Consider the following 57,671-nt stretch of genomic DNA (forward strand, 5'->3'; position numbering starts at 1 on the left):
GCGTGGTGCAGGTTGTGCCAGGACTCGCCGCAGGACAGCACGGCCAGCCACCACACGTTGCCCGAGCGGTCCCGGGACTTGAAGGGCCGCTTGCCGACCGCGTGGCAGATCGAGTTGATCGACCAGGTCACGTGGTGCAGCAGGCAGACCCGGACCAGGGAGCCCCAGAAGAACCCGGTGAACGCGCCCCACCAGGACATCGTCACCAGACCGCCGATCACGGCGGGCAGGGCGAGGGAGAGCATGGTCCAGTAGATGAAGTGGCGGGAGATCGCCCGGATGGCCGGGTCCTTGACCAGGTCCGGCGCGTACTTCTCCTGCGGGGTCTGCTCCTCGTCGAACATCCAGGCGATGTGGGCCCACCACAGGCCCTTGACGAGTGCCGGGACCGTCTCCCCGAACCGCCACGGCGAGTGGGGGTCGCCCTCGGCGTCGGAGAACCTGTGGTGCCTGCGGTGGTCGGCCACCCAGCGCACCAGCGGCCCCTCGACCGCCAGTGAACCCATGATCGCCAGCGCGATCCTGAGCGGCCGCTTGGCCTTGAAGGAGCCGTGCGTGAAGTAGCGGTGGAAGCCGATGGTGATGCCGTGACAGCCGAGGTAGTAGAAGAAGACCAGAAGACCCAGATCGAGCCAGCTCACGCCCCAGCCCCAGGCCAGCGGCACCGCCGCGAGCAGGGCGAGGAACGGAACGGTGATGAAGAGGAGCAGCGTGATCTGTTCGATCGAGCGCTTCTGCTCACCGCCCAGTGTCGCGGAGGGCGGGGTCGAGCCGTCGGGCGCCTTCGGGGCGTCTGCGATCACATCGGAGCGCGTGGTCATGGGCGTCCCCTGTGGGGTTTCGAGGGTTGAAGACAGGTGCCGGGCTGCGGGAATCCTTCCCGGGTTCCGTGACGAGGGTCCCTACGGTTCCGTAACCTACGGCGTCGTAAGTATGGCAGTGCGGCGCCCGGCGACAAGAGCCCGAGAGTCTGCGCGTCCGCATGGACACCTATCCTTGGAGTCGGTCGGACAGCGCGGTCCGCTCTGATTTCTTCCCGGATGGCCCGGCCGTATGCGGCGGCTGCCGCACGACCGCGCTCCGGGTTCCCCTCCCGGACGAGCTTCAACACTGCAAGGAGCCGCACCTGTGAGCAGTGCCGACGACCTGACTACGAGCGCCACGTCGACCAGTACCGAGCTGCGTGCCGACATCCGCCGGCTGGGCGATCTCCTGGGCGAGACCCTGGTCCGCCAGGAGGGCCCCGAGCTGCTGGAACTCGTCGAGAAGGTGCGCCGCCTCACCCGTGAGGACGGCGAGGCCGCCGCCGAGCTGCTGCGCGGCACCGAACTGGAGACCGCCGCCAAGCTGGTCCGCGCCTTCTCCACCTACTTCCACCTGGCCAACGTCACCGAGCAGGTGCACCGCGGCCGTGAACTGCGGGCCCGGCGCGCCGCCGAGGGCGGTCTCCTCGCCTGTACGGCCGACCGCCTCAAGGACGCCGACCCCGAGCACCTGCGCCAGACCGTCGCCAACCTCAACGTCCGCCCGGTCTTCACCGCCCACCCCACCGAGGCCGCCCGCCGCTCGGTGCTGAACAAGCTCCGCCGGATCGCCGCCCTCCTGGAGACCCCGGTCATCGAGGCGGACCGGCGCCGCTACGACACCCGTCTGGCCGAGAACATCGACCTCGTATGGCAGACGGACGAGCTGCGCGTGGTGCGTCCCGAGCCCGCCGACGAGGCTCGCAACGCCATCTACTACCTCGACGAGCTGCACGCCGGCGCGGTCGGCGACGTCCTGGAGGACCTGACGGCCGAATTGGAGCGCGTGGGCGTCAGGATCCCCGACGCCACCCGCCCCCTCACCTTCGGCACCTGGATCGGCGGCGACCGCGACGGCAACCCCAACGTCACCCCCCAGGTCACCTGGGACGTCCTGATCCTCCAGCACGAGCACGGCATCAACGACGCCCTGGAGCTCATCGACGAGCTGCGCGGCTTCCTGTCGAACTCCATCCGCTACACCGGCGCCACCGAGGAGCTCCTGGAGTCCCTCAAGGCCGACCTGGAGCGCCTCCCGGAGATCAGCCCCCGCTACAAGCGCCTCAACGCCGAGGAGCCGTACCGGCTCAAGGCCACCTGCATCCGGCAGAAGCTGGAGAACACCAAGACCCGGCTGGCCAGGGGCATCCCGCACGAGGACGGCCGGGACTACCTCGGCACCGGCGAGCTGCTGCACGACCTGACCCTGATCCAGACCTCGCTGCGGGAGCACCGCGGCGGGCTCTTCGCCGACGGCCGGATGAACCGCACCATCCGCACCCTGTCCGCCTTCGGTCTCCAGCTCGCCACCATGGACGTCCGCGAGCACGCCGACGCCCACCACCACGCCCTCGGCCAGCTCTTCGACCGGCTCGGCGAGGAGTCCTGGCGGTACGCGGACATGCCCCGCGAGTACCGGTCCAAGCTGCTCGCCAAGGAGCTGCGCTCGCGCCGGCCCCTCGCGCCGAGCCCGGCTCCGGTCGACGCGGCCGGCGAGAAGACCCTCGGCGTCTTCCAGACCGTGAAGCGGGCCCTGGAGGTCTTCGGGCCCGAGGTCGTCGAGTCGTACATCATCTCGATGTGCCAGGGCGCCGACGACGTCTTCGCCGCCGCCGTCCTCGCCCGCGAGGCCGGTCTGCTCGACCTGCACGCCGGCTGGGCGAAGATCGGCATCGTGCCGCTCCTGGAGACCACCGACGAGCTCAAGGCCGCCGACACCATTCTGGAGGACATGCTCTCCGACCCCTCCTACCGGCGCCTGGTCGCGCTGCGCGGGGACGTCCAGGAGGTCATGCTCGGCTACTCCGACTCCTCGAAGTTCGGCGGCATCACCACCAGCCAGTGGGAGATCCACCGCGCCCAGCGGCGGCTGCGTGACGTCGCCCACCGCTACGGCGTGCGGCTGCGCCTGTTCCACGGCCGCGGCGGCACCGTCGGCCGCGGCGGCGGCCCCTCGCACGACGCGATCCTCGCCCAGCCCTGGGGAACCCTGGAGGGCGAGATCAAGGTCACCGAGCAGGGCGAGGTCATCTCCGACAAGTACCTCGTGCCGTCCCTGGCCCGGGAGAACCTGGAACTGACGGTCGCCGCCACCCTCCAGGCGTCCGCCCTGCACACCGCGCCCCGCCAGTCCGACGAGGCCCTGGCGCGCTGGGACGCGGCGATGGACGTGGTGAGCGACGCCGCCCACGCGGCCTACCGCCGGCTCGTCGAGGACCCGGACCTGCCGACGTACTTCCTCGCCTCCACGCCGGTCGACCAGCTCGCCGACCTGCACCTCGGCTCCCGGCCCTCCCGCCGCCCCGGCTCGGGCGTCTCCCTGGACGGGCTGCGGGCCATCCCGTGGGTGTTCGGCTGGACCCAGTCCCGCCAGATCGTGCCCGGCTGGTTCGGCGTCGGCTCGGGCCTGAAGGCGCTGCGCGAGGCCGGCCTCACCGCGACATTGGGAGGAGAGGGCGTGCTCGACGAGATGCACGAGCAGTGGCACTTCTTCCGCAACTTCATCTCCAACGTCGAGATGACGCTGGCCAAGACGGACCTGCGGATCGCCGCCCACTACGTCGACACCCTCGTCCCCGAGGAGCTCCGGCATGTCTTCGACACCATCAAGGCCGAGCACGAACTCACCGTCCGCGAGGTCCTGAAGATCACCGGCGAGGACGAACTCCTCGACGCCACCCCGGTCCTCAAGCAGACCTTCAGCATCCGTGACGCCTACCTGGACCCGATCTCCTACCTCCAGGTGGCGCTGCTCAAGCGGCAGCGCGAGGCGGCCGCCGCCGACGAGCCCGCCGACCCGCTGCTCGCCCGCGCCCTGCTCCTCACGGTCAACGGCGTCGCCGCGGGCCTGCGCAACACGGGCTGAGCCTGACGCGAGAAAGCGGTGCCCCCGGCCGTCCGGCCGGGGGCACCGCTTCTTCGTATCAGGTCAGGCCCGGCGCCGCCGGACGACGAGGTAACCGCCCGCCGCCATCAGCGCAGCGGCCACGCCCGCGAGCAGGCCGACGGGAGCGCCGTTGCCGGTCTCGGCGAGGTCACCGGTGGTGCCCTGCGGGGAGGCGGAGGAGGAGGCCGACGGGGAAGCCCCGGGCTCCGTGGCTCCGCCCGCGGACTCGCTGGGCTCGGCGCTCGGAGAGGCGGACTCGTCCGTTCCGGGAGTGCCGGAGGGCGAGGCCGTCGGCGTACCGGTCGAACCGCCGCCCTCCTCGTCCTCGCAGTCGGTCCAGAACACCTTGTGCTTGGCGGCGCCCTTCTCCCCGTCGAAGTTCCAGAACAGCTTGTAGTGCCCGTCGGGCAGCGACAGGTCCTCCGTACGGCCGTGGCCCCCGGAGTCCAGCGTGATTTCGCCGGACTTCACGGTCTCGCCCTTGACGTCGGCCGTCGGGGCCCAGGCCTCGATGTGCCAGTCGACCTCCTGGACGGTGTCAAAGCCGAAGGCGTCGAGGTAGAAGGTGCAGACGTGCGGCTCGTTCTTGCGGAGCTCTTCGCCGGTGGTGGCGTCGTGGATCTTCACGGTCCCGTTGTCACCGGGAGCGGTGGCGTGGGCGGCCGGGGCGACCAGGAGGGCAGCCGAGGCGACGGCGGACAGAACGCCGAAGCGGGTGAGGGTACGCATGGGGAAGTAGTCCATCTTCGGGAGTGGAACGGGAAGATGTGGAGGGGGCGGCTCAGCATCCAGCCGTGACTGACCTCTGGTCAATCACGAACAGAGAACACTCACTTCCTCCACAGAAGCCGAGAACGGCGAAACCCCTCAGACGGTCACGAAAGCCGCCGTCAGCAGTGCGACTCCCGACCCCGCACACACCCACGCGAGCCGGGTTCTGCGCAGCCCGCCCGCCACGACCACCGACGCGAGCAGCAGCGCCCCGCCCATCGGCACCCACGCGTACAGCACCCCGGCCGTCCCCGACCGCACGACGTCGGCGCTGCCGGGCTTCACCACGACCGGGTAGGTCCGGCCCCTGTCGATACCCACCGTTTTCTCGACGACGACCCGCTCGCGCGCCACGGACCCGTGCGACAGGGGCGTGTACGGGCCGCTGCACACGTCCCGCGCGCACCGGGTCACCTCGATCGTGCCGCGCTCCCGCCCCTTGGTCAGCATCACGTACTGCGCGCTGCCCCAGGAGGCCCACACCCCAGCGACCAGGATCAGCACCGTGACCGTCCCCATCGACGCGAGCCGTCCGAACCGCAGCGCGGCGACCGAGGCCCGACGGGCGGTGGGGGCGGGGGCAGGCATGGCCGGGATCATTGGCCATGGCACTACACGGGGTCAACTCGGGCCCGGCCGACCGGGGGACAAGTCAGGAGTTGTACGTGCTTTGCGCCCGCTCCAGACCCTCGATCACCAGCGCCTCCACGGCGTCGGCCGCACGGTCCACGAAGTAGTCGAGCTCCTTGCGCTCACTCGACGAGAAGTCCTTCAGCACGAAGTCCGCGACCTGCATACGGCCCGGCGGACGCCCGATCCCGAACCGCACCCGGTGGTACTCCGCCCCGAACGCCTTCGTCATCGACTTCAGCCCGTTGTGGCCGTTGTCCCCGCCGCCGAGCTTGAGCCGCAGGGTGCCGTAGTCGATGTCCAGCTCGTCGTGGACCGCCACGATGTTCGCGACCGGCACCTTGTAGAAGTCCTTCAGGGCGTTCACCGGTCCGCCGGACAGGTTCATGAAGGACATCGGCTTGGCCAGGATCACCCGCCGGTTCGCCGGCCCGGGCGGCCCGATCCGCCCCTCGACGACCTGCGCCTGCGCCTTGCCGGCCCGCTTGAACCGGCCCCCGATCCGCTCGGCCAGCAGATCGGCCACCATGAAGCCGACGTTGTGCCGGTTGGCGGCGTACTCGGGCCCGGGGTTGCCGAGGCCGACGATCAGCCAGGGGCCGCCTGCAGGGGTGCTCACGTCCATGTCTCCTCACGTGCAACAGCCGCCGCCCCCCGGAGGGAGCAGCGGCTGGAGCCTATACGGCGAGCGCTCGGGCTCAGGCCTCGGCGGCCTCGTCGCCCGCGGCCTCTTCGCCCTCGGACTCCTCGGCCTGCGCGGCCAGGACCTGGAGGACGACGGTCTCGCCGTCGACGGCCAGCTTGGTGCCCTTCGGCAGGGTGATGTCCTTGGCGAGGACGGAGTCGCCGGCTGCCAGACCCTCGACGGAGACGGTGACGGACTCGGGGATGTGGGTGGCCTCGGCCTCGACCGGAAGCGCGTTCAGGACGTGCTCCAGCAGGTAGCCGCCCGGAGCCAGCTCGCCCTCGGTGTGGACGTAGATCTCGACGTTGACCTGCTCGCCGCGCTTGACGAGCTGAAGGTCGACGTGCTCCAGGTGGCCCTTGATCGGGTCGCGCTGCACGGACTTCGGGATGGCCAGCTCGTTGCTCTTGCCGTCGATGTCCAGGGAGATCAGGACGTTCGACGTACGCAGCGCGAGCAGCAGCTCGTGGCCCGGGAGGGTCAGGTGGATCGGGTCGGAACCACGACCGTACAGAACACCGGGAACCTTGTTGTCACGGCGGATGCGACGGGCGGCACCCTTGCCGAACTCGCTGCGGGTCTCGGCGGAGATCTTGACCTCGGACATGCGGATCACTCCTCGTAGTAATCAGAACGGACGTGGTCACCCGGCCACGAACGGCCTGCTACGAAGAGCGCGTCGATAACGGACCGCCGCATCCATGGATACGGCCTCCCTCGCCGAGCAACTCGTGCAGTCTACTCAGCGGGGGAGGCCGCAGAAAAATCGATCATGCAGAAGCGTTTTTACAGCTTCCGGTCCAGCCTCACTGCTCGTCGAAGAGGCTGGTCACCGACCCGTCCTCGAAGACCTCGCGCACCGCGCTCGCGATCGTCGGCGCGATCGACAGCACCTTGATCTTGTCCAGGTCATGAGCCAGCTCACCCGGCGTCGGCAGCGTGTTCGTGAAGACGAACTCGCTCACCCGGGAGTTCTTCAGCCGGTCCGCCGCCGGACCGGACAGCACACCGTGGGTGGCCGTCACGATGACGTCCTCCGCACCGTGCGCGAACAGGGCGTCCGCGGCCGCGCAGATGGTGCCGCCCGTGTCGATCATGTCGTCCACCAGGACGCACACCCGGCCCTTGACCTCACCCACGACCTCGTGGACGGTCACCTGGTTCGCCACGTCCTTGTCACGCCGCTTGTGCACGATCGCCAGCGGCGCCCCCAGCCGGTCGCACCAGCGGTCCGCGACCCGCACCCGGCCCGCGTCCGGCGACACGACCGTCAGCTTGTCCCGGTCGACCTTGCGGCCCACGTAGTCCGCCAGCAGCGGCAGCGCGAACAGGTGGTCCACCGGACCGTCGAAGAAGCCCTGGATCTGGTCCGTGTGCAGATCGACCGTGAGGAGGCGGTCCGCACCCGCCGTCTTCATCAGGTCCGCGATCAGCCGCGCCGAGATCGGTTCACGGCCGCGGTGCTTCTTGTCCTGCCGCGCATAACCGTAGAACGGCACGATGACCGTGATGGAGCGGGCCGACGCACGCTTCAGCGCGTCGATCATGATGAGCTGCTCCATGATCCACTGGTTGATCGGAGCCGTGTGGCTCTGGATCACGAAGCAGTCCGCGCCACGCGCCGACTCCTGGTAGCGGACGTAGATCTCGCCGTTCGCGAAGTCGAAGGCCTTGGTCGGGACGACCCCGACACCCAACTGCTGGGCGACCTCCTCGGCAAGCTCGGGGTGGGCGCGGCCGGAGAAGAACATCATCTTCTTCTCGCCGGTCGTCTTGATCCCGGTCACAGACTGTCTCCTCAGAGGTGTCTCAGCCACGTGCCGACAGACCGCGCCGCTGGGCGCGACGGGCCGTCGTGGCTGGTGGGGTGCGGGTGTGCACTTATCACGGTACGACGACTTCGGCGCACCTGTTTCCGGTCAGTCCTCGCTCACGCCCTCCCGGGAAGCCGCCTCGGCAGCCTTCGCCGCCGCGCTCCCCGGACGCTTCCGGGCCACCCAGCCCTCGATATTCCGCTGCTGGCCCCGGGCCACGGCCAGCGAACCGGGCGGCACGTCCTTCGTGATCACCGACCCTGCGGCGGTGTACGCCCCGTCCCCGACCGTGACAGGCGCCACAAACATGTTGTCCGAACCCGTGCGGCAATGCGACCCGACGGTCGTGTGGTGCTTGTCCTGGCCGTCGTAGTTCACGAACACGCTCGCGGCACCGATGTTCGTGTACTCACCGATCGTCGCGTCCCCGACGTACGAGAGATGCGGGATCTTCGTCCCCTCACCGATGGAGGCGTTCTTCGTCTCCACGTACGTCCCGATCTTGCCCTTCGCACCCAGCCGGGTGCCCGGCCGCAGATAGGCGTACGGCCCCACACTCGCGCCCGCGCCGATGTGGGCGCTGTAGGAGACCGTGTTGTCGACCCGGGCCCCGGCCTCGACGACGGTGTCGGTGAGACGGCTGTTGGGCCCCACCTCGGCGCCCTCGCCGACATGGGTCGCACCGTGCAACTGCGTGCCCGGCAGGACGACGGCGTCCTGGCCGAAGGTCACGCTGACGTCGACCCAGGTCGTCGCCGGGTCCACCACGGTGACGCCGGACAGCATGGCGGCGGTCAGCAGCCGGTCGTTGAGGATCCGCCGCGCCTCCGAGAGCTGCACCCGGTTGTTGATCCCGGCGATCTCACGGTGGTCCGCCGCGACACAGGCACCCACGCGGTGCCCGGCCTCGCGGAGGATCCCGAGAACGTCGGTCAGGTACTCCTCGCCCTGCGAGTTGTCGGTGCGCACCTTGCCCAGCGCGTCCGCCAGCAACTGCCCGTCGAACGCGAACACCCCGGAGTTGATCTCCCGGATCGCCCGCTGCGCCGCGGAGGCGTCCTTGTGCTCGACGATCGCGGTCACGGCACCGGAGGCATCGTCCCGCACGATCCGCCCGTACCCTGTCGCGTCCGGCACCTCGGCGGTCAGCACGGTCACGGCGTTGCCGTCCGTGGAGTGCGTGGCGGCAAGGGCGTTGAGGGTCTCACCGGTCAGCAGGGGAGTGTCCCCGCACACGACGACGACGGTCCCCTCGACACGGCCGCCGAGCTCCTCCAGCGCCATCCGCACCGCGTGCCCGGTGCCGTTCTGCTGCGCCTGTACGGCCGTCCGTACGTCGGCGTCGGTGCCGGCGAGGTGGGCGGTGACCTGCTCCCGGGCGTGCCCCACGACCACGACGAGGTTCTCGGGGTCCAACTCGCGGGCGGCGGCGAGCACATGCCCCACGAGGGAACGGCCGCACAGCTCGTGCAGGACCTTGGGTGTGGCCGACTTCATACGGGTGCCCTCACCCGCTGCGAGAACGACGACGGCTGCCGGGCGAATGGCGCTCACGGGATGCCCTTCGGCTGTGGAGGGGGTGGGGTGACATCCGCAGGATACCGGGGCAATTCTGGGAGGACATGAGAGCGGGCCCTGACAGTGCTGTCAGGGCCCGGGCGACGCGTGGCTCCCCCGCCAGGACTCGAACCCGGACAGATGGCACCAAAAGCCACAGTGCTGCCAATTACACCACGGGGGAATAAAGTCGACTGAACCGGACATTTAGTCTGGTCGTCGAGTGGCGGCTCCTACTATGCCGTACCAGGCGCCCTCCATGCGACGGTACAGATCGGCGCTCTGCCGGACGTAAATCACGAGGCAGCCGCGATAGGCGTCTCCGGTGTTCTTGCGAACCGTCCGGGGGTTGTGCCGTTTCAGTGTGGTCTTGCTGAATGCCGACGTGTCGACACCGGCGATGTCAGCCCAGAACTTCTCGGCGGCCTCCACGTCTGCGCTCTCGTGAATGCTCACGCGCAGGGTCAGGCGCTCCCGCCGCACCCCCAGGAACTCGAGCCAGCGCAGGAAGAGTCTGATCACGTTGGGGTCGCTGTTGATGAACTGCAACACCTCGGTCCGACGGTGCGGCTTGTCTTGGCGCCCTCGGCCCAGTAAAGGGCCACGCCCGCGAAGAAGAGCTCGCGGTCCGACAGTTCGCCGACGGCCGCTGCCGCAGCAGCCTTGGTCGCTTGGCGTTCTTGATCCTGGGAATTGCGCAGGCGTACCAGGCCGGCGTTCATGCGTGCGCGCTGCTCTTCCGGTGTGCACTTGGGCTCCGGGGTCGGCAGATCCCGCACCCATAGCGACACCGAACTCTTCGAGCACCCCAGCTCCGCCTGGATCTGGCTGTACGTCCAGCCCAGCGTGCGCAGTTCTCGCGCCCTCTGGTGCAGATCGTCCTTCGCCCGTGGCCGCGTCGTCCAGTCCGGAGGCGGCTCGCCCTCGACGAGACGCTGACCCTGCCGTCGCAGCGCGACCGCCCGCTCCCGCAGCCCTTCGAAATCCGCGTACTTGCCTGATGGATGTGCCATGGGCATACCGTCCGAGCGGAATCCGATCTTCCGGGCTCGAACGGTGAGCGATTCAGTAGTTCGAGGGATATCGGGCTGTTCCGTAGTCGAACGGTCACTCGATGTGGTGCGGGTCGGTCGTCGGAAAGTCACCGGAAAACCTGCGGGGGCCGAAAGTAGGCTGGAGGCATGACCACGACGGGGGAAGACGTCACCGCGGCACAGAAGGGGCCGTGGTGGTGGGCACGGTGGCGCAGTGCGGTACTGGACGCGGGACTGGCGTCGGCGTCCGCGGTGGAGTGCGCGTTCGAAGGGGTGCGGTTCGCGGAGGACGCGGGGATCCCGTCGGCCGCGGGGATCGTGTTCGGGGTGCTGGCGGGGTCGGTGCTGGTGGTCCGGCGCAAGTGGCCCATCGCCGTCGTCCTCGTGTCGATCGCCATCACACCGGCCCAGATGGGCTACCTGATGGGCATCGTCGGCCTGTACACGCTCGCCGCGTCCGAGCTGCCGCGCCGGATCATCGGCTCACTGGCGGGGATGTCCCTCGTCGGGATGCTGATCGTGATGTTCGTCCGGGTGCGGCAGGACATGGCGCACGGCGAGCTGGACCTGGGGGACTGGTTCGTACCCTTCGCGTCGATCACGACCGCGATCGGGATGACCGCGCCGCCCCTGCTGCTCGGGCTGTACGTGGGGGCCCGGCGCCGGCTCATGGAGAGCCTGCGGGAGCGCGCCGACGACCTCGAACGCGAACTGCAGTTGCTCGCCGAGCGCGCCGAGGAGCGCGCGGAGTGGGCGCGCAACGAGGAACGCACCCGTATCGCCCGTGAGATGCACGACGTCGTCGCGCACCGGGTGAGCCTGATGGTCGTGCACGCCGCCGCCCTGCAGGCCGTGGCCCGCAAGGACCCCGAGAAGGCCGTACGGAACGCGGCCCTGGTCGGGGACATGGGACGGCAGGCGCTCACCGAGCTGCGGGAGATGCTCGGAGTGCTGCGCAGCGGGGACGGGTTCGGGCGCCCGGAGCGGTCGGCGGTCCCGCTCGTCGCGGTCGGGGTGGCGGCCGCCGCCGCGGCCTCGCGGGTCGTGGAGGAGAGCGACGGGCCCTGTCTGGACGATCTGGAGGCGCTGATCGGGCAGTCGGCCGCGGCGGGCATGGCCGTGGACCTGTCCGTGGAGGGCGACGTGCGCTCGTACGGCGCGCAGATCGAGCAGACGGCGTTCCGGGTGGTGCAGGAGGCGTTGACGAACGTCCACAAGCACGCGGCGGGTGCCAAGACGCACGTACGGCTGGCGCACCGGGTGTCCGAGATCGCGATGCAGGTGGAGAACGAACCGCCGCCGGAGCTGTCGTCCCTCGCCTCGGCCCGGCTGCCCTCGGGGGGCAACGGCCTGGTGGGGATGAAGGAGCGGGTCTCCGCGCTGGGCGGGGTGTTCGTGTCGGGGCCGACGGAGGCGGGGGGCTTCCGGGTGTCGGCGGTGATTCCGGCGGCGTGACCGGCCGGGCCGGCGTGGCCGGTGGGGGGACCTTGGCCGGCCGCGGGGTCAGCCCGCGATGAGGCGGGCCGGTTCGACGCCGGCGACGAGGCCGGCCAGGGCCTGGTCGATGTCGGGGCCGAGATACCAGTCGCCGGTGTGGTCCAGGGCGTAGACGCGGCCTTCGGTGTCGATGGCGAGCAGCGCCTGGGTGTCGGACTCGGCGCCGAGCGGGCAGACCTCGGTGTCGAGGGCGCGGCCGAGGTCGGCGAGGGTGCGGGCCATATGGAGGCCGTGCAGTGGGTCGAAGTGGAGGCGGGCGGGGGCGACCTGGCGGCCGGGGCCGGTGGGGGTCAGGTGCAGTCCGCCGAACTCGGCCCATGCCTCTACGGCGGCAGGGAACACGGCGTGCCGGTGTCCGGCGGGCGAGGTGTGTTCGCGCAGGGTGTCGGCCCAGATCTCGGCCTGCTTTATGTCCCAGCGTCCGGGCTGCCAGCCGGCGGCGCGCAGGGCGGCGTCGACGGGGACGGGGAAACGGGTGGTGCCGGTGCGGTCGGGGTGCATCTGCCCTTCGCGTTCGTCGAGGTCATGGAGGGGCGCCGGGGTGTGCGTCGGGGCGCCGTGGTGCGGGTGCTGCGGTGTTGCGGTTCGGGTGGGTGTTGCGGGTCGTGCGGGTGGGGGGTTGGTTGTCAGCCGCCGTTCGCCGTCGGGTCCACGATGCGGACCCCGAAGTGGGCACTGAGGGCGGTGCAGGCGCGGCAGGGGGCGGCGAAGCTGCCGTGCAGCGGGTCACCGTCCTCGCGGATGCGGCGGGCGGTGAGTTTGGCCTGCTTGAGGGCGCGGCGGGCCTCGCCGTTGGTCATCGGCTTGCGCGCGGCGCGCTTGCTGCGGGCGGCGTCGGCGGCGGCGATGTGCCGGGATATGAGCATGGCCTCGGCGCAGCGGCCGGTGAAACGGTCGCGCCGGTCGCTGCCGAGCGTGTCGAGGAAGTCCTGGACGAGCGGGTGCAGCGGGGGCGGCTGGTCGCCGCGGGCGGCGGTGGAGGTGAGCGTGGCGCCGCGCACGGACAGAGCGGCGGCGACGGTGGGCAGTATGCCGTCGCGACGGTGGCGGAGGGTGGGCGCGTGGGGGCTCTCGGCGCTGCTCCAGTTGATGCGGGGATCGCCGTCGAGGCCCGTGTGCGGGCCGCCGTTCGTGCCGGCCGTCATGCCCGTGCGCGGTCCTGTGTGCGGTCCCGTCTGCGTGGTGTTCATGATCGTCAACCCCTCCCTTGCATCCCCCCGGAGGTCACAGACTGCCAAATGGCGTGGCTGGTGCGGAAGCTGGGGCGGTGCGACACGCCCGGGTTCTGGTGGGCCGTCACGATGGGGTGACGGCTGGTCACGGAAGCGGAGGGGGCCAGGCCGGTGCCCGGTGACCGGTGTCGTCGTACCGCATAGGCTGTCGGCACCGCGATCCAAGTGGTCGCCGCGATGCGCGCGGTTGACGCGTGGAGACGGACGAGACAGTCGATACGGCACGTGGCGGCCCTGCAGTGCGCAAGGGCCGCCGCGGGTCGTACCAGAGCGCCGCAGGGGGCTTTCGCCATGACGACAGGTCGGCTCGGGCAACAAGCCGCGCCGCCGAACGCGGCCTATGCCGGGCAGGTCGTGCACTTTCCGGACCCGGTCCGGGCCGCGCGTCATCCCAGAGGGGTGCGGGTGGACGAGCACGGCTACCCCGACTTCTCCCCCTACGCGCGTGCCGCCGCGGAGATCGCCGAGCCGCCCGAGGGCTTCGGGGTAGACGAACTGCGGCTGACGGACTACGTGTCGGCGAACGCGGCGCTCGCGGCGACCGGGCACGAACTGTGGGACACGGTGCCCGCGGTGGCGACGCCGCACGGCTGGACCTGGCACCACGTGGTGGGTTCGCGGCGGCTGGAGCTGATCCCCGTCGAGGTGAAGGCGCTGCTGCGGCATCACGGCGGGATCGCGACGACTCGGGTCGACCAGAACAAGCGCGGGACGCGGCCCTTGCAGGAGACGCGTCCGGCGCACTTCGGGCTGCCCAAGTCGTCGTTGGCGGTGACAGAGTCGCAGGTGCAGGGGGTCGAGGAGGACCTCGGCTACCGGCTGCCCGGCGCCTACCGGTCCTTCCTGAAGGCGGCGGGCGGTTCGGCGCCGGTGGGGGCCGCGCTCGACGCGGAGCTGGGACTCCTGGTCGACCAGCCGTTCTTCACGGTCCGCGACGAGGCGGCGGTCAACGACCTCGTGTACGTCAACAAGTGCCTGCGGGACCATCTGACGAAGGACTATCTCGGCGTCGGTTTCGTCCAGGGCGGCCTGCTGGCCGTGAAGGTGAAGGGCGAGGCGATCGGATCGGTCTGGTTCTGCGCCTACGACGACGCGCGCGACGTCGACCCCGCGATGCGGCCGGCCGAGCGCGTGGAGCGCCTTCTGCTGTCCTGCGGCGCGGACTTCGACGTGTTCCTGTCCCGACTGGCCGGCAATCCGCCGGAGTTGGAGACGGTGGCGAACCTGATGGTGGACGGCGGGTTCGCCCGTTCCGTTCCCGTGTCTTCTTCCGTGTCGGGGGAGTGAGCTTCAGCGATGGTGACGTTCGCGCAGGCGCAGGAGCGCGCGGAGGAGTGGATCAACGGGGATGTGCCGTCGTACCAGCATCGTGAGGTGCGGGTGCGGGAGTTCGACCTCGGGTTCGTGGTGTGGGCGGAGGACCGTGCGGAGGGCCCGCGTTCGGACGGGGGCGCGCAGCGGCTGGTGATCGCCCGGGACAGCGGGGAGGCCACGCTGTGGCCCTCGTTGCCGGTGGGTGAGGTGATCCGCCGTTACGAGGAGGAGTACGGGCGGGAGGACGCGGCGGCGGGAGCGGGCGGTGCGGCCGCGGCGTCCCGGGTCGACCTGAACCAGACGTCGTTCCTGCTGTCGCCGCCGGAGTGGTTGCAGGACGCGGCGGACAGGTTGGGGCCCGGTGGGGCGGAGGCCGACGCCGGTGGCGGGGGCGCTGCTGGTGCGGGGGCCCGGCCGTGGACCGGGACCGACACCAACGGGGGTGAGGACCTCTCCGTCGCCTTGCCGGAGACGGTGTTCTCGCCTCCGCTGGTGAGGGACGGGGCGGTGTCGTCGGCCTCGGAGGTGGCGGAGATCTCGGAGGTGCAGGATGCGTCGGAGGTGCGGGACGCGTCCGACGTGCGGGACGCTGCCGCGGTTCAGGATGCGTCCGAGGTGCAGGACGCGTCGGATGTCTCTGATGTGACGGATGTCGAGGACATCGCGGATGTCGCGGACGTCGTGGACTCCAGGACGGCTCGGATCTCGGGGCCGCGGGGTGCCGCGGCGGGGCCGGGGGTGCCTGGGGACACGCCGCCGAGCGGGCTGCCGTCGGGGGGTGCGGCGTACGGGTATCCGCAGGGGGCCGGTGCGCCGGGTGCGACTGCGCCGGGTGCCGTGCCGCTGCCCGCGACCATGCCGGGGACCGTGCCGGGGGCGTCCTCGTACGGGTATCCGCAGGGGCCCGGGAGCGGGCCGGGTGCGCCGCCACCGCCGGGGGCTCCTGGTGGGACCGGCGGTTCCGCGCCGGTGTCCGCGCCGACGCCGAGTGCCGGGGACATCGCCGATGTCGCCACCAGCAAGCTGGCGCCGCCCTCGCGGGGGTCGCAGGGCGGGAGTCCGGTTCCGCCGCCTCCGCCGCCCGGGCCCGCGGGGAGCGGATACGTGCCGACCCAGTTCGTGTCGGCGCCGGGTGCTGAGGGGACGGCGGGGGCGGGGGTGCAGCCGGGTTCCGGCGGCGCTCCGACCCCGCCTCCGCCCTCGGCACCGCCTGCCGCGCCGCCGGGGGCCGCTGGTGCGTCCGGTGCGTCCGGTGCCCCGCAGTTCCCGGGTGTTCCGCAGCCGCCTGGCGTTCCGGGTGCGGCCCAGTTCCCGAGCCCGCCGGGTGCGGGGGGTGCTCCCCAGCCGTCCGGTGCGCCGAACGCTCCCCAGCCGCCGAATCCTCCGGGGGTGCCCGGTGCTCCGCAGCCTCCCGGCGTTCCGGGGGCCGTGAGTGGTGCCGTGCATCACGCGGAGACCGTGCTGTCCCGGCCCTCGGCGGGCGGACCCGGCATGCCTCCACCGCCGCAGGCTCCGGGCGTTCCCGGTGGGGCCGGCCCCACCGGTACCCCTGGTGGTCCGGCATCTCCTGGTGGCCCCGGCGGTCCCGGTGGCCTTGGTGCCCCTGGTGCCCCGAGTCCTGCGGGTACCCCCGGCGTTCCCGGACCTCCGCACGCCCCGGGCGCCCCCGGCATGGCCGCAGCCGCTCCAGCCGGTCCCCAGCCGATGCCGCTCGGCGCGATGCCGCCCCCGCCTCCGGGTGCCGTACCGTCCCCGGGGCCGATGCCTGCGCCTGGCGCGATGCCGGCGCCGGGGCAGCCGACATCCGGTCAGTCGATGCAGGGGCACCCCGCCCCCGGTCAGTCGATGCCGGGGCACCCGGCCCCAGGACACCCCACCCCCACCCCGCCCCCCGCCTACGGCTACCCCCAGCAGTCGCAGCCCACCGTCGGTCCCGGCTACCAGGCGGTGCTCAGGTATCGCGCGCAGGACGGGTCGGAGCAGCAGTTGATCCGGCGGTCGGCGCCGGGGACGCCGCACCCGGAGTGGCAGATCTTCCACGAGCTGCGCGGCATGAACGTGCCCCCGGACCAAGTGCTGGAGCTCCACACCGAGTTGGAGTCCTGCGAGCTGCCGGGCGCGTACTGCGCGCGGATGATCCGGGAGCAGTGGCCGCAGGCGCGGATCGCGAGCATCGCCCCGTACGGCACGGATCACGCGAGCCGGCAGCAGGGCATGCAGCAACTGCTGGCGCATCAGGGCGAGTTGCACCAGGTGGCCGACGGTCCCGCCCGTCCGGCGCCGGTGCGCGCGCCGTTGCCCCCCGTGCAGGCCGCGCCGCCGATCCCGCCGGAGGGGGTGGCGCAGGAACTGGCGGGGGCCTTCGGGCCGGGGATCTTCCGGTTCGAGCAGGCCGCGGTGGACCGCCAGGGCGTGCCGCCGGTCGTGGCGCACTCGCTGGTCGTGGCGGGGCTGCCGTTGGACATGGGCCCCTTCTTCTGGGCGCAGGCCCAGCCGGGGCGGCCGGTGCCGACGCTGGCCGAGCTGGCGGCCGAGCGGGGGGTGCAGCCGGCCTCCGACGCGGGCTCGTACCTCGTCATGGGCAGCGACTTCGGCAAGGCGATCTGTGTGCAGTACGGCACCGCGAACATCGTCGCCGTACCCGTGGAGGCCGGGCCGGGCGGTGCGCCCGTACCGCCGCAGTTCGTGAACACGGGTCTGCCCGAGTTCCAGCGCTGCCTGGGACTGCTCGGCCGGATGTGGCGGCTGCGCTTCGGCCTGAACCAGGAGCAGGCGGGCCGATGGACCGTCGACTTCCAGGCGCAGCTCGCCTCGCTCGACCCGGCGGCCCTGAGCTCGCCGGAGAGCTGGTGGTCGGTGCTGCTGGAGCAGATGTGGGACGGGCTGCTGTGACGCCCCGCCGACGCTGATCCACGCGCGCGTGGAGGGCCGGACCCGGTGGTGAGACCGGGTCCGGCCCTCCTTTTTTCGGCCCGCCCCCGCGGCTCGTGTGCGGAGTGTCGCGTTATGAACATTTCCGTCCGATACATCAAGATGTGCGCGAAATCATCATTTCGCGTTCGTTTGTGTCGTCGCGGAGAGGGGTTCCAGGATGAGCAGCGCACCGGTGTCGTCCCCGGGGTTCGTGGCCGTACGGGGGCGCGGCTACCGCCCCGACCAGGTCGACGCGTACGCCGGCGCCCTGTCCCGGGACCGGGACGCCGCCTGGGAACGGGCCGCCCGGCTCACCGTGCTCGCCCGGGAGATGGAGGCCGAGGCGGTACGGATGCAGGAGGTCGTGGCGGGACTGGTCCCGCAGGCGTACGAGGCCCTGGGCGAGGGGGCGCAACGGCTCTTCGAGGTGGGGCGGGAAGAGGCCGCCGCCGTCGTGGAGCGGGCGCGACAGGAGGCGCAGGGTCTCGCGGACGAAGCGCAGGCGCACGCCGACGGCGTACAGGCTGCCGCACAGGCGCACGCCGACGCCGTACGCGCCGAGGCGGAGGAACGCGCCCGTCAGCGGCTGCTCGCCGCGCGCACCGAGGCCGACGAGATCCGTGTCGCCGCCCGGCGCGAGGTGAAGCAGGGGCGCGGGAAGGCGCTCGCCGCGTTGCGCGAAGTCCGTCAGCGCACCAGCGCGATGCTCGCCGAGCAGGCCAAGGAGCACGCGGAGCGGTGGGCCGAGGTGGAGCGGGCCCAGGAGGAGCGTGCGGCCGAGGCGGACGCGCGGGCCGCCGAACGGGTGGCGCGGGCGAAGGCGGCGCTGTCCAAGGCGCGGCGCGAGTTCGCGGAGGCGAAGGCCACGACGGTGCGGTGCGAGCAGGAGGCACGCGCGCGTGCGGCGGAGATCCTCGCGGAGGCGCGGGCCGAGGAGGAGCGGATCGCCCGGGAGACCGAACGGGTGCTGGGCGAGCACGGCGAGCGCTGGGACGAGGTCCAGGCCCAGATGAGTCTCGTACGCAGCAGTCTGACGGCGCTCACCGGGCAGGGGGCGGCGGAGTGAGCGGGACGCGGCCGGCTGCGGTCGTCACTGCTCCTTGAGCACCGGGAAGCGCCGGGGCGCCAGCACCAGCAGCACTCCGAACGCCAGGGCGGCCGCGCAGCCCGCGCCCACGTACACCGCGTGCACCGCGTCCGCGATGGCCGCGCGGGTCGTCTCCGGGGCCGTGCCGGCGTCCAACGCGCGCGTGACGGAGTCGAGGTCGCTCGCGCCGCCCAGCCGGCCGGCCAGGACGCCGTTGGCGATCGCGCCGAAGACGGCCGCGCCGATCGTCTGGCCGGTCTGGCGGCAGAAGAGGACGGAGGCCGTCGCCGTGCCGCGTTCCGCCCAGCCGACCGTCGACTGGACCCCGACGAGCAGGGGGAGCTGGAACAGGCCCAGCGCGGCGCCCAGGAGCAGCATCAGCAGCGTGGGCTGCCAGGCGGCCCCCGGATAGGGCAGGAACGGGAAGGCGAACAGGATCACGGCCGCCGTTCCGATGCCGAGCATCGCCGTGCTGCGGAAGCCGATGCGCCGGTACACGTGCTGGCTCAGCGCCGCCGACACCGGCCAGCTCAACGTCCACACCGACAGCACGAATCCGGCGGCGACCGGGGCGAGACCGAGCACCGACTGGGCGTACGTCGGCAGGAAGACCGTAGGGGCCACCATGAGCAGGCCCAGGGCGCCGAGGGCCAGGTTGACCGCGGCGATCGTGCGGCGCCGCCACACCCAGCCGGGGATGATCGGCTCGGCCGCCCGGCGTTCGATCAGGACCACGGCGCCCACCAGGGCGAGCCCGGTGCCGAACAGGCCCAGTGACGGCCCCGACAGCCACGGCCACGCCACCCCGCCCTGCACCAGCGCGGTCAGCAGCACGCCGCCGCACGCGAACACCGCGAGCGCGCCCGCCCAGTCGACACGCGCGCGCGTGGCCGTCGGGACGCGCACGGAGCGCTGCGGCTCATGCAGGTACCGGACGACCAGCCACAGCGCCAGCGCGCCGATCGGCAGGTTGACCAGGAAGATCCACCGCCAGTCCGCGTACGCCGCGAGCACCCCGCCGATCCCCGGGCCCGCGACCGCCGCCACCGCCCACACCGTGGACAGCTTGGCCTGGATCTTCGGGCGCTCCTTGAGTGGATACAGGTCGGCGGCGAGCGTCTGGACCGTGCCCTGCAGGGCCCCGCCGCCGAGGCCCTGCACGATCCGGAACGCGATCAGCGCGCCCATGTTCCAGGCCACCGCGCACAGCAGCGAGCCGAGCAGGAACACCACCGAGCCCGCGATCAGCACCGGCTTGCGCCCGAAGGTGTCGGACAGCTTGCCGTAGACCGGCAGCGTCACCGTCACGGCCAGCAGATAGCCGGAGAACAGCCAGGAGAAGACCGAGAAGCCGCCCAGGTCGCCGACGATCTGCGGGACCGCCGTGGAGACGATGGTGGAGTCCAGGGCCGCGAGCGCCATCGCCAGCATCAGGGCCGCCACGACCGCCCCGCGCCGGTCCGTCGAGACCGGCCGCGCGGACTCCCGTACCGACGGCTTCGTGTCGTCCACGCGGATTCCTTTCCCCCTGCACTCATCTGCCGGCGACCACTCTCCCACTTGCCCCTCACGTGGCGGCAGGGTGCAGTCTCACCGGGGCGGAGGGTGGAGCCGACCCCTAGATCGCCTCCACCTGTCGGTGGAGTGCCCCTAGGGGTACCTCCGTACTACGGCTGGGGGAGGGTTCGTACCGCCGGAGGACGAGAAGGTCCCGGGGCCGTCCTTAACCTGGCTTTACGCCGCTGGGGAGCGGTGGGGGAGGGGCGGCCGGATCGACGGGGGTGGGGTTTTCCCCCGTAGAAGACGGTGCTGAGCACCAGCGCGCCGGACCGACCCGCCGCACCAGACTGAACGCCGTACCGAACAGGCACCAGCTACTTACCGCACGCCGGGCGGTCCCGGCGGCTCACTGACTTATCGATATAGGAGACATACCGTGACATCGGCTGTAACCATCACCAGGCACGGGGGCACTGGAGGGCGTACGGCCGTTGCCGCGCGGGCGCGGCAGGTCGTCAAGGCGTACGGGTCCGGCGAGACCCGTGTCGTCGCCCTCGACCATGTCGACGTGGACATCGCTCGCGGACAGTTCACCGCGATCATGGGCCCCTCCGGGTCCGGCAAGTCCACCCTCATGCACTGCCTCGCCGGTCTCGACACCGTGACGAGCGGTCAGATCTTCCTGGACGACACCGAGATCACCGGCCTGAAGGACAAGAAGCTCACCCAACTGCGGCGGGACCGCGTCGGGTTCATCTTCCAGGCCTTCAACCTGCTTCCGACGCTCAACGCGCTCGAGAACATCACACTGCCCATGGACATCGCCGGGCGCAAGCCGGACAAGCAGTGGCTCGCGCGCGTGGTGGACACCGTTGGACTTTCCGACCGACTCCGGCACCGGCCCACCCAGCTCTCCGGCGGCCAGCAGCAGCGTGTCGCCGTGGCCCGCGCCCTGGCCGCGCGCCCCGAGATCATCTTCGGTGACGAGCCGACCGGAAACCTCGACTCGCGCGCGGGTGCCGAGGTGCTGGGCTTCCTGCGCAAGTCGGTCGACGAGCTCGGCCAGACCATCGTGATGGTCACGCACGACCCGGTGGCCGCCTCCTACGCGGACCGCGTGCTGTACCTCGCCGACGGCCGGATCGTCGACGAGATGTACAAGCCGACCGCGGAGGCCGTCCTGGACCGCATGAAGGACTTCGACGCCCGGGGGCGCACGTCATGACCGTCATGAAGACCTCCATGCGCAACTTCTTCGCGCACAAGGGACGCATGGCCCTGTCGGCCGTGGCGGTCCTGCTGTCGGTCGCCTTCGTCTGCGGGACGCTGGTGTTCACCGACACGATGAACACCACCTTCGACAAGCTCTTCGCGGCCACCTCCTCGGACGTGACGGTGAGCGCCAAGGGCGCCTCCGACAGCGGCGAGACGACCTCCGACAACGGCAAGCCGCCGGTCATGCCGGCCTCCGTGCTCACCAAGGTGCGCGAGGCGCAGGGCGTGAAGACGGCGGAGGGGACCGTCTTCTCGACCTCGGTGACCGTCGTGGACGCCGACAAGGACAGCCTCTCGCCGTCCGGCGGCGGCCCGACCATCGTCGGGAGCTGGAACGGCAACGACGCCCGCACCATGAGGATCACCTCCGGTGCGGCTCCGAAGAACGCCGACCAGGTCATGGTCGACAAGGACACCGTCGACAAGCACCACCTGAAGCTCGGTGACGAGATCGGCGTCATCAGCGCGGTCGGCACGCACACCGCGAAGATCTCCGGTGTCGCCGAGTTCCAGGTCACCAACCCCGGTGCCGCGATCTTCTACCTGGACACCAAGACCGCCCAGCAGACGCTCGTCGGCGAACCGAACGTCTTCACGAACGTCAACGTCACGGCCGCGGCCGGGGTCACCGACGCGCAGCTCAAGAAGAACGTCGCCGCCGAGCTCGGCGGCACCTACAAGGTGCAGACGGCCAAGGAGACCGCCGACGCCAACCAGAAGGACGTCGAGAGCTTCATGAACGTCATGAAGTACGCGATGCTCGGCTTCGCCGGGATCGCCTTCCTCGTCGGCATCTTCCTGATCATCAACACCTTCTCGATGCTCGTCGCGCAGCGGACGAGGGAGATCGGGCTGATGCGGGCCGTCGGCTCCTCCCGCGGGCAGGTCAACCGGTCCGTGCTGGTCGAGGCGCTGCTCCTGGGCGTGTTCGGGTCGGTGCTGGGGGTCGGCGCGGGCGTCGGGCTCGCGATCGGGCTGATGAAACTCATGGGCTCCATGGGGATGAACCTGTCGACCAGCGATCTGACGGTCGCCTGGACGACCCCGGTGGTCGGCCTGCTCCTCGGCGTGGTCGTCACCGTCCTCGCCGCCTGGCTGCCGGCCCGCCGCGCGGGCAAGGTCTCGCCCATGGCAGCCCTGCGGGACGCGGGCGCCCCGGCCGACGCCAAGGCGGGCCGCGTCAGGGCCCTGGTGGGCACGGTCCTGACCGCCGGAGGCGGCTACGCGCTCTTCCTGGCCGCCGCGGCCGACAAGGCCAAGGAGGGCTCCGCGTGGCTCGGCCTCGGCGTGGTGCTCTCCCTGATCGGCTTCGTCGTCATCGGACCGCTGCTGGCCGGCGGTGTGGTGCGCGTCCTGGGCGCGCTCGTCCTCAGGATGTTCGGTTCGGTCGGCCGCCTGGCCGAGCGCAACGCCCTGCGCAACCCGCGCCGTACCGGTGCCACGGGCGCGGCCCTGATGATCGGCCTCGCGCTGGTCGCCTGTCTGTCGGTGGTCGGCTCCTCCATGGTCGCCTCGGCCACCGAAGAGCTCGACAAGACGGTCGGTACGGACTTCATCATCCAGTCCGACAGCGGACAGTTGGTCACCCCGGCCGCGGTGAAGGCCGTGAAGGACACGCCGGGCCTGGCGCACGTCACCGAGTACAAGATCACCGAGGCCGACTACACGACCCCCGACGGCAAGACGCTCAAGGACACCGACATCACGGCGGCCGACCCGACGTACGCGACCGACCTGCAGACCAAGACGGTGGCGGGCGACCTCGCCGACGCCTACAAGCCCGACTCGATGTCCGTGCACGAGAAGTTCGCCAAGGCGCACGGCGTCCACCTGGGCTCGAAGATCAAGGTCGCCTTCAAGGACGGTGCGACCGCCGAGCTGACGGTCCGGGCGATCACCAGCAGTGACGTCGTCATCGACGCTGGCTCCAAGTACATCTCCACCGCCACTCTCGCCAAGTACGTGCCGGCCGACAAGATGCCGCTCGACCAGTTGGTCTTCGCCAACGCCAGGGACGGGCAGCAGGACGCCGCGTACAAGTCCCTGAAGTCGGCGCTGCACGACTACCCGCAGTACACCGTGCGCGACCAGACCGACTACAAGGAAGCGTTCAAGGACCAGATCGGTCAGCTCCTGAACATGATCTACGGCCTGCTGGCCCTCGCGATCATCGTCGCGATCCTGGGTGTCGTGAACACCCTGGCGCTCTCGGTGGTCGAGCGGACCCGGGAGATCGGCCTCATGCGGGCGATCGGCCTCTCGCGGCGCCAGCTCCGCCGGATGATCCGCCTGGAGTCGGTGGTGATCGCGCTCTTCGGCGCACTGCTCGGGCTGGGCCTGGGCATGGGCTGGGGCGCCACCGCCCAGAAGCTCCTCGCCCTGGAGGGCCTGAAGGTCCTGGAGATCCCCTGGCCGACGATCATCGCGGTCTTCATCGGCTCGGCCTTCGTGGGCCTGTTCGCCGCGCTGATCCCGGCGTTCCGGGCGGGCCGGATGAACGTCCTGAACGCGATCGCGACCGAGTAGCCCTTCCGGGGACTGCCCTCCTGGGGGCGGGGGCGGGCCCGGCACCGAGAAGCCACGGGGGGCTTCTCGGCGCCGGGCCTTTCTCAGTTTGGCCTGGCCGGCTGTCGGGTTGGCGGGCGGCTCTGGCGTGGGGGCGGGTGTGGGTGGGGGCGGTTGGCTTCGCGGTGGGGGCGGCTGTGGGTTGGGGTTCGTGGCCGTCCGCATGGGGCGGGCTGGCGAGCGTCGTCCCGGTCGCCGTCGGCAAGAGGCGGCTTACCCGTGCGCGGCCCTCCACAGACGGCCGGCCAGGGGTGCGTCGCTGTCCACAGGGCACTCGGGGTGCGGTGGGGTTGTCCACAGGCTCCGGCGGTCGGGCTGACGCCGTCGTAGGCTGGAGACCCCCCGGCCCTTCGTTGTGTCGGGCCCTTCGCGTTGCCCACCCCCCAGAAATCCCCCGGACGAAAGCCGCCCCGAATGAGCCTGCACGGTCTGCTCGACGCCGTCGTCAAGGACCCCGCCCTCGCGGAAGCGATCACGGCGGCCCAGGACGGCAACCGCATGCACGTCGACCTGGTCGGCCCCCCGGCGGCCCGCCCCTTCGCGATCGCCGCACTCGCGCGTGAGGCCGGCCGTCCGGTGCTCGCGGTGACGGCCACGGGCCGCGAGGCCGAGGACCTGGCCGCTGCCCTGCGCTCCCTGCTCCCCTCCGAGGGGATCGTGGAGTACCCGTCCTGGGAGACCCTCCCGCACGAGCGCCTCAGCCCCCGCTCCGACACCGTCGGCCGCCGGCTGGCCGTCCTGCGGCGCCTGGCCCACCCCCGCCCCGACGACCCCGAGACCGGCCCCGTCTCCGTGGTCGTGGCGCCCGTCCGGTCCGTGCTCCAGCCGCAGGTCAAGGGCCTCGGCGACCTGGAACCGGTGGCCCTGCGCACCGGTCAGACCGCCGACCTGAACCAGATCGTGGAGGCCCTCGCCGCCGCCGCGTACGCGCGCGTGGAGCTCGTCGAGAAGCGCGGCGAGTTCGCCGTACGAGGAGGCATCCTCGACGTCTTCCCGCCCACCGAGGAACACCCCCTGCGCGTCGAGTTCTGGGGTGACGACGTCGAGGAGATCCGCTACTTCAAGGTCGCCGACCAGCGCTCCCTGGAGGTCGCCGAACACGGCCTGTGGGCCCCGCCCTGCCGCGAACTGCTCCTGACGGACGACGTCCGCGCACGCGCGCGTGCCCTCGCCGAAGAGCACCCGGAGCTCGGTGAACTGCTCGGCCGGATCGCCGAGGGGATCGCCGTGGAGGGCATGGAGTCCCTGGCGCCCGTCCTCGTCGACGACATGGAGCTCCTGATCGACGTCCTCCCCAAGGGCGCCATGGCCGTCGTGTGCGACCCGGAGCGGGTCCGTACGCGCGCGTCCGACCTCGTGGCGACATCGCAGGAGTTCCTCCAGGCGTCCTGGGCGGCCACCGCGGGCGGCGGCGAGGCGCCCATCGACGTGGGCGCGGCCTCCCTGTGGTCCATCGCCGACGTCCGCGACCGCGCGCGTGAGCTGGACATGATGTGGTGGTCGGTGTCGCCGTTCGCCGCGGACCTCGAACTGGAGGCGGACACCCTCAAACTCGGCATGCACGCGCCCGAGACCTACCGCGGCGACACCGCCAAGGCGCTCGCCGACACCAAGGGCTGGCTCGCCGACGGCTGGCGCGCCGTCTTCGTGACCGAGGCGCACGGCCCCGCGGCCCGTACCGTCGAGGTGCTCGGCGGCGAGGGCATCGCGGCCCGCCTCGACGCGGAACTGACCTCCCTGAGCCCGTCCGTCGTCCACGTGGCGTGCGGCTCCATCGAGTACGGCTTCGTCGACCCGGCGCTCAGACTCGCCGTCCTGACCGAGACCGACCTGACCGGGCAGAAGGCGGCCGGCAAGGACGGCGCCCGGATGCCCGCGCGGCGGCGCAAGACGATCGACCCGCTCACTCTGGAGGCGGGCGACTACATCGTCCACGAGCAGCACGGTGTGGGCCGCTACATCGAGATGGTCCAGCGGACCGTGCAGGGCGCCACGCGCGAGTACCTCGTCGTCGAGTACGCCCCCGCCAAGCGCGGCCAGCCCGGCGACCGGCTCTACATCCCCACCGACCAGCTCGAACAGATCACCAAGTACGTCGGCGGCGAGGCGCCCACGCTGCACCGGCTCGGCGGCGCCGACTGGACCAAGACCAAGGCGCGCGCGAAGAAGGCCGTCAAGGAGATCGCCGCCGACCTGATCAAGCTGTACAGCGCGCGGATGGCGGCCCCCGGGCACACCTTCGGCCCGGACACCCCCTGGCAGCGCGAGCTGGAGGACGCCTTCCCGTACGCGGAGACGCCCGACCAGCTCACCACCATCGCCGAGGTCAAGGAGGACATGGAGAAGTCGGTCCCCATGGACCGCCTGATCTGCGGCGACGTCGGCTACGGCAAGACGGAGATCGCGGTCCGCGCCGCCTTCAAGGCCGTCCAGGACGGCAAGCAGGTGGCCGTCCTCGTCCCGACGACCCTGCTGGTGCAGCAGCACTTCGGGACGTTCAGCGAGCGGTACTCCCAGTTCCCCGTCGTCGTGAAGGCGCTCAGCCGCTTCCAGACCGACACCGAGGCGAAGGCCGTCCTGGAGGGGCTGCGCGAGGGCTCGGTGGACGTCGTCATCGGCACCCACCGGCTGTTCTCCTCGGAGACCAAGTTCAAGGACCTCGGCCTGGTCATCGTCGACGAGGAGCAGCGCTTCGGCGTCGAGCACAAGGAGCAGCTCAAGAAGCTCCGCGCCAACGTCGACGTGCTGACCATGTCCGCCACCCCGATCCCCCGCACCCTGGAGATGGCGGTCACCGGCATCCGCGAGATGTCGACGATCACCACGCCCCCCGAGGAGCGCCACCCGGTGCTCACCTTCGTCGGGCCGTACGAGGAGAGGCAGATCGGCGCGGCCATCCGCCGGGAACTGCTGCGCGAGGGCCAGGTCTTCTACATCCACAACCGTGTCGAGTCGATCGACCGGGCGGCTTCCCGCCTGCGCGAGATCGTCCCCGAGGCACGGATCGCGACCGCGCACGGCCAGATGTCGGAGCAGGCCCTGGAGCAGGTCGTCGTCGACTTCTGGGAGAAGAAGTTCGACGTGCTGGTGTCGACCACGATCGTCGAGTCGGGCATCGACATCTCCAACGCCAACACCCTGATCGTGGAGCGCGGCGACAACTTCGGCCTGTCCCAGCTCCACCAGCTCCGCGGCCGGGTGGGCCGCGGCCGCGAGCGGGGCTACGCCTACTTCCTGTACCCGCCGGAGAAGCCGCTGACGGAGACGGCGCACGAACGCCTCGCGACGATCGCCCAGCACACCGAGATGGGCGCGGGCATGTACGTCGCGATGAAGGACCTGGAGATCCGCGGCGCGGGCAACCTCCTCGGCGGCGAGCAGTCCGGGCACATCGCGGGCGTCGGCTTCGACCTGTACGTCCGCATGGTCGGCGAGGCCGTCGCGGACTACCGGGCCTCCCTGGAGGGCGGTGTGGAGGAGGAGCCGCCGCTGGAGGTCAAGATCGAGCTCCCGGTCGACGCGCACGTCCCGCACGACTACGCGCCGGGCGAGCGGCTGCGCCTGCAGGCCTACCGCGCGATCGCCTCGGTGAACACCGAGGAGGACATCAAGGCCGTACGCGAGGAACTCGTCGACCGCTACGGCAAGTTGCCCGAGCCGGTGGAGAACCTGCTGCTGGTGGCGGGTCTGCGCATGCTGGCCCGCGCGTGCGGCGTCGGCGAGATCGTCCTCCAGGGCACCAACATCCGTTTCGCGCCCGTGGAGTTGCGGGAGTCGCAGGAGCTGCGGCTCAAGCGCCTCTACCCGGGCACCGTCATCAAGCCGGCCGCACACCAGGTGCTGGTGCCGCGGCCGAAGACGGCGAAGGTGGGGGGAAAGCCGTTGGTCGGGCGGGAGTTGCTCGGGTGGGTGGGGGAGTTCCTCACGTCGATTCTGGGGTCTTGACGGGGTGGGGGTCGTGACGGGGTGGGGGTCGTGACGGGGTGGGGGTCTTGATGGGGTGAGGCCGGGGGAAGGCTTCGTCGGGCGAGCGTGACGCGTGTGAGGCGGGGCGTCGGGCGGGAGTGCCTCGGGCGGGGGAGGCGGTGCCTCGTGCGGCGGTGCCTCCTCGGAGGGCGTGCCCGCGGGGGTGCTGTGGGCTGCACGGTGCCCTCGGACCGATGATCGTCCTGGCTCCGGGAGGCCTCGCTCGCTTCGGGTGAGCCTCCCGCCCAGGCGGCCGTGTCCTCAGTGCGTGTGGAACAGCGTCATCGCCAGCGTCCGGAACACCTCCTCGGGGTCCTTGTCGCCGACCGGGCCGTCCAGGTTGTGGCTGAGGAGCAGCGTGGCGAAGCCGTGGGCGAGGGACCAGGCGGCGACTCCCGCGAGCCGGCTGTCGATGCCGAAGGCGTCGGCGCGCACGGTCGAGACCGCGGAGCGCAGGGCCTCGGTGGCCAGGGCACGGGCCGTGGTGAGTTCGAGGTCGTCGGCGCGCAGCAGTTGGGGCGCGAACATCACCTGGAAATGGGCCGGGTGCTCGCGCGCGAAGCGCACGTAGCGCACACCCGCGTCCTTGAGGTCCGACGCGTCGTTGAGGGCGGTCGCGAGCAGCGCGAAGCCCTCGGCGGCGATCGCCGTGAGCAGTCCGGTGCGGTCACGGAAGTGGTGGGCCGGTGCGGCGTGCGAGACGCCGGCACGCCGGGCCAGGTCGCGCAGGCTCAGCCCGGCGGGGCCGTCGGCGGCGATGACGTCGAGGGCTGCCGTGAGGATCGCGCGGCGCAGATCGCCGTGGTGGTAGGGGCGGTTCGGCTGGTCGGTCTCCGCTGGTGCCATGGTCAGAGCGTACCCCGATCTAGGCATTGACAAGTTCGAGGCGGCCAGGCAATCTAGTCAGTGTCAAGTTGCTGGGCGGGTTCAAAGACCGCGCTGATGACGGGGGAATGGCATGTCAAAGCATGACGGCAGGACCGAGGCGGGGGTCGAGGTCGGCGGGGCGGGTGACGCCGTGGAGCTGACCCGGGTGCGCCAGCTCTGGCACCTGCTGGAGCCGCTGCACGCGGTGCTCTACTACGCGCCGGAGGTGTTCGAGGAGGCGGCGGCGCTCGGGTACGACACGAAGGAGCGCTGGCCGAGCTACTTCCCGCTGCGAGCAGCCCCGTTGGGGCCGGTGGGTGCCGAGCGGGTGGCGTCCGCCTTCTACAGCTTCAGCCCCCGCATGGTCGCCGAGCACCTCGACTCCGCGTGGGCGACCGCCGGGCCGGGCGCGGTGCTGGCGGCGAGACTGCGGGGCATCGATCGGGCCTACCGCGCGATCCTCGGCGACCGCGTCGACAGTCCGGATCTGGCGGAGGCCGCCGCTCTCGCCCGGCGCGCGGCAGAGTCGGTGGACACGGCGGGCCGTCCGCTCGCCGCGGCCAACGCCGAGCTGCCGTGGCCCGATGCTCCTCACCTCCAGTTGTGGCAGGCGGCGACGATCCTGCGAGAGCACCGCGGCGACGGCCACATAGCGGCCCTGCTCGTGGCCGGCCTCGACCCGGTCGAGTCGCTCGTCTCCTTCGCCGCGATCGGTGCCGCGTCCGTGGAGCGCTTCGAGAGCCGAGGCTGGAGTGCGGAGGAGTGGCGCTCCGCGCACGAGCGTCTGACGGCCCGTGGGCTGGTCGACGCACAGGGCAGGGCCACGGACGCCGGCCGCGACCTGCGTCACCGCGTGGAACACCAGACGGACCAACTGGCCGCGGCACCCTGGCAGTTGCTCGGCGCTGCCGAAGTGAACCGACTCGCGGACCTGCTCGGCGACTTCTGGGTCGCGGTGCTCTCCTCGGGGCTGCTCCCGTCGGAGACGACCCTGGGTATCGGCAAGGTCTGACCGTGGCGGTCAGGGCGAGTGCTCGGACGACTCCCCTGAGCGGACTTCGCGGAGCTCGGACTTCGCGCACCTCGAACCCCGCGGAGCGCCCGCACCTCGCGGACCAACTGGACGCGTTGCGCGCGGCTCTTCGAGCGGCTCTCCGCGCAGCGCTCGACGCGACGCGAAGCCGCCCGCGCGAGACGGATCTGCGCGGACGGCGGCTCGTTCGGGGTGTGAGGGGGGAGCCCGGCCGGGTTGTGCCCGGCGGGTCCGGTGTCCTCCGTGGGGTCTTGGGTCCTACGGCTGCTCGGGCCTGTCACGATCCATGCCGAGCGACCCTTCGACCTTCTGCTGCGCGTCGTCGACCTGGCCCTCGTACTTGTTGCCCGTCCTGTCGTTGACCTTCCGTTCCGCCACGTCGGACATGTCCTTGCCCTTGTCCTGCATCTGGCGGTTGCTCTTGAACCTGTCGAAGATGCCCATCCAGAGCTCCTTCCAGAGGTGACTCAGCACTGACGATACGGTCGATATGTCCGCCATGCCCACTCGAAAGCATCGTGGTCTGGACCTCCTGAATGCCGCGGTGCGCCCGCTCGCTACGGTGTGCGCGACGTCGTACGAGGGAAGGCGCTCCTTGCGGGGGCGGACCGGGTTGCTAGGGGAGGGGCGCACGTGATGCGTCTGAGGGGCGGGGCCGCGGCTGCCGTCGTGTTGGTGTTCGCCGTGGCCGGGTGCAAGGCGGAGACGACCACCGGGGCCGGCGGTCCCGAGGAGACCGGGGGCGCGGGCGGTTCGGGTGCCGCACTCAGCGCCGCCGAGTCGCTCACCGTGAAGGGGCGGGCGCCCAAGACGGGTTACGAGCGGGACCGGTTCGGCACCGCGTGGGCGGACACTGACTCGAACGACTGCGACACCCGCGACGACATACTCCAACGCGACCTGGAGGAGGTGAAGTTCAGCAGCGGGCACTGCAAGGTGTCGTACGGCGTGCTGGAGTCGGACCCGTACTCCGGCAAGGAGGTGACCTACCGGCGAGGTCGCAGCCAGGTCGACATCGACCATGTGGTCGCGCTCTCCGACGCCTGGCAGAAGGGGGCCAAGTACTGGGACGCCGGCAAGCGGATTGCGCTCGCCAACGACCCGCTCAACCTGCTGGCGGTCGACGCGAGCACCAACCGCTCCAAGGGGGACGGGGACACCGCGACCTGGCTGCCGCCGAACAAGGCGTACCGGTGCACGTATGTGGCCGCTCAGGTCGCCGTGAAGAAGAAGTACGGCCTGTGGGTCACGGCCGCCGAGAAGTCCGCGATGGAGAAGGTCCTCACGGGCTGCCCCGGCCAGAAGCTCCCGGCCGGCGGCAATCCGACGGCGGCGCCGCCACGCTTCCACGCGGACTGAGGGTCGTGCCGCCCGTGCCGAGGCCTCGTGGACTGCGTCGGGCGGCCGGGAAATGCGCTTTTCCGGCGGGCCGGCCCGCGCCTACGGTGCTCGCATGGAGTGGAAGACATCGAGTCTCGCCGAGCGTCCCGAGATGCGGGAGCGCGTCCTCGGCATGGCCAGTAGCTGGCCGGAGTTCGTGACCGAGGACCTGGTGGGCAACGCCCACTACGGACGGATCTCCGCCGAGTTCCCCGAGTACGTGCTGTTCGCCGAGGACGAGCGGGGTGACGTCGTCGCGCACGCCCACAGCGTGCCCTTCGCTCTCCACGCCGAGGACCGCGGTGAACTGCCCGCCCGGGGCTGGGACGAGGTGCTGGTGTGGGCCTTCAGCGACCTGCGGCGCGGGGTACGGCCCGACACGGTCAGCGCGATCTCGGTCGTCGTCGATCCGCGTGTCCAGGGCCGCGGACTGTCCGCCCTGATGCTCTCGGCGATGCGGGACAGCGCCCGCGCCCACGGCTTCGGGGAGGTCGTCGCCCCCGTCCGCCCCAGCGCCAAGCACCTGGAACCGCACACCCCGATCGAGGAGTACGTCCGTCGCGTACGCCCCGACGGTCTGCCCCACGATCCCTGGCTGCGCGTCCACGCGCGGGCCGGTGCCGAGGTGCACGCCGTGGCGCCGGCGTCCATGACGGTGTCCGCCTCGCTGGAGCAGTGGCGCCACTGGACCGGACTGCCCTTCGACACCCCGGGCGACATCGAGGTGCCCGGGGCGCTCGTGCCGGTGCGGTGCGAGCCGGAGCGCGGGTACGCGGTGTACGTCGAGCCCAATGTGTGGATGCGGCACGCCCTTTGAGCGTGCCGCATCCCCGCATCCCCCGTTTGGTGTGGCGCGTGATGCGCGCCGGGTCCGGGTGGGCGGTGGCGCCTGGGGCGGGTCAGCCGCCCAGGGCGTCCAGGTCCAGGATGTCGCCGGCGGGCTTCTGTGTCGGGACCGGTGCGTCGAAGTCGCTGAAGGTCACGGAGCCCTGGTCCGCTCCGGCCGTGCTGTCGACCCGCAGCAGGTACGGCTTGCCCTCGGTGGCGACGTACAGCGTGTAGCGGTCCTTGCCGTCCTTCTCGTGCAGGGTGATCGCCGGCGTCCCGTCGACGGTGGCCGACTTGCCGCGGCTCGCGTCGGAGTTGGTGTCGGCGGCCCCTTCCAGGACAGCGCCCAGGTCGCAGAAGCCCTCGAACTCCTTGGCGTCCGCGCCCGTCGCCTTCGACTTGGTCCACTTGCCGGCCAGCATGGCCACGGCCGCGTCGGTGTCCGACTTCGGCTCGCCCTCGCTCTGCTCGCGCAGGAACGCCTCGTCGAACTTCATGTAGACGACGTCACCGGTCTTGATCAGGTCGGCCTTGCCCTTGCCGCCCATGCCGATGGTGCCGGCGCACTCGCCCTTCTTGTTCAGCAGGACGTCGAGGCTGATGGTGGAGCCGCTCTCGTCGTCGGGGATGTCGCCCTTCATCCGCAGCGAGGAGGCGCCGGTCGTGGCCTTGGTGGCCCGGTCGGCTATCTCGCCCCCGGTCAGCCCGGCGAAGGGCTCCTTCTGCGCGGTCGACTTGGCGGCGCTGGAGGCGTTCGTGCTGCTGTCCGCCTTGTCCTGGTCCGACTGGCAGCCGGTGAGTCCTGCGGTGGCCGCGGCGGCGATGCAGAGAGCGGCAAGTGCGGTACGACGCATGGTGATTCCTTGATGGAGATGCGGTGAGGTGATGAGGTGCGGGGCGCGCCGTGCGTGGGGCGCCGCGGTGGTGAGCGAGGGGAGCCGAAGGAGGAGGGGCCGGTTCAGCCGGTCTTCTTCCAGTCCTTGCAGCCGGTCGTCTTGAAGTAGGCGTCCGAGGCGCCGACCTTGACCACGGCCGTGCCGTTGACGTTGTCGTTGGCGAGGACCGAGTCGATGCCGTGCTCGGCGTCCTTGGTGCGCTCCCAGTAGCAGGAGTCGTCGGTGTTGCCGGTGGACTTGTAGGTGCCCGGGGCGATGTCGACGCCGACTCTGAACATCCCGCCGTCGCCGGCCATCCGGGAGGCGGGGGAGCCCTTCGCCTTGTCGGCGACGGCCTCCCAGTCGTTGCAGTCGCTCGACTTGAAGAGCTTGTCGCCGGCCTTGACGGTGACGTAACTGGTGCCGGTGACATTGTCGTTGGCGAGCAGGGAGTCCATCTCGCCCGAGGCGTCCTTGGCCCGCTCCCAGTAGCACATGCCGTCGCTGTTGCCGGTGGTGCGGTACGTGCCGGGCTTGACGTCCGAACCGACCTCGAAGTCGCCGTCCCCCGAGAACGCGACCTTCTTCTCGGCGGCCGCGGCCTTGTCGGTGCCCGTCCCGCCCTTGTCGCCCTTCCCGCTCCCGGACTCGCGCTGTGCGGACGCCGAGGAGTCCTTGCCGGTGCCCCCGGAGGTGCCGCCGTCCCCGTTGTCCCCGGTGTTCGCCGAGACGACTCCGATGACGACGACTCCGACGACGGCGCCCAGCGCGATCTTGCCCTTCATGCCCATGGCTGTGTTCCCCCTCCGACGTGACGACCACCGCCATTCGGCGGCCGCTCGTTCGCTGGGTCAATAACAGCAGAGCTTGTGAACCGAGTCAACACGGTTCACAAGAATGGATGAGTACACGGGCGTGAAGGGGTGGATCTTGCGTACATCGGTATGCTCGGCGTCACATGCGGGACGCAGGGCCGACGCGGGCATCGGGGCCGCTGCGGCACGACGAGGGGAGCGGGCGGGTGCAGGACAACGCGACTGAGGTGACCGCCGCCGGTATCGCACGGCTGGCCGGGGTGGGCCGCGCGGCCGTCAGCAACTGGCGGCGCAGGCACGCCGACTTCCCTAGGCCCGTCGGCGGTACCGAGACCAGCCCTTCCTTCGCGCTCGCCGAGGTCGAGTCATGGCTGCGCAAGCAGGGCAAACTCGCCGAGGTCCCGTTGCGCGAGCGCGTCTGGCAACAGCTCTCCGGCCACCCCGACGGCCCGGTCACCGCCCTCACCCACGCGGGTTGCGTCCTGCTGCTGATCCACGACCGCCCGCCGGTCTGGCTGGAGGTGAGCGCCGGTTCCGACGAGCGCCTGGCGGAGATGCTGCCGGGGGCGCTGCGGGAGGTGTTCACACCGCGCTTCGGGGCGGAGTCGGTCACAAGCACCCGGGTGGCGACGGCGACGGCAACCCCGGCCGACGCGGCCGGAAGCACCCCATCGGCTGTGAACACCCTGGAGGCAGTTCACACCCCCGCCCTTCCCGCCACCGACGAGCCCGCTGCCGTGAACGCGGCGAACGCGGTGAACGCGGTGAACGCCGTGAACGTCCTGCACCCCACGAACGCCACAACCGCCGCCCCCGTCACGCCCCACCCCGCCCTCCGTACCCCCACCGCCCCCGAACTCCTCCCCTCTGCCCCCCTCCTCCGCGGCGTCGCCGAACTGGCCGCCGAGCTGGGCGCCCGGCAGACCTTCGAGTTCCTGCTCGGCCGGCATCTCGACGCCAACCCGCGCCAGTACACGCTCACCCCCGCCGACCTGGCCGGTCTCATGGCCGACCTCGCCGGCCCCGCCCGCACCGTCCTGGACCCGGCCTGCGGCACCGGCGCCCTCCTGCGGGCCGCCGCCACCCGCCCCGACCAGAAGCTCTACGCACAGGACAGCGCCCCCGAACTCGCCGCGCTCACCACGCTCCGGCTCGCCCTGCACACCTGGTCCACCGTGCGCGGCGCCACCGGCGACACCCTGCGCGCCGACGCCTACCCGCAACTGCACGCCGACGCCGTCCTGTGCCACCCGCCGTTCAACGAGCGCAACTGGGGCCACGACGAACTCGCCTACGACCCCCGCTGGGAGTACGGCTTCCCGGCCCGCACCGAGTCCGAGCTCGCCTGGGTCCAGCACGCCCTGGCCCGCCTCAAGGACGGCGGCGCCGGCGTCCTGCTCATGCCGCCCGCGGCAGCCTCCCGCCGCTCAGGCCGCCGTATCCGCGCCGACCTGCTGCGCCGCGGTGCCCTGCGCGCCGTGATCGCCCTGCCGGTCGGGGCGGCACCGCCGTACAACATCCCGCTGCACCTGTGGGTGCTGCGCCGCCCGGAGAGGGCGCCCGCGCAGCCGGAGGTGCTCCTGGCCGACGTCGGGCAGTTCGCCGGCGAGGGGCGCGGCGGGCCGGACTGGCGGGCCGTGCGCGAGGCCGTCCTCGACGCCTGGCAGGCCTTCGGACGACCCGGCCGCTTCACCGAACGGCCCGGCCTGGCCCGCGCGCTGCCCGTCATCGAACTCCTCGACGACGACGTGGACCTCGCCCCCGCCCGCCACCTGCCGCCCCCCACGGCGGCCGACGGCGCCGAACAGCTCACGGCCGTACGTGAACTGCTGGGCGAGACCCTGCGCCTTACCGCCGACCTCACCCCGCGGCGCGCCGACACCGCGCACCCCGCGCGGTGGCCGCTCACCACCATCGGCGAACTCGCGCGCGGGGGCGCCCTGATGCTGCGCACAGGGGGAAACGGCGGCCACGCACGCGTGCCCGTGCTCACCGACCACGACGTCCTCTCCGGGACCGACCCCTCCGGAACGCTCCCCGAGAGCGACGAGGAAGCCGTGCTGACCGAACCGGGCGACATCGTCGTACCGGTCCTCGGCGGGGGCTCGGTGGCGCGCGTGATCGACACGGCGACCGGGGGAGCCGCCCTGGGGCGCAACCTCGTTCTCCTGCGCCCCGATCCGTCGGCGCTCGACCCCTGGTTCCTCGCCGGCTTCCTGCGCGGCACCGCCAACAACCGCCAGGCCAGCAGCTACGCCTCCACCGCGACCCGCCTGGACGTGCGCAGACTCCAGTTGCCCCGGCTCCCGCTCGACGAGCAACGACGCTACGGCGAACGCTTCCGCGCGCTCGACGAGTTCGAGCGGGCGCTCCGGCACGCGGGCCGGCTCGGGGAGCGGCTCGTGCGCGGGATGTACGACGGGCTCACCGACGGAACGGTCGCACCCGCCTGATCAGCTCGACAACGGTTCGGTACAACCCGTGACCTGTTGTCGGTATCGGCCTATACGCTCGAACCCCACATCGAATCCCGGTTCAGGAGCGTTATGTACGGCCACGGCGCGGTGCCGCCCGCCCGCAGCTCGGGCACCGTCATCACCTTGCGCGTGCTGCTCGCCGCAGCCGGTTTCCTCACGTGCGGCCTGCTCGCCTGCGCTCCGCTGTTCCGGGTCGCCTTCCTGCGCGGACGGTCGGTCGACTGGGTGCTGGCCTGGGCGAGCCTCCCGCTGTCCATCGCCTGCTTCGCGGTGGTCGGCGCCCTGCCGGAGAGCGATCCCCGGACCGACGTCGCCATGGGGCTGGTCATGCTCCTCGGCCTCTTCAGCGCCGTGTACTTTCTGGTGCTGGACATCCGGGTGCACCAGCAGCGGCGGTTCGCGGGCTACCCGCCGCCGCAGGGCCCCACCGTCCACACCGGCTACGGCTACCCGCAGCCGACACCGACACCGACGCCCCCGTACGCCTCCACGATCCTGCCCCAGCCCCAGCCCCAGCCCCAGCCGCAGCCGTCCACGCCTCCGGTCCCCGCCCCCGGTGTCGTACCGCCCCCGCCGCCGCAGCGTCCCGCGCCCGCCCGTATCGAGCAGGTGCGCGCCGAACTCGACGAGCTCAGCGACTACCTGCGCAAGCACGACGGCGGCAGCACCGAGGGCGGCAGGTGACCGTGACGACAGGACGCGTCGTCGCCGCCCGCTACGAACTGTCCACGCTCATCGGCCAGGGCGGCATGGGCCAGGTCTGGACGGCCTACGACCGGCGCCTCGACCGGCGCGTGGCGGTGAAACTGCTGCGCCCCGACAAGGTGGCCGGACAGGAGGCCGACGAGCTGCGCCGCCGGTTCGTGCGCGAGTGCCGCGTGACCGCGCAGGTCGACCACCCCGGGCTCGTCACCGTGCACGACGCGGGCAGCGAGGGCGAGGAGCTGTTCCTCGTCATGCAGTACGTCGACGGCGCGGACCTCTCCGACCACCTCGCCGAGCACGACCCGTACCCCTGGCAGTGGGCGGTCGCCGTCGCCGCGCAACTGTGCGCCGTACTCAGCGCCGTGCACGCCGTGCCGATCGTGCACCGCGACCTCAAGCCGCGCAACGTCATGGTGAAGCAGGACGGCACGGTCACCGTCCTCGACCTCGGCGTGGCCTCGGTCATGGACACCGACACCACCCGCCTCACCCACACCGGCTCACCGATCGGCTCGCCCGCCTACATGGCACCCGAGCAGGCCATGGGCGGCGCGGTCGGCCCGTACACCGACCTGTACGCACTCGGCGTACTCCTGCACGAACTCCTCAGCGGAGACGTCCCGTTCGCCGGCTCCACGGCACTCGGCGTGCTGCACCGGCACCTGTACGAGCCCCCGCTGCCCGTGCGCCGCACCCGCCCCGAAGTCCCCGAGGCCCTCGAAACCCTCGTCCTGCGGCTCCTCGCCAAGGACCCGCAGCACCGCCCGGCCTCAGCCCAGGACGTCTACGAGGACCTCGCGCTGCTCCTGCCCGCGCGCGGGATGCCCACCGGAGCACCCCTCGACCCCACCCGCCCCTTCCTGCGCCCGCACGCCCCCTGGCCGGACCGCGCCCGCACCCCCGCGCCCCAGCCCGCCCCCGTCGCACCGGCCCCGGAGAAGACCGAGAAACCGGACGTCGCGCGCGCGGTCGACGAGGTCAAGCGGCTCCTCGGCGAAGGCCGCATCACCCAGGCCGTCGACATCCTCGGCGCCATCCTGCCCGCGGCCGCCGAACAGCACGGCGCCAACTCCCCGGTCGTACGCACCCTGCGCAAGCAGTACGCCGCCACCCTCATGGACGACGGCCAGTACCGGCGCGCCCTGCCCGAACTGCGCCGCCTCGCCGACGAACGCGCGACCGAGGCCGGCCACGCCGACCCGCAGTCCCTGCGCTTCCGCTACGACGCCGCCCAATGCCTGGAACAACTCGGCGAACCCGCCGCGGCACTGGCCGAATATCGCTCCCTGCTGCCGTACTACGAGAACCAGTACGTGGCCGGCGACCCGCAGCTCGCCCACGACGTCCGCCGCCGCATCGGCCACCTCCTGCTCGCCCTCGGCGACCGCGCCGCCGCCCACGAGACCCTCGTGCGGCTCCTGCACGACGTGGAACGACTCCAGGGACCCGCCCACCCGCTCGCGACGGAGATCCGCCGCACCCTCCAGTGGCTGGGCCAGGTGCGCGGATAACCCGTCCCACCGGCCCCGACCGGATTTTGCCGTGCCCAGAGCGAAACTTGTCACCCTCAGGGGCCCACGTTTCCCAAAGACAGAACCCGCGCCGGATACCTTTCGCTTCGTTTCAGCCATGCACAGCACAACCAGGGGTGGGGTCGTCCATGTCGTCCAGGTCCAGCCATCGGCAGTCCAAGAAGCGCAGATACCTCACCTGGGGCATCGCGGGAGCCGCCGTGGTCGCCGGCGCCGGCCTCGCCGCGCAGACCTCCATGGCCGCGACCACCTGGCCCGCACAGCGCACCTACACCGGCCGCGCCTTCGACACCTGCGCCGCCCCCTCCCTCGCCGCCATGAAGGCCTGGCACACCGGTTTCTACGGCGCCGCCGCCGTCTACGTCGGCGGCAGGAACCGCGGCTGCTCCCAGCCCAACCTCACCGCCTCCTGGGTCAAGTCGGTCAGCACGGTCGGCTGGAAGCTCATCCCCCTCTACGTCGGCGCCCAGCCGCCCTGCCAGAGCGGCTCCAGCCCCGAGAAGCTCACCGCCTCCACCGCCGCCTCCCTGGGCGCCGCCGACGGCGCGGACGCCGTCGCCAAGGCCTCCGCCCTCGGCATGCGGACCGGCAGCCCCCTCTACCTGGACATGGAGCCGTACGACATCACGAACAAGGCGTGCAACGACGCCGTGCTCACCTACGTGCGCGCCTTCGACAAGACCCTGCGCGCGAAGACGTACCGCGCGGGCCTCTACGGCTTCACCAGCTCCAGCGCCAAGGCGATCGCCAACGCGACCGACAGGACCGACCTGCCCGGCAACCTCTGGTACGCCCTGTGGGACAAGCAGAACACCACCACGACGGACTGGCCGTTCGGCAAGAGCCAATACACCGATCACAGCCGCGGCCACCAGTACATGGTCAACAGCAAGGAGACGCGGAACGGCCACACGATCACCGTGGACCGCGACGCCTGGGACGCCCCGGTGGCCATCACCGGCTGACCCGGCACACGCGCGTGCGGGCCGTGAGAGCGCGGCGGTGCCGGAAGTCCTGGTGAATCGTTGGTCGAATGGGTTGGCCAGAGCCGGTCCCCTGCCTACCATCGATCACCGCAAGACCTTGTGCACCGTCGCACAATCTCCTCGGGAGGCCTCCTTGCACCGCCGTCGTCGCACCGCGCTCATCCTCTCCGCCGCGCTCGCCGCCGCGGCACCCCTGCTCACCGCATGCGGAAACGACGCGCATCCCGGCGCGGCGGCCGTGGTCGGCGGGCAGCGGATCACCGTCTCCCAACTGGAGAACCGGGTGACCGAGGTGCGCGACGCCCAGCGGGCCGCCGTCACGGACGAGGCGCAGTACAAGCAGGCCATCGCCAAGACCGGCACCCTCACCCGCGACGTCCTGCACAGCATGGTCCTCGACCGGGTGCTGCACCGGGCGGCCGCCGACGCGGGCGTGACCGTGACCCGCAAGGAGGTCCAGGCGCTGCGGTCCGGCCTGGAGGAGCAGGCTGGCGGCGCCAAGGGCCTGGAGACCGCCTGGCTCCAGCAGTACGGCATCGCCCCCGAACGCCTCGACGACAACCTCCGCCTCCAGCTAGAGGCCCAGAAACTCGCCGGGAAGCTCGGCACCGACACCAGCGACCCCGCCTTCTGGAACGCCCTGAGCAAGGCGTCCAAGCAGCTCCACGTCGACCTCAACCCGCGCTACGGCACCTGGGACGTCGCCAAGAGCACCCGCGTCGACGCGAAGACCCCGTGGGTACGGGAGGTCACGGCGGCGGGCGGCGAACAGGGCGCGTAGGGGCCGTAGAGTCGCAGGCCCTCAGGGCCTGAGCTCAGGGCCGCACAGTCGCAGGGGCTTGGAGCGCGCAGACCGCCCGGTGGGGACGCCGGGCGGGATCATCCACCCCGCGGGCGGATGATCCTACGATCACCCTGCCGCCCCCTGCCTGTGGACAACCCTGATCACCCCGTCGGCACCGTGCGTTAGCTTCGAACTGTGAACGCAACCGGCTTCGAGCCCGCCCCCGACCAGGACCCCGACACGGCGTCCGCCCCCGGCCGCATCGTCCTGCTCACCACCAGCCACCGCGTCGCCCCCGGCCTGCTGTCCTGGCCCGCCTGGCAGGCACTGCACGCCGCCGACCGCGTCCTGTGCGCCGACGGCGCCCACCCCCAGCTCCCCTACCTGCGGGAAGCCGGCATAGCGGTCGACGAGACGTCCCCCACCGCGGAGGAACTGGTCGGAGCGTGCGCGGGCGGGCACACCGTGGTCGTCGTGGCCACCGGCGAGGGCGAGCCGGCCCTCACCGACGGCCTGGCCCGCCTCGCCGGATCCGGCCGACTCCAGATGCCCGAGCTGGAACTGCTCCCCGCCTCCTACGACCTGCCCGGCGCCCGCCTCCTCGACCTCGTGCAGGTCATGGACCGCATCCGCAGAGAGTGCCCGTGGTCCTCCCAGCAGACCCACAAGGGCCTCGCGAAGTACGGCATCGAGGAGGCGTACGAACTCGTCGAGGCCATCGAGGAGGGCGACCGCGACGAACTGCGCGAAGAACTCGGCGACGTCCTGCTCCAGGTCGTCTTCCACGCCCGGATCGCCGAGGAGGACCCGGACACCCCCTTCTCCGTCGACGACGTCGCCGGCGGCATCGTCACCAAACTCATCCACCGCCACCCCCACGTCTTCGGCGACGAGAGAGCCGACACCCCCGAAGAGGTCAAGGCCCACTGGCTGCGCACCAAGGCGATAGAGAAACAGCGCACCTCGGTGACCGACGGCATCCCCCTCGGCCAGCCCGGCCTCGCCCTCGCGGCCAAGCTGGCGTCCCGCGTGCGCACCGCGGGCCTGGACGTCCCCCTGCCGAAGACCGAGGGCATCGGCTACGAACTCCTCGCCCTGGCCACCCGCGCCGAGGCGGAGGGCATCGACCCGGAGGCGGCCCTGAGGGCTGCGGCTCGGGCCTATCGGGACGCCGTCCGCCAAGTGGAGAACGGAGGCTGAGCGTCGGCCACGGGAGCGGTCGCGGGTGCGCGGGCGGCGACGGATCGTGAACGCCACCGCGCCCTGATGGAGCGAGCCCGTCCTTCAGGGGGCAGGCCCGCACCTGGGTTCGTCCGCGATGGGGGCGGGTCCGCAGCAAGTCCCTCCCCTCCGGCGCAGCCTCGTCTTCGCCGGGCGTGGAGCCACGGATGGCGACCAGTGGCGAGCCTTGGGCCGCTGACCGTACGTCTTCCAGGACCAGGTTCTGTCCCGGTTCCCCGGCACCCGCTCGGCACTCGGAATCCCCGGAACCGCGGTCGACGCCGCGCCACCTTTCCGCGCACTTGGATCCGGCCCATTGCCACCCGCGCGTCGCGATCTCGCCGGACCCCCTCACCCCATCACCCCCTCACACCCTTGCCCCCGCGCCCCCTGCTCCCCTTGAACTTGAAGCCGCTTTGCCGCCCGCGCGTCGCGCCGTCGGTCGGACCCACTCGGTCCGTTGCCCCCACCGCCACCGCCACCGCCACCGCCACCGCCACCGCCACCGCCCGTTCCCCGTGCGTCCGGATACAGCCGGCCCGCCCGCCCCCACCACCACACCCCACCGCCGGAACTCCAGCACATGGACCGACCCGCCACCCGGAAGGACGTTGGCAGTGCCCGGATACCGTCAGGGAGTGACCGATCAGCCCTCCGCGCCCTCCAGCCCGGCGTCCCCCGCCGCACCCGCCCCAGTTAGCCCCCCCACCCCCACCCTCTTCACCTGGACCTTCGCCACCAACCCCTACCCCGCCTACGCCTGGTTGCGGGAGCACGAGCCCGTGCACAGGACGCGGTTGCCCAGTGGGGTGGAGGCGTGGCTGGTCACCCGTTACGCCGATGCCAAGCAGGCCCTCGCGGACCAGCGGCTGAGCAAGAACCCGGCGCATCACGACGAGCCCGCGCACGCCAAGGGGAAGACCGGTATCCCGGGGGAGCGCAAGGCGGAGTTGATGACGCATCTGCTGAACATCGATCCGCCGGACCACACGAGGCTCCGACGGCTCGTCAGCAAGGCGTTCACGCCGAGGCGGGTCGCCGAGTTCGCGCCCCGGGTGCAGGAGTTGACGGACGGTCTCATCGACGGGTTCGCGGCCGGGGGCAGCGCCGACCTCATTCACGAGTTCGCGTTCCCGCTCCCCATCTACGCGATCTGCGACCTGCTCGGTGTCCCGCGGGAGGATCAGGACGACTTCCGGGACTGGGCGGGCATGATGATCCGGCACGGCGGGGGGCCGCGGGGCGGTGTCGCGCGGTCCGTGAAGAAGATGCGCGGCTATCTCGCCGAGCTCATCCACCGCAAGCGGGAGGCGCTGCCGGACGAGCCCACCGCGGGCGAGGACCTCATCTCCGGGCTCATCCGGGCCTCCGACCACGGCGAGCACCTGACCGAGAACGAGGCCGCGGCCATGGCCTTCATCCTGCTGTTCGCGGGTTTCGAGACCACGGTGAACCTGATCGGCAACGGTGTGTACGCCCTTCTGACCCACCCTGAGCAGCGGCACGAGCTGCAGAGGTCCCTGGCCGGAGGGGAGAGGGGTCTGTTGGAGTCCGGGGTGGAGGAACTCCTGCGGTACGACGGGCCGGTCGAGCTGGCGACCTGGCGGTTCGCCACGCAGCCGCTGCGGATCGGTGGGCAGGACATCGCCGCCGGGGACCCGGTGCTCGTCGTGCTCGCGGCGGCGGACCGGGATCCGGAGCGGTTCGCCGACCCGGATGTGCTCGATCTGTCCCGCCGTGACAATCAGCACCTCGGTTACGGTCACGGCATCCACTACTGCCTCGGTGCCCCGCTCGCCCGGCTGGAGGGCCACACCGCGCTCGCCACCCTTCTCACCCGGCTACCGGACCTTCAACTCGCGGTAGATCCGGCTGATTTGCGGTGGCGTGGGGGACTCATCATGCGTGGACTGCGCACTTTGCCCGTGGAGTTCACGCCCGTCCGGTAATCGGCCGAAGGGTCCGGGGTATCCCGGCGGGAGGCCGCGTAAACATGACACGCCCTCAAGTCTGTGATCTTCACGTGATCTACGCGGCATTAACTTGTGACAAGTGATCGAATCCCTATACGTTCACGGACCAGCGCGGTCCCCGTATCACCCACCGCGCGGGTACTTGCTGTCTCGGGAAAGGTCCCCCCATGCTCTCCGGGAACGGTCGTCACCGTCGCCCCCGTCAGGCTCCGGCTCTCCTCGTGGCGGCCGGTGTGACGGGCTCCGCCATCGCGATCCCACTGCTCGGCGCGACCGGGGCGAGCGCGGCCACGGGCACCACGTGGGACCGGGTCGCGGAGTGCGAGAGCGGCGGCTCCTGGAGCGAGAACGACGGCAACGGCTACTACGGCGGCCTGCAGATGTCCCAGGAGAACTGGGAGAAGTACGGCGGCCTCGAGTACGCCGAGACCGCGGACCTGGCCAGCCGCAACCAGCAGATAGCCGTGGCCGAGAAGCTGCTCGCGGACCAGGGCATCGCCGCCTGGCCGACCTGTGGGCTGCTGGGCGGTCTCAGCAAGGACGCGAGTTCGGCCGATGTCGACACGGGTGTGGGGAGCGGTACGCCCTCGGCGTCGAGTTCGTCCGATTCGTCCGGTTCCGGATCTTCCTCCGGTTCCTCCGGTTCTTCCTCTTCATCCGGTTCCTCCAACTCGTCGGACTCCGAGGAGTCCTCGGGTCTGCTCGACGCGCTGGACGGTTCGTCCGCGACGCCCTCGCCGTCGGCCACCCCCTCCGGCGGTGACAGTTCGGCCAAGCCGGACAAAAAGAACGGTTCGGAGTCCGAGGGTTCCGCCAAGCAGGACGCACAGCCTTCCGACAGCTCGCCCGTGTTGAGCGCAGAAGAGGACGAAGCGGACAAGTCGTGGCAGGAGGGCAGTTCTTCGGCCCTCGTCGACGTCGGCGCCCTGGGTTCCGGCAAGCACCGCGGCGACAGTGTCGTGGAGAACACGACGAAGAGCACGGCCTCCTCCTCGACCGGCCGGCACGCCGCCACCTACACGGTCCAGGAGGGCGACTCCCTCGCCTCCATCGCCGACTCCCTTGGCCTCGACGGCGGATGGCGCGCGCTCTACGCCGAGAACAGGGACCGCATCGGGGCCGACCCGAGCAACATCTCCGCCGGTCAGACGCTCGACACAGGGGCGGAATAGGGTCGAAAAGACCTGAAAAACAACGGGAGTTCACGTCACGCTTCGCGCCGAATGTCCACTTTGGTGAAAGTGTGGGATGAGTCTCAGAAGCCCTGATCGTCTTTGAAATTCCGCCGAGCGCGTGTCTACGGTCGTGACCGCTCGGCAACCCGAGCCCCGTCTGTCGCAACGCCGAATCCTGCCAGCGGCCGTACGGGAACAGTCGTCGCGTCAAGCGCCGTAGGCAGGAGCGGGGGACCCAAGGTAAGCGCCGGACCCAGCAGTTCACGCTGGACCGGCTAGGGGTGAAGCCGTGCAAGGAGCCGCAAGGCGCCGAGCGCGACCGGGCAACTCAACCGGCCCGAACCCGACAGCTCACCTCGCAGGCGTCGGTGAGGGGATCGATCCATGCTGTTTTCCGGCAAGGGCAAGCACCGCCGTCCGTCCAAGGCCACCCGCGTCGCCGCGCTCGCCGGCGTCACCGGTGTCGCCATCGCCGCCCCGCTGATGGCGGCCGGCAGCGCCTCCGCCGCCACCGCCTCCGAGTGGGACGCCGTCGCCCAGTGCGAGTCCGGCGGCAACTGGTCCATCAACACCGGCAACGGCTACTACGGCGGCCTGCAGTTCTCGGCCTCCACCTGGGCCGCGTACGGCGGCACGCAGTACGCCGCGCAGGCCAACCAGGCCAGCAAGGCCCAGCAGATCGCCGTCGCCGAGAAGGTCCTCGCCTCCCAGGGCAAGGGTGCCTGGCCGGTCTGCGGCACGGGCCTGTCCAGCGCCGCCTACAACGGCGGCAGCAGCAGCTCGTCCTCCTCCAGCAGCTCCTCGAACACGAGCAGCCGTTCGACCGAGGAGCAGAGCGCCTCGCGTTCGACCGAGCGTCCGGCCGCCAAGAAGACCGTCACCACGCCGACCGGCAAGAAGGTCAAGAAGGGCGACGGCGAGTACAAGGTCGTCAAGGGTGACACCCTCAGCTCGATCGCCGAGAAGCACAAGGTCAAGGGCGGCTGGCAGAAGCTGTTCAAGCTGAACAAGGACATCATCGACGATGCCGACTTCATCTTTCCGGGCCAGCAGCTCCACCTGAAGTGACACCTGGCTGAACCACAGTGCCCTCACAGGCGTGGTCCTCATACTGAAGACCTCGTGAGGGTCACCCCCCCCGTCCCCACGGGCTCCCCGCTCCGGTGCGTGTTCCCCCGTACGCACCGGGGCGGGGCTTTTTCATGCGCGGGTACCGGCCCGTCTTTGTTCAGTTCGGAAACAATTTACTCTCGGTTCTGTCCATGGGTCGGTCCACACGGTCGCCGATCCCCCCGAGCCGGTTAGGCTCGGTCTCGCAGAACCCACCGCGGTCCCGGCGGACCGTGTCACATCCCAAGAAGGAGATGCTCGTGCCGTCCATCGACGTCGTCGTAGCCCGGGAAATCCTGGACTCCCGAGGCAACCCCACGGTCGAGGTCGAGGTCGGCCTCGACGACGGCAGCACCGGTCGTGCCGCCGTTCCGTCCGGCGCCTCCACGGGCGCCTTCGAGGCCATCGAGCTGCGCGACGGTGACCCGAACCGCTACTACGGCAAGGGTGTCGAGAAGGCCGTCCTGGCCGTCATCGAGCAGATCGGCCCGGAGCTCGTCGGCTACGACGCCACCGAGCAGCGTCTGATCGACCAGGCGATGTTCGACCTGGACGCCACCGACAACAAGGGCTCGCTCGGCGCCAACGCCATCCTCGGCGTCTCCCTCGCCGTCGCCCACGCCGCCTCCGAGGCCAGCGACCTCCCGCTCTTCCGCTACCTGGGCGGCCCGAACGCGCACCTGCTGCCCGTTCCGATGATGAACATCCTGAACGGCGGCTCGCACGCCGACTCCAACGTGGACATCCAGGAGTTCATGATCGCCCCGATCGGCGCGGAGTCCTTCTCCGAGGCGCTGCGCTGGGGCACCGAGGTCTACCACACCCTCAAGAAGGTCCTGAAGAGCAAGGGCCTGTCCACCGGCCTCGGCGACGAGGGCGGCTTCGCCCCGAACCTCGAGTCCAACCGCGCCGCCCTGGACCTCATCCTCGAAGCGATCAAGGAAGCCGGTTACATCCCCGGCGAGCAGGTCGCCCTGGCGCTCGACGTCGCCGCCTCCGAGTTCTACAAGGACGGCAAGTACCAGTTCGAGGGCAAGGACCGCTCCGCCGCCGAGATGACGGAGTACTACGAGGAGCTCGTGGCGGCCTACCCGCTCGTCTCCATCGAGGACCCGCTGTTCGAGGACGACTGGGCCGGCTGGAAGGTCCTCACCGACAAGCTGGGCGACAAGGTCCAGATCGTCGGCGACGACCTCTTCGTCACCAACCCGGAGCGCCTGGCCCGCGGCATCGAGGACGGCGCCGCCAACGCGCTGCTCGTCAAGGTGAACCAGATCGGCTCGCTCACCGAGACCCTCGACGCCGTCGAGCTCGCCCAGCGCAGCGGCTTCAAGTGCATGATGTCCCACCGCTCCGGCGAGACCGAGGACGTCACCATCGCCGACCTGGCCGTCGCCACCAACTGCGGCCAGATCAAGACCGGCGCCCCGGCCCGTTCCGAGCGCGTCGCCAAGTACAACCAGCTCCTGCGCATCGAGGAGATCCTCGACGACGCGGCGGTCTACGCCGGCCGCAGCGCCTTCCCGCGCTTCAAGGGCTGAGCACCGTAAAGGGCTGAGCAGCGTCAAGGGCTGCCCCCGGCAGGGCTAAGCCTTAGCCAGTCGTACGTACGTCCCCGTACCGGTCCCGTACCGTGTGCGGGGACGTACGCACGTAGAAGGGGAGGCGGAGAGCCGATGGCCGTGAAGGACCGGGACCGTTTCTCCACCACGACCAGGATCAGGCTGCTCGGCGAGCAGACCGCGGCCCGTGTCTACCGCTCCCAGACCAAACGGCAGGCGCGCCGCTCCCGGCTGACCGGCCGGGCCGCGCTGCTCGCCCTGGTGCTGTGCACGCTGGTGGTGGCGCTGGCGTACCCGATAAGGCAGTACGTCTCGCAGCGCGCCGAGATCGCCGATCTCCAGCAGGAGAAGGAGCGGGCCGCCGAGCGGGTCGAGAAGCTGCGCGACCTCAAGGCCCGCTGGCAGGACGACGCGTACGCGGAGCAGCAGATCCGGCAGCGGCTGCACTACGTGATGCCGGGGGAGACGGGGTTCATCGTCGTCGACCCGGACGCGGCGAAGCAGTCCCGCAGCGACCTGGGCGCGGCCGACCGGCCCTGGTACGCGAACGTCTGGGACGGGGTCGACAAGTCCGACGCCTCCGACCAGTGAACCGACCGACGGACCGATAGAAAGACAGGCATGGAAACGCCTCCGCCCTCCACTCCGCGTACCGAGCCGACCGACGCGGACGTAGCGGCCTTCAAGCAGCAGCTCGGCCGGCCGCCGCGCGGACTGCGCGCGATCGCGCACCGCTGCCCCTGCGGGCAGCCGGACGTGGTGGAGACGGCCCCCCGCCTCCCCGACGGCACGCCCTTCCCGACGACGTACTACCTGACGTGCCCGCGCGCCGCCTCGGCGATCGGCACCCTGGAGGCGAACGGCGTCATGAAGGAGATGACGGAGCGGCTGCAGACCGATCCGGAGCTCGCGAAGGCGTACCGGGCCGCGCACGAGGACTACCTCGCCCGCCGGGACGCCATCGAGGTACTGGAGGGCTTCCCGAGCGCGGGCGGCATGCCGGACCGGGTGAAGTGCCTGCACGTCCTGGTGGGCCACTCGCTGGCCGCCGGGCCGGGCGTGAACCCGCTGGGCGACGAGGCGATCGCGATGTTGCCGGAGTGGTGGCGCAAGGGCGCGTGCGTGACGCTCGCCGAGACCGAGGAGAGCGACCAGTGACCCGGGTCGCCGCGATCGACTGCGGTACGAACTCCATCCGGCTCCTCGTCGCGGACTGCGACCCGGAGACGGGTGAACTGGTCGACTTGGACCGGCGTATGACCATCGTGCGGCTCGGGCAGGGCGTCGACCGGACCGGGCGGCTGGCCCCCGAGGCGCTGGAGCGGACCTTCGCCGCGTGCCGGGAGTACGCGGCGGTCGTCAAGGAGCACGGGGCCGAGCGGCTGCGGTTCGTCGCCACGTCCGCCTCCCGGGACGCTGAGAACCGGGACGAGTTCGTGCGCGGGGTCCTGGACATCCTCGGTGTCGAGCCCGAGGTGATCTCCGGGGACCAGGAGGCCGAGTTCTCCTTCACCGGGGCGACCAAGGAGCTCACGGGCAGCGACCACCTGGCCAGGCCCTACCTGGTCGTGGACATCGGCGGCGGCTCGACCGAGTTCGTGGTGGGCGACGACCGGGTGCGGGCCGCGCGTTCCGTGGACGTCGGCTGTGTGCGGATGACCGAGCGGCACCTTGTGCGGGACGGGGTCGTCAGCGACCCGCCGGCCGACGCGCAGATCGCCGCGATGCGGGCCGACATCGAGGCCGCGCTCGACCTGGCCGAGGAGACCGTGCCGCTGCGCGAGGCGCGCACCCTGGTGGGCCTCGCCGGGTCCGTGACCACCGTGTCGGCGATCGCGCAGGGGCTGCCGGAGTACGACTCGCAGGCCATCCATCACTCCCGGGTCTCCCGCGACCGCGTCCGTGAGATCACCGAGTGGCTGCTGCGCTCCACCCACGCGGAGCGCGCGGCCGTGCCCTCCATGCATCCGGGGCGGGTGGACGTGATCGCCGCCGGGGCGCTCGTGCTGCTCACGATCATGGAGCGGATCGGTGCCGAGGAGGTCGTGGTGAGCGAGCACGACATCCTCGACGGCATCGCGTGGTCGGTCGCCTAGGCCGCGTGGGGCACCTCTGCTGAGCAGGCAGAACAACGTATGAGCGTCTCTGAGGGGCCCTTCGGGGCCCCTCTTCGTCGTGCCGCCGGGAAAGTTCGTGAAGTTCTTCACAAGGAATTGGGCCCTGTCGGACGACGAATGTGGTCCGGTTGACCCTTCCGGGGGCCCAACACCCGTGTGAACACGTTCAAAACGGTGGGATGCGGACCTCGGGAGAGGGGGCCGCGAGGGTCCGGCGAAGACCCCTCACGGGACCGTTTTCGGCACGGAGAGGCAGCTCACGCGGCATTGACAACGGAGATCCCTATACCGTGGTTCCCGCTCCGCGCCATGACCTGAGTCACGCGAGTCGCGGAGGATAACACACACCCTCCAAGAGCTTGTGAAGGGGCGCACGAGCGACCCCCCTGAGGCAGGTGGATACTCGATGGCATGAGCACCACGGAGCGTCCCAGGATCCTCGTAGTAGGCGGTGGGTACGTAGGCCTGTACGCAGCTCGGCGCATTCTCAAGAAGATGCGCTACGGCGAGGCGACCGTCACGGTCGTCGACCCCCGGTCGTACATGACCTACCAGCCCTTCCTCCCCGAAACCGCCGCCGGCAACATCTCCCCGCGCCACGTCGTCGTCCCGCTGCGACGCGTGCTGCCCAAGGCGGAGGTTCTCACCGGCCGGGTCACCACCATCGACCAGGACCGCAAGGTCGCCACGATCGCCCCCCTGGTGGGCGAGGCGTACGAGCTGCCTTTCGACTACCTGGTGATCGCGCTCGGCGCGGTCTCCCGCACCTTCCCGATCCCCGGCCTCGCCGAGCAGGGCATCGGCATGAAGGGCATCGAGGAGGCCATCGGCCTGCGCAACCACGTGCTTGAGCAGCTCGACAAGGCCGACTCCACGACCGACGAGGAGATCCGCCGCAAGGCGCTCACCTTCGTCTTCATCGGCGGTGGCTTCGCGGGTGCGGAGACCATCGGCGAGGTCGAGGACATGGCCCGCGACGCGGCCAAGTACTACACCAACGTCTCGCGCGAGGACATGCGGTTCATCCTCGTCGACGCCGCCGACAAGATCCTCCCCGAGGTCGGCCCCAAGCTCGGCCAGTACGGCAAGGAGCACCTGGAGAGCCGGGGCGTGGAGATCTACCTCTCCACCTCGATGGACTCCTGCGTCGACGGCCACGTGGTCCTGAAGAACGGCCTGGAGGTCGACTCCAACACCGTCGTGTGGACCGCCGGCGTGAAGCCCAACCCGGTGCTGTCCCGCTACGGCCTCCCGCTGGGCCCCCGCGGCCACGTGGACACCGCCCCGACCCTCCAGGTCCAGGGCACCGACTACATCTGGGCCGCCGGCGACAACGCCCAGGTCCCGGACGTCGCCGCCCGCAAGGCCGGCGTGGAGAACGCCTGGTGCCCGCCGAACGCCCAGCACGCGCTGCGCCAGGCCAAGGTCCTCGGCGACAACGTGATCTCCGGCATGCGGGGCTTCCCGCAGAAGGAGTACAGCCACTCCAACAAGGGTGCTGTCGCGGGTCTCGGCCTGCACAAGGGCGTGGCGATGATCGTCATGGGCAAGATGAAGATCAAGGTCAAGGGCCGGCTCGCCTGGTACATGCACCGCGGCTACCACGGTCTGGCCATGCCGACCTGGAACCGCAAGATCCGCGTCTTCGCCGACTGGACCCTCGGCATGTTCCTCAAGCGCGAGGTCGTCTCCCTCGGCGCCATGGAGAACCCGCGCGAGGAGTTCTACGAGGCCGCGCGTCCCGTGCCGGCCGCCGAGCCGAAGAAGACCGAGGCGAAGGCCTCCTGACCGGTACCGGTCGCTGAACGAACCGAAGGGCCCCCTGCCATCCGTGGTGCAGGGGGCCTTTCGGGGTTTTCCGGGATTGACCATGACCCTTCGGTTGTTTACCCAGGTGGACAAATCCGGGATCCTCGTCACGGAGGTGTGGGTCATGGCGGATGCCGCACTGCGGCTGAAGAGTCTGCTCGAACAGTTGTTGGGAACCGAACTGCCGGTTCGGATCCGGGCCTGGGACGGTTCGACGGCGGGGCCGCCCGGCGCGCCCACCCTGTTCGTACGCAATCGCCGCGCTGTGCGCCGACTGCTGTGGAAGCCGGGCGAACTGGGGCTGGCCCGCGCCTGGGTCGCCGGGGACCTCGACATCGAGGGCGACTTCTACGCCGCTCTCGGCCTGCTCTCCGGCCTGGTCTGGGAGCGCGAGGAGACCCGCTCCGCCCTCCAGGTCCTGCGCGACCCGCAGACCCGGGCCGCGGTGCTCGGACTCGTCCGGCTCGCCGGTCTGCCGCTGCCACCGGCCCCGCCCCGCGAGGAGATCCGTCGCGCCCGGGGCCATCTGCACACCAGACGCAGCGACAAGCGCGCCATCAGCCACCACTACGACGTCGGCAACGGCTTCTACGAGACCGTCCTCGGCCCGTCCATGGTGTACTCCTGCGCCTACTGGCCGGACCCGGACGGCACCCTGGAACAGGCCCAGCACGACAAGCTCGACCTCGTCTGCCGCAAGCTCGCGCTCCGGCCGGGGCAGCGGCTCCTCGACGTCGGCTGCGGCTGGGGCTCGATGGCGATCCACGCCGCCCGCGAGTACGACGTGAGCGTCGTCGGCATCACCCTCTCCCAGGAACAGGCCGCCTACGCCCGCAAGCGCGTCGCCGACGCCGGACTGACCGACCGGGTCGAGATCCGCGTACAGGACTACCGCGACGTGGTCGACGGGCCGTACGACGCGATCTCCTCCATCGGCATGGCCGAGCACGTGGGATCGGAGAAGTACCTGGAGTACGCCGAGGACCTGTACCGGCTGCTCGCGCCCGGCGGGCGGCTGCTCAACCACCAGATCGCCCGGCGCCCGCTGTCCGACGAGTCGGCCTACGACCTCGACGGGTTCATCGACGCCTACGTCTTCCCCGACGGCGAGCTCGCCCCCGTCGGCACCACCGTGACCCAGTTGGAGCGGGCCGGGTTCGAGGTGCGCGACGTCGAGTCGATCCGTGAGCACTACGCGCTCACCCTGCGCCGCTGGGTCGCCAACCTGGAGGCCGGGTGGGAGCGGGCGGCCCGGCTGGCCGGTCCCGGCCGGGCCCGGGTCTGGCGCCTCTACATGGCCGCCTGCGCCCTCGGCTTCGAACGCAACCGCCTCGGCGTCAACCAGGTCCTGGCCGTCCGCACCCCCGAGTCCGGCCGGTCCGGGATGCCGCTGCGCGCCCGCACCTGGAACTGAGCGCAGGCAAGGGGCCCGCCACCCCCTCGGTGACGGGCCCCCGGTGCCGTTTCCCCTACTCGGCCTTGATGGCGGCCAGCATGTTCATGCGGGCCGCCCGGCGGGCCGGCCACAGCGCGGCGAGGATGCCGACCGTCGCCGCCAGCAGCAGGAAGACGGCCATCCGGGCCCAGGGCAGGACGAGTTCGTACGTGGCCATCTTCGTGCCGAGCAGCTCACCGGCCGCCCAGCCGAAGAAGACGCCCAGTCCGATGCCGAGGACACCGCCGAACAGCGAGATGACCAGGGACTCCAGACGGACCATCCGCTTGATGCCCTTGCGGTCCAGGCCGATCGCGCGGAGCATGCCGATCTCCTGGGAGCGCTCGAAGACCGACATGGCCAGCGTGTTGATGACCCCGAGGACGGCGACGATCACCGCCATCGCGAGCAGGCCGTAGAGCATGTTCAGCATCAGCGTGAACATCTGCGCGATGGACTCGGAGAGGTCCTTCTTGTCCTGGACCTTGATGGCCGGGTTGGTGCCGAGCACCTTCTCCAGCCGGTCCTTTGTCGCGTCCGAGGCCCCGCCGGACGTCTTCAGCATGACCTGCATGTCGGACAGGTCGCTCAGGTGCGGGTTGAGGGTGGCGGTGTCCACCATGATGCCGCTGATCAGCTCGTTGCCCTCGTAGACGCCGGCGATCGTCAGCTTCTGCGCCTTGCCGTCCTCGTAGTGCACGGTGAAGGCCGAACCCGCCTTCCAGCCGTGCGACTTGGCGGTGTCCCGGTCCACGACCACCCGCGCCCCGCCGACCTCGAAGGTGCCGCTGTCGGTCTTCAGGTCGGTCAGCTTCCCGATCGCCGAGCCGTTGACGCCGGTCAGGAACTCGGTCTCGTTGTCGATCCGGGCGGGCGCGTTGCGCAGCGGGCTGACGGCGGTGACGCCCTCGGCCTTCGCCAGTTGCCGCTCCACGTCCGGGGAGAGCTCGTTGCCGTTCGCCATGGAGACGACGTAGTCCGCCTTGACGGCCGCCGACGCCATCTTGTCGATCGACTTCTGGAGGCTGCCCGCCATCACCGTCATGCCGGTGATGAGGGTGAGGCCGATCATCAGCGCGGAGGCGGTGGCGGCCGTACGGCGCGGGTTGCGCACCGAGTTCTGGCGGGCCAGCTTCCCGGAGATGCCGAAGACGCGCAGGACCGGGGCCGCGGCCGCGATCAGCGGGCGGGACAGCAGCGGGGTGAGGATGAAGACGCCGATGATCAGCAGGACCGCGCCCAGGCCCATGGGCGCCTGACCGTCCGAGCCCTCCATCGTCGTGGCCGCCAGGACGACGGCGACACCCGCCCCGCTGAACAGCGCGCCCAGCGTGTTGCGCAGCACCAGCGACTTCGTCGTCGCCTTGGCGTGCACGCTGCTCATCGCCGCGACCGGCGGGATCTTCGCCGCCCGGCGGCCCGGCAGCCAGGCCGCCAGCATGGTGATCAGGACGCCGACCGCGAGGGCCGCGGCGCCCGTGCCGGGGGTGATGACCAGCGGACCGTCGGGGACGGTCGCGCCGAACGTGCCCATCAGGGACCGGAGCCCGGCGCCGATGCCGATACCGGCCACGAGACCGGTCACGGCGGCCACCAGGCCCACCACGAACGCCTCGATCAGCACCGACCGCGTGACCTGCCGGCGGGAGGCGCCGACCGCCCGCAGCAGGGCCAGCTCCTTGGTGCGCTGGGCGACCAGCATGGTGAAGGTGTTGGCGATGATGAAGGTGCCGACGAACAGCGCGATGCCGGCGAAGACCAGCAGGCCCTGCTTGAGCCCGCTCATCGAGGCCGCGATCATCTCGGCCTGCCGGTCGGCGAGTTCCTTGCCGGTCTCGGTCTCCACCAGCTTTGCGGGGAGCGCCTTGTCCAGCGCGGACCGCAGCGCGGCCTGGGAGGTGCCGGGGGCGGCCTTCACGTCGATCTCGTCGTATGTCCCAGGCTTGCCGAACAGCTTCTGGGCGGTGGCGGTGTCGAACAGCGCGAGGCTGCCGCCGGCCGCGACATTGCCGTCGTCGGTGGTGAAGATGCCGGTGACGACCGGCTTGAGGACCGGGCCGTCGACCGAGAGGCGCACGGTGTCGCCGACCTTGTAGCCGGCCCGCTTCGCGGTCTCGGAGTCGATGGCGACCTGGTCCGGGCCGTGCGGGGCGCTGCCCTCGGCGAGCGGGTACCGGGGGTCCTTCGCGCCGTAGTAGTTGCCGCCCTGCGACTGGAAGCCGCCGCCGATGAGCTTGCCGTCCTTGTCGGCGATGGCGGTGAAGCCGCTGACCACACCGATGGCGTGCGAGGCCCCGGGGACCTCGGCGCTCCGGTCGAGCAGGGCCTGGGTCAGCTCGTGGCGCTTGCCGATCGTGTTGCCCTTGTCCTCGTCCCAGGTGGCGGTGACGGCGACGTCGACCTGGTCGAGGCCCTTGGCCGAACTCTTCTGGTAGGCCTCGGAGATGGTGTTGGTGAAGACGAGCGTGCCGCACACGAAGGCCACGCCGAGCATCACGGCGAGGACGGTCATGGCCAGTCGGGCCTTGTGCGCGAGTACGTTGCGCAGGGCGGTGCGGAACATCAGGAGGTGCGGCCCTTCGCGTCGAACTGCTTCATGAAGTCGAGCACGTTGTCGGCCGTGGGCTTGTACATCTCGTCCACGATCCGGCCGTCCGCGAGGAACACCACCCGGTCCGCGTACGCCGCGGCCACCGGGTCGTGGGTCACCATGACGACCGTCTGCCCCAGCTCCCGCACGGAGTTGCGCAGGAAGCCCAGGACCTCGGCGCCGGAGCGCGAGTCGAGGTTTCCGGTCGGCTCGTCGCCGAAGATGATGTCGGGCCTGGACGCGAGGGCCCGGGCGACGGCGACACGCTGCTGCTGGCCGCCGGAGAGCTGCGCCGGGCGGTGGCTGAGCCGGTCCCGCAGGCCGACCATCCGGATGACCGAGTCGAGCCACTCCTTGTCCGGCTTGCGGCCCGCGATGTCCATCGGCAGCGTGATGTTCTCCAGGGCCGTCAGGGTCGGCAGCAGGTTGAACGCCTGGAAGATGAAGCCGATCTTGTCCCGCCGCAACTTGGTGAGCTGCTTGTCCTTCAGGGCGCCCAGCTCGGTGTCGCCGATGCGGACCGAGCCGGAGGAGAAGGTGTCCAGGCCGGCCACGCAGTGCATCAGCGTGGACTTGCCGGAACCGGAGGGGCCCATGATCGCGGTGAACTCGGCCTGCCGGAACTCGACGGTGACCCGGTCCAGGGCGACCACCTGGGTCTCGCCCTGTCCGTAGATCTTCGACAGATCCGTGGCGCGTGCGGCCACGGAGGTGGCCCGGCCGGCTGGGGGCACCCCCGGACGCAGTCTGGGGGAGGGTGTGGTGGTCACGGGATGGAACTCCTAGCGGGACGACATCGTTGAAGGACGTCTTCCATCGTGGTGGCCGGACGCCGTCGTGTAGTCAGCCGCAGTCCTGGTTCCGAAGGCAGACTTCGGACGGACCGAGCGGCCCCGCGTCATACCTGGGGATGACGGGGGCCCCTGACGGGGGCCTGCGCGGAGAACGGGTGGAGCGTCCTCGTTCGGGCGGTGAAATTCCGTCATTCCGCATGCGCGCCCGGGTGCCCCGCGCAAGGCTATTGGCAAGTGCGGATGGCTCGTTCCATGGTCTGATGCACCCTCAGACGTCAATAAAATAAGACAACATCGGTCCGCCCGCCCACTGTTCGGGGGATGCGCCCCGATAGGCTCGGAACCTCAAACGCGGAGCCCATGACCTGCCCGGATGGTGGAATGCAGACACGGCGAGCTTAAACCTCGCTGCCCCTTCGCGGGCGTGCCGGTTCAAGTCCGGCTCCGGGCACTTTCCGCCCACGCGACGCGTACGCGCGCGTGGGCCGGCCTCCTGTCGTCACCCCTCGTAGACGGTCAGTACGGCACCGTCGATCTCGATTCTGCGGCCTGCGCGCATGCCGTCCCGGCGCAGGGTTCTCAGGCAGGTGTGGAACAGGGGCAGCTCGTCCGCGTCCAGGACGGCGGCGGCCAGTTCCACCAGTTCGGTCACTGACTGATCGGTCAGTACCTCGGGCAGCTCACCGGAGAGCAGGACGACCGACTCTCCGGCGGGCCCACGGACCACGGCCGTGGCCGGCCCGCCATGCACGAACAACACATTCCCCCCTGGGAGCCCGGGGTCGTGCGGCTCTCGCTCCTCGGGCAGGACGAGAGACTAGCGGGGCGGTGCGGCGCTTTCGGGCACAGTCGAGTTCTTTTTTCCGACTCCACGGAAGAGTGAACATCCCCGATCGAGGACCGCCGCCACCCGGCTCCCGGACGGTCACTTGCCGGTGCGGCGACCGGTCGGCAGCGGGTCGGTGAGAGCTGTTCGCGCAGTCGGCTGCGCGACCAGCCCCCGGGCACCCGCAGCCGTCCGACGGCATCGTCACGGCTCCCGACGGTTACGGCTTCGGGGTGCGGTCCAGCAGGGATTCCACCAGCGCAGCGACATGGCGGCGGTCGTCGGCCGAGAGTTTCTGGACGCTGGCGATCAGCAGGTCGACCTCGGGGTCGGCCTCGGTGTCCTGGCCCGACGGGCTGCCGTACACGTGGATGCCGCAGGCCTCCGCGGCGGCGCGGCGCACGGTGTCCAACGGGAGTTCCAGCCCCTTGGACAGTCCTTCGAGGGTGGCCGACTGGGGCATGCGGACGACGCGGTCGGTGGTCGCCAGGTGGTGGACGGTGGAGCGCGGGACGCCACCGCGGCGCGCCACGTCGCCGTAGGACCAGCCCTTGCGGTCCAGGCGCTCACGGATCAACTGCTGGAGTGCGTTGGCCACGGGTGGGTCACTTCCTGCTCGCCGCTCGGCGGAACCGTCCATGTCGGGGCCGATTCTACGGGCGGCCCCACCCGCCGCCGAAAGAGTGATTCCCCGAACGGGTTGCGCGGTGGCCCCGCGAAGCCCTACTGTCCAATCTCGTTGGACAGCTCGTCCGACCAAGTTGGACAGAGTCCGGGGGGAACCTGACTCGGTCCGACCGGAAATGCCCATCCCTGAGGGGGAATTGATCATGATGGACGCTCACGAGCTCGAGGCCGAGTCCGCGGAACTGCTGCCCGGCCGGGAGGCCCTCGGCCGTCTGAAGTTCAGCTTCAACAAGACGACCAACGTCACCAAGCACATCGCCAACGTCGAGGCCCACAACTCGTCCCTGGCCGTCAACGACCACTCCTTCGCCTCGGCCGCCGCCTCCCAGGCCGGCCAGAGC

At 70.9% G+C, this 57,671-nt stretch carries 45 protein-coding genes, 2 tRNA genes, 1 pseudogene and 1 riboswitch (2 of these 49 cut by a window edge); of the genes and pseudogenes, 28 read left to right on the top strand and 20 right to left on the bottom strand.

Annotation, left to right across the window (positions count from 1 at the left end; genetic code table 11):
- Window positions 1–821, bottom strand: the 5' portion of a protein-coding gene (locus ACZ66S_RS31315) for an acyl-CoA desaturase (RefSeq protein WP_469904918.1). Its footprint begins 190 nt before the window's first position; the window shows 821 of its 1,011 coding nt (coding positions 1–821); its start codon is at window positions 819–821; its stop codon lies off the left edge, out of view.
- Between the two features lie 307 nt (window positions 822–1,128).
- On the opposite strand from ACZ66S_RS31315, the gene ppc reads away from it, so the two are divergent.
- The gene (gene ppc, locus ACZ66S_RS31320) at window positions 1,129–3,888 is read left to right on the top strand and encodes a phosphoenolpyruvate carboxylase (protein WP_469904919.1); all 2,760 of its coding nucleotides are present in this window, start codon (window positions 1,129–1,131) and stop codon (window positions 3,886–3,888) included.
- 63 nt (window positions 3,889–3,951) lie between these two features.
- On the opposite strand, the gene ACZ66S_RS31325 is transcribed toward ppc, so the two are convergent.
- From ACZ66S_RS31325 to ACZ66S_RS31360, 8 genes and pseudogenes are all read right to left on the bottom strand, one after another.
- Window positions 3,952–4,638 carry an LPXTG cell wall anchor domain-containing protein gene (locus ACZ66S_RS31325; protein ID WP_469904920.1) on the bottom strand — a complete coding sequence of 229 codons (687 nt, stop codon included), beginning with the start codon at window positions 4,636–4,638 and terminating at the stop codon, window positions 3,952–3,954.
- Window positions 4,639–4,776: 138 nt separating this feature from the next.
- Window positions 4,777–5,280 (bottom strand): hypothetical protein, encoded by a 504-nt coding sequence (locus ACZ66S_RS31330; RefSeq protein WP_469904921.1) that lies wholly within the window; start codon window positions 5,278–5,280, stop codon window positions 4,777–4,779.
- Between the two features lie 52 nt (window positions 5,281–5,332).
- A complete protein-coding gene (gene pth, locus ACZ66S_RS31335; RefSeq protein WP_469904922.1) occupies window positions 5,333–5,935 on the bottom strand; it encodes an aminoacyl-tRNA hydrolase in 603 nt (200 codons plus the stop codon).
- Between the two features lie 73 nt (window positions 5,936–6,008).
- Window positions 6,009–6,602, bottom strand: a complete 594-nt coding sequence (locus ACZ66S_RS31340; RefSeq protein ID WP_469904923.1) for a 50S ribosomal protein L25/general stress protein Ctc — start codon at window positions 6,600–6,602, stop codon at window positions 6,009–6,011.
- Window positions 6,603–6,801: 199 nt separating this feature from the next.
- Window positions 6,802–7,782: a ribose-phosphate diphosphokinase gene (locus ACZ66S_RS31345; RefSeq protein WP_469904924.1), complete on the bottom strand. Its 981-nt coding sequence runs from the start codon at window positions 7,780–7,782 to the stop codon at window positions 6,802–6,804.
- A gap of 132 nt (window positions 7,783–7,914) precedes the next feature.
- Complete coding sequence (glmU, locus tag ACZ66S_RS31350) at window positions 7,915–9,363, bottom strand: bifunctional UDP-N-acetylglucosamine diphosphorylase/glucosamine-1-phosphate N-acetyltransferase GlmU (protein ID WP_469904925.1); 1,449 nt, start codon at window positions 9,361–9,363, stop codon at window positions 7,915–7,917.
- Window positions 9,364–9,475: 112 nt separating this feature from the next.
- A tRNA-Gln gene (locus ACZ66S_RS31355) sits at window positions 9,476–9,550 on the bottom strand.
- A gap of 23 nt (window positions 9,551–9,573) precedes the next feature.
- A pseudogene (locus ACZ66S_RS31360) lies at window positions 9,574–10,379 on the bottom strand (hypothetical protein).
- A gap of 168 nt (window positions 10,380–10,547) precedes the next feature.
- Here ACZ66S_RS31360 and ACZ66S_RS31365 point away from each other — a divergent pair.
- The gene (locus ACZ66S_RS31365) at window positions 10,548–11,855 is read left to right on the top strand and encodes a sensor histidine kinase (protein WP_469904926.1); all 1,308 of its coding nucleotides are present in this window, start codon (window positions 10,548–10,550) and stop codon (window positions 11,853–11,855) included.
- Between the two features lie 48 nt (window positions 11,856–11,903).
- Here ACZ66S_RS31365 and ACZ66S_RS31370 read toward each other — a convergent pair whose 3' ends face one another.
- Together ACZ66S_RS31370 and ACZ66S_RS31375 are read right to left on the bottom strand one after the other, a co-directional pair.
- The gene (locus tag ACZ66S_RS31370) at window positions 11,904–12,398 is read right to left on the bottom strand and encodes an SUKH-3 domain-containing protein (protein WP_469904927.1); all 495 of its coding nucleotides are present in this window, start codon (window positions 12,396–12,398) and stop codon (window positions 11,904–11,906) included.
- Between the two features lie 125 nt (window positions 12,399–12,523).
- Entirely contained in the window at window positions 12,524–13,087 is a 564-nt protein-coding gene (locus ACZ66S_RS31375) for a YwqJ-related putative deaminase (protein WP_469904928.1), read from the bottom strand.
- Window positions 13,088–13,420: 333 nt separating this feature from the next.
- Between ACZ66S_RS31375 and ACZ66S_RS31380 the strand changes: the two genes are divergently transcribed.
- The 3 genes from ACZ66S_RS31380 to ACZ66S_RS31390 all read left to right on the top strand — a co-directional run bounded on the left by ACZ66S_RS31380 (window position 13,421) and on the right by ACZ66S_RS31390 (window position 18,422).
- Window positions 13,421–14,416, top strand: a complete 996-nt coding sequence (locus ACZ66S_RS31380; protein ID WP_469904929.1) for an SMI1/KNR4 family protein — start codon at window positions 13,421–13,423, stop codon at window positions 14,414–14,416.
- A gap of 9 nt (window positions 14,417–14,425) precedes the next feature.
- Window positions 14,426–17,335 carry an SUKH-4 family immunity protein gene (locus ACZ66S_RS31385; RefSeq protein ID WP_469904930.1) on the top strand — a complete coding sequence of 970 codons (2,910 nt, stop codon included), beginning with the start codon at window positions 14,426–14,428 and terminating at the stop codon, window positions 17,333–17,335.
- Window positions 17,336–17,534: 199 nt separating this feature from the next.
- Window positions 17,535–18,422 (top strand): cellulose-binding protein, encoded by an 888-nt coding sequence (locus ACZ66S_RS31390; protein ID WP_469904931.1) that lies wholly within the window; start codon window positions 17,535–17,537, stop codon window positions 18,420–18,422.
- A gap of 24 nt (window positions 18,423–18,446) precedes the next feature.
- On the opposite strand, the gene ACZ66S_RS31395 is transcribed toward ACZ66S_RS31390, so the two are convergent.
- Window positions 18,447–19,955, bottom strand: a complete 1,509-nt coding sequence (locus ACZ66S_RS31395) for an MFS transporter (protein ID WP_469904932.1) — start codon at window positions 19,953–19,955, stop codon at window positions 18,447–18,449.
- 424 nt (window positions 19,956–20,379) lie between these two features.
- Between ACZ66S_RS31395 and ACZ66S_RS31400 the strand changes: the two genes are divergently transcribed.
- From ACZ66S_RS31400 to mfd, 3 genes are all read left to right on the top strand, one after another.
- Window positions 20,380–21,168 (top strand): ABC transporter ATP-binding protein, encoded by a 789-nt coding sequence (locus tag ACZ66S_RS31400; RefSeq protein ID WP_469904933.1) that lies wholly within the window; start codon window positions 20,380–20,382, stop codon window positions 21,166–21,168.
- Complete coding sequence (locus ACZ66S_RS31405) at window positions 21,165–23,744, top strand: ABC transporter permease (protein ID WP_469904934.1); 2,580 nt, start codon at window positions 21,165–21,167, stop codon at window positions 23,742–23,744. Before ACZ66S_RS31400 ends, ACZ66S_RS31405 begins: the two co-directional genes overlap by 4 nt.
- 453 nt (window positions 23,745–24,197) lie before the next feature.
- A complete protein-coding gene (gene mfd, locus ACZ66S_RS31410) occupies window positions 24,198–27,728 on the top strand; it encodes a transcription-repair coupling factor (RefSeq protein WP_469904935.1) in 3,531 nt (1,176 codons plus the stop codon).
- Window positions 27,729–28,010: 282 nt separating this feature from the next.
- On the opposite strand, the gene ACZ66S_RS31415 is transcribed toward mfd, so the two are convergent.
- On the bottom strand, window positions 28,011–28,595 hold the full coding sequence (locus ACZ66S_RS31415) for a TetR/AcrR family transcriptional regulator (RefSeq protein WP_469904936.1): 585 nt from the start codon (window positions 28,593–28,595) through the stop codon (window positions 28,011–28,013).
- A gap of 112 nt (window positions 28,596–28,707) precedes the next feature.
- On the opposite strand from ACZ66S_RS31415, the gene ACZ66S_RS31420 reads away from it, so the two are divergent.
- On the top strand, window positions 28,708–29,628 hold the full coding sequence (locus tag ACZ66S_RS31420; protein WP_469904937.1) for an SCO6745 family protein: 921 nt from the start codon (window positions 28,708–28,710) through the stop codon (window positions 29,626–29,628).
- 279 nt (window positions 29,629–29,907) lie between these two features.
- Here the strand turns inward: ACZ66S_RS31420 and ACZ66S_RS31425 are convergent, their stop codons facing one another.
- Window positions 29,908–30,093, bottom strand: coding sequence for an antitoxin (locus ACZ66S_RS31425; RefSeq protein WP_469904938.1), 186 nt, complete (start codon window positions 30,091–30,093; stop codon window positions 29,908–29,910).
- A 192-nt stretch (window positions 30,094–30,285) separates the two neighbouring features.
- On the opposite strand from ACZ66S_RS31425, the gene ACZ66S_RS31430 reads away from it, so the two are divergent.
- Window positions 30,286–31,008, top strand: a complete 723-nt coding sequence (locus tag ACZ66S_RS31430; RefSeq protein ID WP_469905029.1) for an HNH endonuclease family protein — start codon at window positions 30,286–30,288, stop codon at window positions 31,006–31,008.
- Between the two features lie 94 nt (window positions 31,009–31,102).
- A complete protein-coding gene (locus ACZ66S_RS31435; RefSeq protein ID WP_469904939.1) occupies window positions 31,103–31,846 on the top strand; it encodes a GNAT family N-acetyltransferase in 744 nt (247 codons plus the stop codon).
- 82 nt (window positions 31,847–31,928) lie between these two features.
- Here the strand turns inward: ACZ66S_RS31435 and ACZ66S_RS31440 are convergent, their stop codons facing one another.
- Both ACZ66S_RS31440 and ACZ66S_RS31445 read right to left on the bottom strand, forming a co-directional pair.
- Window positions 31,929–32,711, bottom strand: a complete 783-nt coding sequence (locus ACZ66S_RS31440) for a hypothetical protein (RefSeq protein WP_469904940.1) — start codon at window positions 32,709–32,711, stop codon at window positions 31,929–31,931.
- Window positions 32,712–32,815: 104 nt separating this feature from the next.
- Window positions 32,816–33,523 (bottom strand): hypothetical protein, encoded by a 708-nt coding sequence (locus ACZ66S_RS31445; protein ID WP_469904941.1) that lies wholly within the window; start codon window positions 33,521–33,523, stop codon window positions 32,816–32,818.
- Window positions 33,524–33,753: 230 nt separating this feature from the next.
- On the opposite strand from ACZ66S_RS31445, the gene ACZ66S_RS31450 reads away from it, so the two are divergent.
- From ACZ66S_RS31450 to ACZ66S_RS31520, 15 genes are all read left to right on the top strand, one after another.
- Entirely contained in the window at window positions 33,754–36,000 is a 2,247-nt protein-coding gene (locus ACZ66S_RS31450) for an N-6 DNA methylase (protein WP_469904942.1), read from the top strand.
- Between the two features lie 93 nt (window positions 36,001–36,093).
- Window positions 36,094–36,708: a hypothetical protein gene (locus ACZ66S_RS31455; RefSeq protein ID WP_469904943.1), complete on the top strand. Its 615-nt coding sequence runs from the start codon at window positions 36,094–36,096 to the stop codon at window positions 36,706–36,708.
- 38 nt (window positions 36,709–36,746) lie between these two features.
- Window positions 36,747–38,240 carry a protein kinase domain-containing protein gene (locus ACZ66S_RS31460; protein ID WP_469905030.1) on the top strand — a complete coding sequence of 498 codons (1,494 nt, stop codon included), beginning with the start codon at window positions 36,747–36,749 and terminating at the stop codon, window positions 38,238–38,240.
- Window positions 38,241–38,389: 149 nt separating this feature from the next.
- Window positions 38,390–39,226, top strand: a complete 837-nt coding sequence (locus ACZ66S_RS31465; protein ID WP_469904944.1) for a glycoside hydrolase domain-containing protein — start codon at window positions 38,390–38,392, stop codon at window positions 39,224–39,226.
- A gap of 154 nt (window positions 39,227–39,380) precedes the next feature.
- Complete coding sequence (locus ACZ66S_RS31470) at window positions 39,381–40,028, top strand: SurA N-terminal domain-containing protein (protein WP_469904945.1); 648 nt, start codon at window positions 39,381–39,383, stop codon at window positions 40,026–40,028.
- 198 nt (window positions 40,029–40,226) lie between these two features.
- Complete coding sequence (locus ACZ66S_RS31475; protein WP_469904946.1) at window positions 40,227–41,231, top strand: nucleoside triphosphate pyrophosphohydrolase; 1,005 nt, start codon at window positions 40,227–40,229, stop codon at window positions 41,229–41,231.
- Between the two features lie 659 nt (window positions 41,232–41,890).
- Window positions 41,891–43,201 carry a cytochrome P450 family protein gene (locus tag ACZ66S_RS31480; protein WP_469904947.1) on the top strand — a complete coding sequence of 437 codons (1,311 nt, stop codon included), beginning with the start codon at window positions 41,891–41,893 and terminating at the stop codon, window positions 43,199–43,201.
- Window positions 43,202–43,392: 191 nt separating this feature from the next.
- Window positions 43,393–44,397, top strand: coding sequence for a transglycosylase family protein (locus tag ACZ66S_RS31485; RefSeq protein WP_469904948.1), 1,005 nt, complete (start codon window positions 43,393–43,395; stop codon window positions 44,395–44,397).
- 205 nt (window positions 44,398–44,602) lie between these two features.
- Window positions 44,603–44,780: riboswitch (cyclic di-AMP (ydaO/yuaA leader) on the top strand.
- A gap of 4 nt (window positions 44,781–44,784) precedes the next feature.
- Window positions 44,785–45,468, top strand: a complete 684-nt coding sequence (locus ACZ66S_RS31490) for a transglycosylase family protein (RefSeq protein ID WP_469904949.1) — start codon at window positions 44,785–44,787, stop codon at window positions 45,466–45,468.
- Window positions 45,469–45,764: 296 nt separating this feature from the next.
- Window positions 45,765–47,051, top strand: a complete 1,287-nt coding sequence (eno, locus tag ACZ66S_RS31495) for a phosphopyruvate hydratase (RefSeq protein ID WP_469904950.1) — start codon at window positions 45,765–45,767, stop codon at window positions 47,049–47,051.
- A 135-nt stretch (window positions 47,052–47,186) separates the two neighbouring features.
- Window positions 47,187–47,663 (top strand): FtsB family cell division protein, encoded by a 477-nt coding sequence (locus tag ACZ66S_RS31500; protein WP_469904951.1) that lies wholly within the window; start codon window positions 47,187–47,189, stop codon window positions 47,661–47,663.
- Window positions 47,664–47,693: 30 nt separating this feature from the next.
- Window positions 47,694–48,230, top strand: coding sequence for a DUF501 domain-containing protein (locus ACZ66S_RS31505; RefSeq protein ID WP_469904952.1), 537 nt, complete (start codon window positions 47,694–47,696; stop codon window positions 48,228–48,230).
- The gene (locus ACZ66S_RS31510; protein ID WP_469904953.1) at window positions 48,227–49,168 is read left to right on the top strand and encodes a Ppx/GppA phosphatase family protein; all 942 of its coding nucleotides are present in this window, start codon (window positions 48,227–48,229) and stop codon (window positions 49,166–49,168) included. Before ACZ66S_RS31505 ends, ACZ66S_RS31510 begins: the two co-directional genes overlap by 4 nt.
- A 432-nt stretch (window positions 49,169–49,600) precedes the next feature.
- Window positions 49,601–50,977 (top strand): NAD(P)/FAD-dependent oxidoreductase, encoded by a 1,377-nt coding sequence (locus tag ACZ66S_RS31515; RefSeq protein WP_469904954.1) that lies wholly within the window; start codon window positions 49,601–49,603, stop codon window positions 50,975–50,977.
- Between the two features lie 145 nt (window positions 50,978–51,122).
- Window positions 51,123–52,412, top strand: coding sequence for a class I SAM-dependent methyltransferase (locus tag ACZ66S_RS31520; protein ID WP_469904955.1), 1,290 nt, complete (start codon window positions 51,123–51,125; stop codon window positions 52,410–52,412).
- Window positions 52,413–52,467: 55 nt separating this feature from the next.
- Here ACZ66S_RS31520 and ACZ66S_RS31525 read toward each other — a convergent pair whose 3' ends face one another.
- Window positions 52,468–54,996, bottom strand: a complete 2,529-nt coding sequence (locus ACZ66S_RS31525) for an ABC transporter permease (RefSeq protein WP_469904956.1) — start codon at window positions 54,994–54,996, stop codon at window positions 52,468–52,470.
- Window positions 54,996–55,757, bottom strand: coding sequence for an ABC transporter ATP-binding protein (locus ACZ66S_RS31530; RefSeq protein WP_469905031.1), 762 nt, complete (start codon window positions 55,755–55,757; stop codon window positions 54,996–54,998). The genes ACZ66S_RS31525 and ACZ66S_RS31530 overlap by 1 nt, the downstream gene beginning before the upstream one ends.
- Window positions 55,758–56,184: 427 nt before the next feature.
- On the opposite strand from ACZ66S_RS31530, the gene ACZ66S_RS31535 reads away from it, so the two are divergent.
- Window positions 56,185–56,268 (top strand) — tRNA-Leu (locus tag ACZ66S_RS31535).
- Between the two features lie 48 nt (window positions 56,269–56,316).
- Here ACZ66S_RS31535 and ACZ66S_RS31540 read toward each other — a convergent pair.
- Window positions 56,317–56,577 carry a hypothetical protein gene (locus tag ACZ66S_RS31540; RefSeq protein WP_280851067.1) on the bottom strand — a complete coding sequence of 87 codons (261 nt, stop codon included), beginning with the start codon at window positions 56,575–56,577 and terminating at the stop codon, window positions 56,317–56,319.
- Between the two features lie 286 nt (window positions 56,578–56,863).
- Window positions 56,864–57,241, bottom strand: a complete 378-nt coding sequence (locus ACZ66S_RS31545; RefSeq protein ID WP_469904957.1) for a helix-turn-helix domain-containing protein — start codon at window positions 57,239–57,241, stop codon at window positions 56,864–56,866.
- 232 nt (window positions 57,242–57,473) lie between these two features.
- Between ACZ66S_RS31545 and ACZ66S_RS31550 the strand changes: the two genes are divergently transcribed.
- A protein-coding gene (locus ACZ66S_RS31550) for a hypothetical protein (protein ID WP_280894815.1) crosses the window boundary here: on the top strand, window positions 57,474–57,671 show its 5' portion. 18 nt of this gene lie beyond the right edge of the window; the window shows 198 of its 216 coding nt (coding positions 1–198); the start codon lies at window positions 57,474–57,476; the stop codon falls past the right edge of the window.

The sequence above is a fragment of the Streptomyces sp. NPDC107471 genome (genome assembly GCF_055582845.1).

Bases quoted from the DNA above. Each gene is read 5' to 3' on its own strand.
- ACZ66S_RS31465 (WP_469904944.1), top strand. From the start codon at position 38,390: ATGTCGTCCAGGTCCAGCCATCGGCAGTCCAAGAAGCGCAGATACCTC.
- ACZ66S_RS31440 (WP_469904940.1), bottom strand. From the start codon at position 32,711: ATGCGTCGTACCGCACTTGCCGCTCTCTGCATCGCCGCCGCGGCCACC.
- eno (WP_469904950.1), top strand. From the start codon at position 45,765: ATGCTCGTGCCGTCCATCGACGTCGTCGTAGCCCGGGAAATCCTGGAC.
- ACZ66S_RS31405 (WP_469904934.1), top strand. From the start codon at position 21,165: ATGACCGTCATGAAGACCTCCATGCGCAACTTCTTCGCGCACAAGGGA.
- ACZ66S_RS31340 (WP_469904923.1), bottom strand. From the start codon at position 6,602: ATGTCCGAGGTCAAGATCTCCGCCGAGACCCGCAGCGAGTTCGGCAAG.
- ACZ66S_RS31325 (WP_469904920.1), bottom strand. From the start codon at position 4,638: ATGCGTACCCTCACCCGCTTCGGCGTTCTGTCCGCCGTCGCCTCGGCT.
- ACZ66S_RS31365 (WP_469904926.1), top strand. From the start codon at position 10,548: ATGACCACGACGGGGGAAGACGTCACCGCGGCACAGAAGGGGCCGTGG.
- ACZ66S_RS31330 (WP_469904921.1), bottom strand. From the start codon at position 5,280: ATGATCCCGGCCATGCCTGCCCCCGCCCCCACCGCCCGTCGGGCCTCG.
- ACZ66S_RS31485 (WP_469904948.1), top strand. From the start codon at position 43,393: ATGCTCTCCGGGAACGGTCGTCACCGTCGCCCCCGTCAGGCTCCGGCT.
- ACZ66S_RS31515 (WP_469904954.1), top strand. From the start codon at position 49,601: ATGAGCACCACGGAGCGTCCCAGGATCCTCGTAGTAGGCGGTGGGTAC.
- pth (WP_469904922.1), bottom strand. From the start codon at position 5,935: ATGGACGTGAGCACCCCTGCAGGCGGCCCCTGGCTGATCGTCGGCCTC.
- ACZ66S_RS31430 (WP_469905029.1), top strand. From the start codon at position 30,286: ATGCGTCTGAGGGGCGGGGCCGCGGCTGCCGTCGTGTTGGTGTTCGCC.
- ACZ66S_RS31425 (WP_469904938.1), bottom strand. From the start codon at position 30,093: ATGGGCATCTTCGACAGGTTCAAGAGCAACCGCCAGATGCAGGACAAG.
- mfd (WP_469904935.1), top strand. From the start codon at position 24,198: ATGAGCCTGCACGGTCTGCTCGACGCCGTCGTCAAGGACCCCGCCCTC.
- ACZ66S_RS31370 (WP_469904927.1), bottom strand. From the start codon at position 12,398: ATGCACCCCGACCGCACCGGCACCACCCGTTTCCCCGTCCCCGTCGAC.
- ACZ66S_RS31385 (WP_469904930.1), top strand. From the start codon at position 14,426: ATGGTGACGTTCGCGCAGGCGCAGGAGCGCGCGGAGGAGTGGATCAAC.
- ACZ66S_RS31490 (WP_469904949.1), top strand. From the start codon at position 44,785: ATGCTGTTTTCCGGCAAGGGCAAGCACCGCCGTCCGTCCAAGGCCACC.
- ACZ66S_RS31415 (WP_469904936.1), bottom strand. From the start codon at position 28,595: ATGGCACCAGCGGAGACCGACCAGCCGAACCGCCCCTACCACCACGGC.
- ACZ66S_RS31500 (WP_469904951.1), top strand. From the start codon at position 47,187: ATGGCCGTGAAGGACCGGGACCGTTTCTCCACCACGACCAGGATCAGG.
- ACZ66S_RS31435 (WP_469904939.1), top strand. From the start codon at position 31,103: ATGGAGTGGAAGACATCGAGTCTCGCCGAGCGTCCCGAGATGCGGGAG.
- ACZ66S_RS31445 (WP_469904941.1), bottom strand. From the start codon at position 33,523: ATGGGCATGAAGGGCAAGATCGCGCTGGGCGCCGTCGTCGGAGTCGTC.
- ACZ66S_RS31380 (WP_469904929.1), top strand. From the start codon at position 13,421: ATGACGACAGGTCGGCTCGGGCAACAAGCCGCGCCGCCGAACGCGGCC.
- ACZ66S_RS31390 (WP_469904931.1), top strand. From the start codon at position 17,535: ATGAGCAGCGCACCGGTGTCGTCCCCGGGGTTCGTGGCCGTACGGGGG.
- ACZ66S_RS31375 (WP_469904928.1), bottom strand. From the start codon at position 13,087: ATGAACACCACGCAGACGGGACCGCACACAGGACCGCGCACGGGCATG.
- ACZ66S_RS31505 (WP_469904952.1), top strand. From the start codon at position 47,694: ATGGAAACGCCTCCGCCCTCCACTCCGCGTACCGAGCCGACCGACGCG.
- ACZ66S_RS31455 (WP_469904943.1), top strand. From the start codon at position 36,094: ATGTACGGCCACGGCGCGGTGCCGCCCGCCCGCAGCTCGGGCACCGTC.
- ACZ66S_RS31520 (WP_469904955.1), top strand. From the start codon at position 51,123: ATGGCGGATGCCGCACTGCGGCTGAAGAGTCTGCTCGAACAGTTGTTG.
- ACZ66S_RS31420 (WP_469904937.1), top strand. From the start codon at position 28,708: ATGTCAAAGCATGACGGCAGGACCGAGGCGGGGGTCGAGGTCGGCGGG.
- ACZ66S_RS31525 (WP_469904956.1), bottom strand. From the start codon at position 54,996: ATGTTCCGCACCGCCCTGCGCAACGTACTCGCGCACAAGGCCCGACTG.